49 protein-coding genes, 1 tRNA gene and 1 pseudogene (1 of these 51 running past the window's edge) are annotated in these 57,671 nt (G+C 62.7%); 24 read left to right on the top strand and 27 right to left on the bottom strand.

Translation table 11 applies throughout. The features are described from left to right. Positions 1–843, top strand: the 3' portion of a protein-coding gene (locus AC3WS4_RS09400; RefSeq protein ID WP_187140277.1) for an NADP-dependent isocitrate dehydrogenase. 372 nt of this gene lie to the left of the window's left edge; only the last 843 of its 1,215 coding nucleotides appear in the window; the start codon falls outside the window, past its left edge; the stop codon is at positions 841–843. A gap of 64 nt (positions 844–907) precedes the next feature. Beyond that, positions 908–2,698, top strand: coding sequence for a cation:proton antiporter domain-containing protein (locus AC3WS4_RS09395; protein ID WP_187140276.1), 1,791 nt, complete (start codon positions 908–910; stop codon positions 2,696–2,698). A 6-nt stretch (positions 2,699–2,704) separates the two neighbouring features. Here the strand turns inward: AC3WS4_RS09395 and AC3WS4_RS09390 are convergent, their stop codons facing one another. Continuing rightward, positions 2,705–5,584, bottom strand: a complete 2,880-nt coding sequence (locus tag AC3WS4_RS09390; protein ID WP_492742751.1) for a M16 family metallopeptidase — start codon at positions 5,582–5,584, stop codon at positions 2,705–2,707. 135 nt (positions 5,585–5,719) lie between these two features. Here AC3WS4_RS09390 and AC3WS4_RS09385 point away from each other — a divergent pair, with 135 nt between their 5' ends. Further along, complete coding sequence (locus AC3WS4_RS09385) at positions 5,720–6,577, top strand: carbon-nitrogen hydrolase family protein (protein WP_492739141.1); 858 nt, start codon at positions 5,720–5,722, stop codon at positions 6,575–6,577. A 100-nt stretch (positions 6,578–6,677) separates the two neighbouring features. On the opposite strand, the gene AC3WS4_RS09380 is transcribed toward AC3WS4_RS09385, so the two are convergent. Continuing rightward, a complete protein-coding gene (locus AC3WS4_RS09380; protein ID WP_156377663.1) occupies positions 6,678–6,926 on the bottom strand; it encodes a hypothetical protein in 249 nt (82 codons plus the stop codon). A gap of 179 nt (positions 6,927–7,105) precedes the next feature. Then, positions 7,106–7,882, bottom strand: a complete 777-nt coding sequence (locus AC3WS4_RS09375; RefSeq protein ID WP_056346731.1) for an NUDIX hydrolase — start codon at positions 7,880–7,882, stop codon at positions 7,106–7,108. Between the two features lie 115 nt (positions 7,883–7,997). Here AC3WS4_RS09375 and AC3WS4_RS09370 point away from each other — a divergent pair, with 115 nt between their 5' ends. Beyond that, positions 7,998–8,627 (top strand): DUF4126 domain-containing protein, encoded by a 630-nt coding sequence (locus AC3WS4_RS09370; protein WP_492739186.1) that lies wholly within the window; start codon positions 7,998–8,000, stop codon positions 8,625–8,627. Here the strand turns inward: AC3WS4_RS09370 and AC3WS4_RS09365 are convergent, their stop codons facing one another. The 10 genes from AC3WS4_RS09365 to AC3WS4_RS09320 form a co-directional block, all read right to left on the bottom strand. Beyond that, entirely contained in the window at positions 8,628–9,851 is a 1,224-nt protein-coding gene (locus AC3WS4_RS09365; protein WP_492739142.1) for an NAD(P)/FAD-dependent oxidoreductase, read from the bottom strand. It lies immediately after the preceding gene. A 114-nt stretch (positions 9,852–9,965) separates the two neighbouring features. Then, a complete protein-coding gene (locus AC3WS4_RS09360; RefSeq protein ID WP_492739143.1) occupies positions 9,966–11,105 on the bottom strand; it encodes a pyridoxal phosphate-dependent aminotransferase in 1,140 nt (379 codons plus the stop codon). Between the two features lie 204 nt (positions 11,106–11,309). Next, complete coding sequence (locus tag AC3WS4_RS09355; RefSeq protein ID WP_492739144.1) at positions 11,310–12,488, bottom strand: dipeptidase; 1,179 nt, start codon at positions 12,486–12,488, stop codon at positions 11,310–11,312. Continuing rightward, a complete protein-coding gene (locus tag AC3WS4_RS09350) occupies positions 12,485–14,062 on the bottom strand; it encodes a serine hydrolase (protein ID WP_492739145.1) in 1,578 nt (525 codons plus the stop codon). The genes AC3WS4_RS09355 and AC3WS4_RS09350 overlap by 4 nt, the downstream gene beginning before the upstream one ends. Next, entirely contained in the window at positions 14,059–15,198 is a 1,140-nt protein-coding gene (locus AC3WS4_RS09345; protein WP_492739146.1) for a YkvI family membrane protein, read from the bottom strand. Before AC3WS4_RS09345 ends, AC3WS4_RS09350 begins: the two co-directional genes overlap by 4 nt. Then, positions 15,195–16,235, bottom strand: coding sequence for an N-acetyltransferase DgcN family protein (locus tag AC3WS4_RS09340; protein ID WP_492739147.1), 1,041 nt, complete (start codon positions 16,233–16,235; stop codon positions 15,195–15,197). Before AC3WS4_RS09340 ends, AC3WS4_RS09345 begins: the two co-directional genes overlap by 4 nt. A gap of 19 nt (positions 16,236–16,254) precedes the next feature. Then, positions 16,255–18,411: a TonB-dependent receptor gene (locus AC3WS4_RS09335; RefSeq protein WP_492739148.1), complete on the bottom strand. Its 2,157-nt coding sequence runs from the start codon at positions 18,409–18,411 to the stop codon at positions 16,255–16,257. A gap of 34 nt (positions 18,412–18,445) precedes the next feature. Continuing rightward, complete coding sequence (locus AC3WS4_RS09330; RefSeq protein WP_492739149.1) at positions 18,446–19,588, bottom strand: dipeptidase; 1,143 nt, start codon at positions 19,586–19,588, stop codon at positions 18,446–18,448. Positions 19,589–19,674: 86 nt separating this feature from the next. Further along, entirely contained in the window at positions 19,675–20,679 is a 1,005-nt protein-coding gene (locus tag AC3WS4_RS09325; RefSeq protein ID WP_492739150.1) for a dipeptide epimerase, read from the bottom strand. Beyond that, positions 20,679–22,658 (bottom strand): serine hydrolase domain-containing protein, encoded by a 1,980-nt coding sequence (locus tag AC3WS4_RS09320; protein WP_492739151.1) that lies wholly within the window; start codon positions 22,656–22,658, stop codon positions 20,679–20,681. Before AC3WS4_RS09320 ends, AC3WS4_RS09325 begins: the two co-directional genes overlap by 1 nt. 141 nt (positions 22,659–22,799) lie before the next feature. Here AC3WS4_RS09320 and AC3WS4_RS09315 point away from each other — a divergent pair, with 141 nt between their 5' ends. From AC3WS4_RS09315 to AC3WS4_RS09300, 4 genes are all read left to right on the top strand, one after another. Next, a complete protein-coding gene (locus tag AC3WS4_RS09315; protein WP_187140263.1) occupies positions 22,800–23,441 on the top strand; it encodes a helix-turn-helix domain-containing protein in 642 nt (213 codons plus the stop codon). 78 nt (positions 23,442–23,519) lie between these two features. Beyond that, the gene (locus AC3WS4_RS09310; RefSeq protein ID WP_187140262.1) at positions 23,520–24,140 is read left to right on the top strand and encodes a GNAT family N-acetyltransferase; all 621 of its coding nucleotides are present in this window, start codon (positions 23,520–23,522) and stop codon (positions 24,138–24,140) included. Between the two features lie 107 nt (positions 24,141–24,247). Next, positions 24,248–25,012, top strand: coding sequence for a FecR family protein (locus tag AC3WS4_RS09305; RefSeq protein ID WP_492739152.1), 765 nt, complete (start codon positions 24,248–24,250; stop codon positions 25,010–25,012). A 201-nt stretch (positions 25,013–25,213) separates the two neighbouring features. Continuing rightward, positions 25,214–25,289 (top strand) — tRNA-Thr (locus tag AC3WS4_RS09300). Positions 25,290–25,360: 71 nt separating this feature from the next. Here the strand turns inward: AC3WS4_RS09300 and AC3WS4_RS09295 are convergent. The 5 genes from AC3WS4_RS09295 to AC3WS4_RS09275 form a co-directional block, all read right to left on the bottom strand. Further along, entirely contained in the window at positions 25,361–26,659 is a 1,299-nt protein-coding gene (locus AC3WS4_RS09295; RefSeq protein WP_492739153.1) for an McrC family protein, read from the bottom strand. Further along, entirely contained in the window at positions 26,656–29,763 is a 3,108-nt protein-coding gene (locus AC3WS4_RS09290; RefSeq protein ID WP_492739154.1) for a DUF8426 domain-containing protein, read from the bottom strand. Before AC3WS4_RS09290 ends, AC3WS4_RS09295 begins: the two co-directional genes overlap by 4 nt. After that, entirely contained in the window at positions 29,763–30,164 is a 402-nt protein-coding gene (locus AC3WS4_RS09285; RefSeq protein ID WP_492739155.1) for a DUF4268 domain-containing protein, read from the bottom strand. Before AC3WS4_RS09285 ends, AC3WS4_RS09290 begins: the two co-directional genes overlap by 1 nt. A gap of 72 nt (positions 30,165–30,236) precedes the next feature. After that, positions 30,237–30,506, bottom strand: coding sequence for a DUF4258 domain-containing protein (locus AC3WS4_RS09280; RefSeq protein ID WP_492739156.1), 270 nt, complete (start codon positions 30,504–30,506; stop codon positions 30,237–30,239). Between the two features lie 95 nt (positions 30,507–30,601). Further along, positions 30,602–31,555 carry a helix-turn-helix transcriptional regulator gene (locus AC3WS4_RS09275; RefSeq protein WP_492739157.1) on the bottom strand — a complete coding sequence of 318 codons (954 nt, stop codon included), beginning with the start codon at positions 31,553–31,555 and terminating at the stop codon, positions 30,602–30,604. 107 nt (positions 31,556–31,662) lie between these two features. Here AC3WS4_RS09275 and AC3WS4_RS09270 point away from each other — a divergent pair, with 107 nt between their 5' ends. From AC3WS4_RS09270 to AC3WS4_RS09230, 9 genes are all read left to right on the top strand, one after another. Continuing rightward, entirely contained in the window at positions 31,663–34,992 is a 3,330-nt protein-coding gene (locus AC3WS4_RS09270) for a TM0106 family RecB-like putative nuclease (protein ID WP_492742749.1), read from the top strand. A gap of 48 nt (positions 34,993–35,040) precedes the next feature. Then, the gene (locus tag AC3WS4_RS09265) at positions 35,041–35,301 is read left to right on the top strand and encodes a hypothetical protein (protein ID WP_054725023.1); all 261 of its coding nucleotides are present in this window, start codon (positions 35,041–35,043) and stop codon (positions 35,299–35,301) included. Between the two features lie 40 nt (positions 35,302–35,341). Beyond that, positions 35,342–35,614 (top strand): DUF3892 domain-containing protein, encoded by a 273-nt coding sequence (locus tag AC3WS4_RS09260; protein WP_444559946.1) that lies wholly within the window; start codon positions 35,342–35,344, stop codon positions 35,612–35,614. An 18-nt stretch (positions 35,615–35,632) separates the two neighbouring features. Then, the gene (locus tag AC3WS4_RS09255; RefSeq protein WP_492739159.1) at positions 35,633–35,938 is read left to right on the top strand and encodes a hypothetical protein; all 306 of its coding nucleotides are present in this window, start codon (positions 35,633–35,635) and stop codon (positions 35,936–35,938) included. A gap of 124 nt (positions 35,939–36,062) precedes the next feature. Further along, positions 36,063–37,502, top strand: coding sequence for a hypothetical protein (locus AC3WS4_RS09250; RefSeq protein WP_492739160.1), 1,440 nt, complete (start codon positions 36,063–36,065; stop codon positions 37,500–37,502). Then, the gene (locus AC3WS4_RS09245; RefSeq protein ID WP_492739161.1) at positions 37,495–38,328 is read left to right on the top strand and encodes a hypothetical protein; all 834 of its coding nucleotides are present in this window, start codon (positions 37,495–37,497) and stop codon (positions 38,326–38,328) included. The genes AC3WS4_RS09250 and AC3WS4_RS09245 overlap by 8 nt, the downstream gene beginning before the upstream one ends. Before the next feature lies 1 nt (position 38,329). Beyond that, positions 38,330–39,556 carry a hypothetical protein gene (locus AC3WS4_RS09240; protein WP_492739162.1) on the top strand — a complete coding sequence of 409 codons (1,227 nt, stop codon included), beginning with the start codon at positions 38,330–38,332 and terminating at the stop codon, positions 39,554–39,556. Beyond that, a complete protein-coding gene (locus AC3WS4_RS09235; protein ID WP_492739163.1) occupies positions 39,553–40,473 on the top strand; it encodes a hypothetical protein in 921 nt (306 codons plus the stop codon). The genes AC3WS4_RS09240 and AC3WS4_RS09235 overlap by 4 nt, the downstream gene beginning before the upstream one ends. Positions 40,474–40,693: 220 nt before the next feature. Then, positions 40,694–41,296, top strand: coding sequence for a thermonuclease family protein (locus tag AC3WS4_RS09230; RefSeq protein ID WP_492742747.1), 603 nt, complete (start codon positions 40,694–40,696; stop codon positions 41,294–41,296). A gap of 51 nt (positions 41,297–41,347) precedes the next feature. On the opposite strand, the gene AC3WS4_RS09225 is transcribed toward AC3WS4_RS09230, so the two are convergent. The 5 genes from AC3WS4_RS09225 to AC3WS4_RS09205 form a co-directional block, all read right to left on the bottom strand. Further along, complete coding sequence (locus AC3WS4_RS09225) at positions 41,348–41,512, bottom strand: hypothetical protein (protein WP_492739165.1); 165 nt, start codon at positions 41,510–41,512, stop codon at positions 41,348–41,350. A gap of 43 nt (positions 41,513–41,555) precedes the next feature. Further along, positions 41,556–42,785, bottom strand: a complete 1,230-nt coding sequence (locus AC3WS4_RS09220) for an NYN domain-containing protein (protein ID WP_492742745.1) — start codon at positions 42,783–42,785, stop codon at positions 41,556–41,558. 356 nt (positions 42,786–43,141) lie between these two features. Beyond that, positions 43,142–43,882 carry an RES family NAD+ phosphorylase gene (locus tag AC3WS4_RS09215; protein ID WP_492739167.1) on the bottom strand — a complete coding sequence of 247 codons (741 nt, stop codon included), beginning with the start codon at positions 43,880–43,882 and terminating at the stop codon, positions 43,142–43,144. Continuing rightward, positions 43,854–44,228 (bottom strand): antitoxin Xre/MbcA/ParS toxin-binding domain-containing protein, encoded by a 375-nt coding sequence (locus AC3WS4_RS09210; protein ID WP_492739168.1) that lies wholly within the window; start codon positions 44,226–44,228, stop codon positions 43,854–43,856. Before AC3WS4_RS09210 ends, AC3WS4_RS09215 begins: the two co-directional genes overlap by 29 nt. Before the next feature lie 72 nt (positions 44,229–44,300). Next, positions 44,301–45,518, bottom strand: a complete 1,218-nt coding sequence (locus AC3WS4_RS09205; RefSeq protein ID WP_444559951.1) for a tyrosine-type recombinase/integrase — start codon at positions 45,516–45,518, stop codon at positions 44,301–44,303. Between the two features lie 216 nt (positions 45,519–45,734). On the opposite strand from AC3WS4_RS09205, the gene AC3WS4_RS09200 reads away from it, so the two are divergent. Together AC3WS4_RS09200 and AC3WS4_RS09195 are read left to right on the top strand one after the other, a co-directional pair. Further along, entirely contained in the window at positions 45,735–45,905 is a 171-nt protein-coding gene (locus AC3WS4_RS09200) for a hypothetical protein (RefSeq protein WP_156343998.1), read from the top strand. 111 nt (positions 45,906–46,016) lie between these two features. Beyond that, positions 46,017–47,083: pseudogene (locus AC3WS4_RS09195) on the top strand (ISAs1 family transposase). Positions 47,084–47,405: 322 nt separating this feature from the next. On the opposite strand, the gene AC3WS4_RS09190 reads toward AC3WS4_RS09195, so the two are convergent. Further along, the gene (locus AC3WS4_RS09190) at positions 47,406–48,455 is read right to left on the bottom strand and encodes an MlaA family lipoprotein (protein ID WP_081997337.1); all 1,050 of its coding nucleotides are present in this window, start codon (positions 48,453–48,455) and stop codon (positions 47,406–47,408) included. A gap of 78 nt (positions 48,456–48,533) precedes the next feature. Then, the gene (locus tag AC3WS4_RS09185) at positions 48,534–49,382 is read right to left on the bottom strand and encodes a universal stress protein (protein ID WP_081997338.1); all 849 of its coding nucleotides are present in this window, start codon (positions 49,380–49,382) and stop codon (positions 48,534–48,536) included. Positions 49,383–50,181: 799 nt separating this feature from the next. Between AC3WS4_RS09185 and AC3WS4_RS09180 the strand changes: the two genes are divergently transcribed. From AC3WS4_RS09180 to AC3WS4_RS09160, 5 genes are read left to right on the top strand one after another with little or no spacing between them, the layout of a single operon-like run. Continuing rightward, positions 50,182–50,664, top strand: coding sequence for a MarR family winged helix-turn-helix transcriptional regulator (locus AC3WS4_RS09180; RefSeq protein ID WP_052208254.1), 483 nt, complete (start codon positions 50,182–50,184; stop codon positions 50,662–50,664). Beyond that, positions 50,661–52,646, top strand: a complete 1,986-nt coding sequence (locus tag AC3WS4_RS09175; RefSeq protein ID WP_039575335.1) for an FUSC family protein — start codon at positions 50,661–50,663, stop codon at positions 52,644–52,646. The genes AC3WS4_RS09180 and AC3WS4_RS09175 overlap by 4 nt, the downstream gene beginning before the upstream one ends. Beyond that, positions 52,628–52,855, top strand: coding sequence for a DUF1656 domain-containing protein (locus AC3WS4_RS09170; protein ID WP_492742743.1), 228 nt, complete (start codon positions 52,628–52,630; stop codon positions 52,853–52,855). Before AC3WS4_RS09175 ends, AC3WS4_RS09170 begins: the two co-directional genes overlap by 19 nt. A 6-nt stretch (positions 52,856–52,861) precedes the next feature. Beyond that, positions 52,862–53,779 (top strand): efflux RND transporter periplasmic adaptor subunit, encoded by a 918-nt coding sequence (locus AC3WS4_RS09165; protein ID WP_052208256.1) that lies wholly within the window; start codon positions 52,862–52,864, stop codon positions 53,777–53,779. Continuing rightward, positions 53,776–55,224, top strand: coding sequence for an efflux transporter outer membrane subunit (locus AC3WS4_RS09160; RefSeq protein ID WP_039575339.1), 1,449 nt, complete (start codon positions 53,776–53,778; stop codon positions 55,222–55,224). The genes AC3WS4_RS09165 and AC3WS4_RS09160 overlap by 4 nt, the downstream gene beginning before the upstream one ends. Before the next feature lie 406 nt (positions 55,225–55,630). Here AC3WS4_RS09160 and AC3WS4_RS09155 read toward each other — a convergent pair whose 3' ends face one another. Next, complete coding sequence (locus AC3WS4_RS09155) at positions 55,631–56,005, bottom strand: hypothetical protein (protein ID WP_052208258.1); 375 nt, start codon at positions 56,003–56,005, stop codon at positions 55,631–55,633. Positions 56,006–56,789: 784 nt separating this feature from the next. Beyond that, on the bottom strand, positions 56,790–57,467 hold the full coding sequence (locus AC3WS4_RS09150) for a TetR/AcrR family transcriptional regulator (RefSeq protein ID WP_294048008.1): 678 nt from the start codon (positions 57,465–57,467) through the stop codon (positions 56,790–56,792). Between the last annotated feature and the right edge of the window lie 204 nt (positions 57,468–57,671).

Raw genomic sequence — 57,671 nt, 5'->3', positions numbered from 1 at the left:
ACCGACCCGATCGTCGTCGGCCGCCATGCGTTTGGCGACCAGTATAAGGCAACCGACTTCCGCGTCCCCGGCCCCGGCAAGCTGCGCCTGGTGTTCGAAGGCGAGGATGGCACGCTGATCGACGAGGAAGTGTTCCAGTTCCCGTCGGCGGGCGTCGCGATGGGAATGTACAACCTCGACGATTCGATCCGCGACTTTGCACGCGCCAGCCTCAACTATGGCCTCGCGCGCGGCTGGCCGGTGTACCTCTCGACCAAGAACACGATCCTCAAAGCCTATGACGGCCGTTTCAAGGACCTGTTCGAAGAGGTGTTCAACGCCGAGTTCAAGACCCAGTTCGACGCCGCCGGCATCGTCTACGAACATCGCTTGATCGACGACATGGTCGCCTCGGCACTCAAATGGTCGGGCAAGTTCGTGTGGGCGTGCAAGAATTACGACGGCGACGTCCAGTCGGACACCGTCGCGCAAGGCTTTGGCTCGCTAGGGCTGATGACCAGCGTGCTGATGACCCCCGACGGCCAGACCGTCGAATCCGAAGCGGCGCACGGCACCGTCACCCGCCATTACCGCATGCACCAGCAGGGCAAGGCGACCTCGACCAACCCGATCGCGTCGATCTTCGCCTGGACCGGCGGGCTCAAGCATCGCGGCAAGCTCGACAACACCCCCGAAGTGGTCCAGTTCGCCGAGACGCTGGAACGCGTCTGCGTCGACACGGTCGAGAGCGGCAAGATGACCAAGGATCTGGCGCTGCTGATCGGTCCCGACCAGAACTGGCTGACCACCGAAGGCTTCTTCGAAGCCGTCGTCGAGAATCTCGAAAAGAAGATGAGCGCCTAAACAAGCGAATTACTTGAGATAGACGTCTAGCCAATCGGGGCCGGCCTGCATAAGGTCGGCCCTTATGGTATCGGAAACAGAAACCTCCGCCATCGGCAATGCGCTGGTGGTCCTCGGTGCCGCGGGCATCGTCATCCCCGCGTTCGCGCGCTTTCGCCTACCCCCGGTGATCGGTTTCATCCTCGTCGGCCTGCTCGTCGGGCCGTCGGGGCTGGGGGCGCTGGCCGGCGACTATCCGTGGCTGAAACACATCACGATCGGATCGACCGAGGACATTGCGCTCTTCGCCGAGTTCGGCATCATCCTGCTGCTGTTCTCGATCGGGCTCGAGCTGTCGTTCCGCCGTTTATGGCAACTCCGCAAGCTGGTGTTCGGGATCGGCGCCGCCGAACTACTGCTCGGCGGAGTGATCCTCGGCGGCGCGCTGTGGCTGATCGGCGGCTATTCGACCCCCGCCGCCTTCGGGCTCGGCATCGCGCTCGCGCTCTCGTCGACCGCGCTCGTGCTGCCGATCGCGGGTACCAAGTCGGCGGTCGGGCGCGCGTCCTTCTCGATGCTGTTGTTCGAGGATCTGGCGATCGTCCCGATCATCTTCATCCTCGGCGCGCTGGCGCCCAATGCCGCCGCCGACAACACCGAAGTGCTGCTGACCACCCTGTGGCAAGGCGCGGTGGTCGTCGCGGCGCTGGCGATCGGCGGCTGGTTCCTGTTGCCGCGCATCTTCGCGCAGGCGGCGCGCGCCAAGGACCCCGAACTCTTCCTCGCCGCCAGCCTGCTGGTCGTCATCGTCGCCGCGCTCGCGACCGCGACGGTCGGGCTGTCGCCGATCGTCGGCGCGCTGCTCGCCGGCCTGATGATCGCCGAGACCGAATATCATGGCGAGGTCGAGGCGATCACCGCGCCGTTCAAGGGCCTCGCGCTCGGGGTCTTCCTGATCAGCGTCGGCATGGGGCTCAACCTGATGACGATCGCCGACCAATGGCCGGCGCTGATCGCCGCGGTCGTTGGCGTCGTCGCGATCAAGGCGACCGTCACCGCCGCGCTGCTCCGCTTTTCGGGCGTCGCGCGGCGCGGCACCGCGACCGAGGTCGGCCTGCTGATGGCCAGCCCGTCCGAAACGACGCTGATCGTGCTCGCCACCGCGCTGCAGGCGCAGATCATCAGCCGCGACACCGCCGAATTCTGGCAGCTCGTCACCGCGATCGGCCTGACGATCACCCCCCTACTCGCCCGCGTCGGCCACGATATTTCGCGGCGGATCGAGATGCGAACCGGCGATGCCCAGACCGACGACACGCCGACGGGACGCACCGTCGTCGTCGGCTTCGGCCGCGTCGGGCGTACCGTCGCCGAACTGCTGCGCGAACATCAGCGCCCCTATATCGCGGTCGATGCCGATATCGACACCGTCGCGGCGGCGCGGCGCGACGGCTTCCTGGTCCGCTTCGCCGACGTCGCGCGTCCGGGCAGCCTCGACAAGCTGGGGATCGAAAGCGCCGACGCGGTCGTGCTGACGATGGACGATCCCGTCCAGCAGCTGCGCATGACGAAGCAGATGCGCCAGAAATATCCCAGGCTGCCGATCATATCGCGCGCCCGCGACGCCGATCATGCCGCCGCGCTCTATCGCGCTGGCGCGACCGATGCGGTCCCCGAAACGCTCGAAAGCTCGCTGCAACTCGCCGAAGCGGTGCTGATCGACCTCGGCGTCGCGATGGGGCCGGTGATCGCCTCGATCCACGACGTGCGCGCCAAGATGCGGCGCGACATCATGACCAAGGGCGACCTCGACCAGGAACCGCGAATCCGCAAGCTGCGCCCGCGCCCCGCCGCCCGCGCCGACGACACCGCCTAGGCCGGTTTAGCGCCCGCCCGCGGCCGCGGCAGCCGGGGCATCGAGCGCCGACGCCTCGGCCAGCGTCATGCCCGTTGGCAGGATCGCCAGCGACCATTGCTTGTCGGGTGCCAGATAGAGCCGTGCGAGCCGCTGGACGTCGGCGGCGGTGACCGCGCCGATATCCTGTTCCATCGACAGCGCCGCCGCGGCGACGCGCGGGTCGGTTGTCGCGCCCTCCAGCAGGTACATCCAGAAGACGTTGCCGGTCGACGCACGTGCCACCTGCTCGCGGATCGGGCCGGCGTTGCGCGCCAGTTCGTCGGCGGTCACCGGATTGGCGGCGAGGTCCGCGGCGATATCCCCGGCGATCGTATAGAAACGGTCGATATCCTTGGGCGCCAGCAGACTGCCGACGAGCAGATAACCGCCGCTGTCGAAACCGGTCGGCCAGTGGCTGTCGACGACGGGACCATAGCTTGCCCCCTGTTCGGCGCGCAGCCGGTCGAACAGCCGGTCGTTGAAGATCGCCGCGAGCACCTCGAGCGTGCGCGTATCGCGCGGCGCGGCCAAGCCGCCGCTTGTCGGCCAGGCGGTCATCGCCGCCGCCTGCCCCTTGTCGCCGCGATGATAGGCGAGCGCGGGCGCCGCAAGATGCTTGGCAAAGGCGACCTGCTGGCCGCCGGCGGGCAGGATCGGCGGGCGCGGTGCGAGCGCGCCGAGCGTTTCGGACAGGATCTTGCGATAGTCGATCGCCGACAGGTCGCCGAAAATCTGGACCTCGACCGGCCCGCTCGCGAGCCGCGGCTCCCAGAAGGCGCGGAAAGCGGCGGGCGTCAGCGCCTCGATTGCCGCCTTGTCGGGCGGCGACCAGCGCTTGTCGTCGGCGGCGAGCCAGCCACGCAGATTGCGGTCGAGCACCGCGTTGGGCGTCGCGTCGTTGAGGTCGTATCCGGTCAGGAAACCGATGCGCAGCCGTTCGACCGGCGCGGCGTCCCAGCGCGGAGTCGCGAGCTTACCGGCGATCAGCCGCAGCTGGTCGTCGAGGTCGTCGGGCTTGGTTTCCGCCGACAGTTCGAACGCATCGTCGTCGATCGCGAAATTGAGCTGGATCTGGCGGCCGTTGGTCAGCGCGTCGATCTCATTCTGCCCCCATGGGCCGATACCGCTGGCGATCAGCGCATAGTCGCCGGTCCACAGCAGGTTCGGCTCGTTCGCCGCGACGCTGCGGTTGCCGGTGCCGAACCGGACGTTGACGCGCACCTTGCCGGGTTCGACCTTGTTGTCCGAGATCAGCGCCGTGACCCCATTGCCGAGTTCGATCCGTTCGGCGCGCAGCCCGAGCAGCCGCTCGGTCTTGACGATCGGAGTCGGCGTACCGAGCGGAGGCAATTGCTTGAAATTGACGTCGGCGGCGGTCAGCCGGTCGTCGCGGATCGCCGCGGGCGCCTTCAATGCGGCGAGCAGCGCGGGCTGGCCGCCGGGGGTGGCGGTCGGGGTGGTCAGGACGACACGCGTCGCGGGACCCGAGAAGATCGCCTTGCTGATGTCGAGCATCACCTTCGGAGTTGCCGAGGCGCGGATCGCGGCGAACATGTCGACCTGTCCCTGCGGGCTGGTCACCGTCTCGCCGATGTCGACGGCACGCACCATGTCGTCGGCGAGCCGAGCGCCGGGTTCGTTGCGCGCGTTCTGCAATTCCTTGACGAGGAACGCCTGAATCTCGTTCGCTTCGCGGTCGATGTCGGCCTGCGACGGCGGGTTCTGGGTCGCATCGGCGATGACGCCGCGGACATCGGCGAGCGCCGCCTTCCAGTCGCCGAGCGGCACGATCTGCGCCAGCGTCACATCGGCGCTGCGGCTGACATATTGTTGTTCGGCGGTCGCGACCAGGTAGCTGCCGCCCGCGCGCGCTCGGTTTTCGAGCCGCCGGTTGACCAGCGCGATGGCGAGGAACTCGAGGTAGAGCCGCCGGGTGTTCTCGACCGTGTCGATCCGCTTGATCCATGGCCGGACCATCGCGAGGGTCAGCGCCGGGGGCTGGTTCACCTCGACGATCTGCAGCGCCGCGGGCGCTTTGGGGTCGGGTTTGCCGAAATCGGGCTGTTTCGGCATCGGCCCGCCGACTTTCCAGTCGCCATAATATTTGGCGATCAGCCGCGCGAATTCGGCGGGGTCCCCGTCACCGACCATCACCACCACCGCGCGGTCGGGGCGGTACCAGCGATCGTGGAAGGCCTTGACGGTGCTCGCGCGTGCCGCAGCAAGCGATTCATAGGTGCCGATCGGCGAGCGGTCGCCTAGCAGCTGGCCGGCGAACAGATGCGCGTTGGTCGCATCGGCGATCCGCTTTTGCGGCCCGTCCGATTCGCGCAGTTCGGACTGCACGACACCGCGCTCGGCAGCGACCGCAGTGTCGGAAATCAGCGGTTCGCGGACCATGCCGGCGAGCAGTTTCATGCTTTCGTCGAGCGTCGCCGGAGTCGCGCTGGGCAGGTCGAGTTGATAGGCGGTCTGCGTCGGCGTCGTCTGGGCATTGGAATCGCTGCCGAAGCTCACCCCGAACCGCTGCCAGATGCGCTTGGCCTCGCCGTCGGGAATATGTTCGGAACCGCGGAAGGTCAGATGTTCGAGAAGATGCGCAAAGCCGCGCTCCTGCTCGGTTTCGAACATCGAGCCGACGTCCATGCGGACGCGGATCGACACCTGCCCCGGGGGCACACCATTGTTGCGCACCGCATAGCGCACGCCGTTGGGCAATGTGCCGAACTGCCAGGCGGTGTCGCGCGGGATGTCGCTGCCTTCGTACAGCCAGCTGTCGGGCTGAACCTGCGCGGTCGGCGCGCTGCCTTGGGCCAAAGCGACGGGCGGCGCGCCAAGCAATGCCAGCGCGGCGCAGGCGGACATCAGGGAACGGGCGAAGCGGGCGGGGGCCGGCGCTGAAAGATCGGACATTGCCCCACCTTATCGCGTCCGAACCTTGCTCGCCACTGAACTGTCGCGATGCTTGCCCTCTTCGTCGCATCGGCTTAGCCCATAGCGATGACCATGGAGGCCGCCTCGCCGCTGATCGCGCTCGTCGAAATGACGAGCAGCATCGATCCCGACGCCAATCTGGGGACGATGGACCGCGCGCTGGCGGCCGCCGCCACGGCGGGCGCGGTCATGGCCTTTTTCCCCGAAATGTCGGTGCTGCTCGACCGCGACCGCGCCCGGTCGGCGGGACATGTGGCGCGCGAGGCCGACAGTCCCTGGCTGCCCGCGCTTCAGGCGATGGCGCGCCGCCACGGGCTGTGGGTTCATACCGGATCGATGCCGTTCCTGAGCGACGACGGCGGTCGCCGCGTCAATCGCAGCCATGTCATCGCCGCCGACGGCACGATCGCCGCCGCCTATGACAAGATCCACATGTTCGACGTCGCGCTGCCCTCGGGCGAAAGCTGGAGCGAATCGTCGAGCTATGCCGGCGGCGAGTCGGTGGTCGTCGCCGAGACTCCGGTGGGCATGCTGGGCCTGAGCATCTGCTACGACCTGCGCTTCCCCGAACTGTATCGCGCGCTGGTCGAGCGCGGCGCGAGCCTGATCGCGATCCCCGCCGCCTTTACCGTCTCGACCGGCGCGGCACATTGGCACGTCCTGCTCCGCGCGCGCGCGATCGAGACCGGGTGCCATGTCGTCGCGGCGGCGCAGGCCGGCACGCATGCGGACGGGCGATCGACCTATGGCCATAGCCTGGCGGTCGGGCCGTGGGGCGAATTGCTCGGCGAAAGCGTGGCGACCGGGCGGCCCGCCGCAGACTTCCAGATCGTCGTGGTGCCGATCGATCCCGCGACGACTGACAGCGCCCGCCAGTCGATCCCGCTCGCGCGTTCGCGTGCCAATCGCCGCCCCGCGCTCTAACCCCACCCAATCCGGCGCGTTTCGCTTGCCGGTTCTTCAGACGCACAAAAGGCCCCGAGTGAAACTCGGAGCCCCTTGAAGCTTAGACGACTAGGCCGAATTACGGGCTGGTCGGGGTATCGCTGTTGTTGCCGGCTGCAATCACAACGCCGCCGATGATGGCGAGCAGTGCGAGGAGGGCGATGATCCAGCTGCTGCCTTCAAGTTCGCTCTGGCCGTCGACGGCCGAAACGGCGCTGACGTCGTCAAACGACACCGACGAAATGGCGGGTGCAGCCGAAGCCGCCACCGGTGCTGCAATCATCGAAGTCGCGGCGAGGGAGATCGCTGCTTTCTTGAGGAAGTTCATCGTTTTCTCCATCCACTGGAATTTTGATCTTCTCGAATCGAGCCTGAGAATCACATCCCGAACTCGTTTCCGCCCCGCCCTTCTATGCATCGCTGCCAGATATTGCAAGGCGTTTTGCCGTACTGCAGCATTTCTTATGAATCTGCTAAATAGAGAAAAAGTTGTCCAAAAGGCCTGGCCTACCCCCGGCGCACCCGTTCGAAGGGTTCGCTGGTCACGGGATAGCCCAGATGTCCGGGGATGCAGAGGTGCGACTCCCCTTCGCGTTCCTCGATCCATGGCGTCACCAATTCGACCGGATGTGCGGCAGCATGAGCCGAAAATGCGGCGAAATCATCGGCCTGCGCCAGCTTTTCGAGATTGCGGCGAGTCGGGAAGATGATCGACACCTCACCGCGATCGGCCATCGCCAGCGTTTCGCGCGCGCCGGCCCAGAAAATATGGCTGTGTTCGGCCTCCTCGACGGTCAGTTCATGACCGTGCGCGGGCGCCTCGACCGCAAAGAAGCGGGTGTCGAAGGTGCGCGCTTCCTTGAAATTGGGGCACCAGCGCGCGAAGGGCACCAGCGCATCGAGCGCGAGTCGGTCGCCGCGTTCGTCGAGGATTTCGGAAAGCAGCCGTTCGGCGAGCAGCGCCTGCCGTACCGCGGGAACATCCGCGTCGGCCAGCGCGGGCCAGCCCACCGCGAGTCCCGTTTCCTCGAGCGTTTCGCGCAAGGCCGCAACGCGACCGGCACCATCGGCGTCGCTGTCGCCATAGCCGTGACGGCTGGCGACGAGATAGTCGTCGGGGTCGATCCGGCCGCCGGGAAACACCACCGCACCCGCCGCGAAGGCCATATTTGCGGCACGCTTGACCATCAATATCTCGTCGGGGCCACCGTCATCGGACGGCCGCATGATGACGAGGGTGGCCGCGGGAATCGCGCCGTCGGGCAGTTTGTTTGCATCGCTCATTATCACCGGCGATAATCCTCTCGATCCTTGTTGTCATCCGGCATTGCCCACGCCGGGGGCTGCGTGCAAGATGGCAATCGCCCGGCGCCTTGCGTCGGCGGCGGGAGAAGGGCCGATGGGCATCGTCGAGATACTGGGCGTCGCAGGCAGCCTCAGCCTGCTCGCGGGCTGGCGGCTCTACCTCACCATCCTTGCCACCGGCGTGGCGATGCATTTCGGCTGGCTGCCCCTGCCCGACCATCTGCAATCCTTGCAGATCTTGGCCAATCCGTGGGTCCTCGGAGTCGCGTTGGTGGGCACCATCGCCGAATTCCTCGCCGACAAGATCGCATGGGTCGATTCGATCTGGGACGGCGTCCACAGCTTCATCCGTCCGCTCGGCGGGGCGCTGCTCGCGCTGGCGCTCGTCGACAGTTCGGATCCGGCATGGCAGGTTGTCGCCTTCCTGCTCGGCGGCGGCGGCGCGCTGCTCAGTCACGGCGCCAAGGCGACGACGCGCGCGGTGGTCAACGTCAGCCCCGAACCGTTCAGCAATGTTGCGGTGTCGACCGGGGAGGATGTCGCAACCGGCGGACTGCTTGCGCTCGCCATCGCCTATCCGCCGATCGCGATCGTCATCGCGGTGCTGATGTTCATCGCGGCGGTGATCGTGATCATCGCGCTGCGCCGCCTGCTCCGCAACATCAAGGCGACGCTGAAGCGAACGCTGGGCGATGAACCGACGGGAGAATTACCGCCCGCCTGATCAGGCGGGCAGCAGCGCCTTCAGCGGTGTCTCGACATCGGCAAGCTGCTCAGCCGTCGCCTGCAGGCCTGCGGTGACCAGCATCCGACCCTGGACATAATCCTTGGTCGCGTTGACGCAGTCGAGCGCGATCACCCTGCCCTGACGCAGATAGACGACCGAGAAGCTGCGGCTGGTGATATCGCCGCGCAGCACCGTCTGGTCGTGGCCCGTCGACAGGCCCGCGGTCTGGAGCTTCAGATCATATTGGTTCGACCAGAACCAGGGGATCGCGTGATAGCGCGCCTCGTCGCCGCAGATGCCCTTGGCGACGACATTGGCCTGATCGTTGGCATTTTGCACCGATTCCAGCCGGATGACCGCACCCTCGGCAAAGTCGTTCTCGTGCGCGGCGCAGTCGCCGATCGCATAAATGTCAGCTAGGCTGGTCTTGCAATGATGGTCGACCAGCACGCCGTTGCCGCCATGCGCGCCCGCCGCGATCAGCGGCGCGACTGCGGGAACGATGCCGATGCCGACGATGACGAGGTCGGCAAGAATGACCTCGCCGGTGCCGAGCCGAACGCCGGTCGCATGGCTGTCGCCCTCGATCGCCGCGACCTGCACGCCGAGGCGGAGGTCGACGCCATGGTCGCGATGTTCCTTTTCATAGAAGCGCGACAGATCCTCGCCCGCGACGCGCGCGAGCACGCGATCGAGCGCTTCCAGAAGCACGACGGGCTTGCCCGCCTTGCGCAGCACCGCCGCGGCTTCAAGCCCGATGTAGCCGCCGCCGATGACGACGATCTGCTTCGCGGTTTCGGACGCCGCCTTCATCGCGTCGGCGTCGGCGCGGGTGCGTACCCCCTGCACGCCCGGCAGGTCGCCGCCGGGGATCGGCAGCATCCGGGGACTGCCGCCGGTCGCCCAGACGAGCTTGCCATAGCCGATCGTCTCGCCGCCGTCGGTGGTGACGCTGTGCGCCACCGGATCGACCGACACGACGCGCTTGTTCAGCAGCATCGTGACCTCGCGTTCGTCCCAATATTTGGCGGGACGGATCTGGATGCGTTCGAATTCCTTTTCGCCCGCGAAATATTCCTTCGACAGCGGCGGGCGTTCATAGGGGAGTTCGGGTTCGTCGCCGATGATCGCGATGCTGCCTTCGAACTTCTGCGTGCGCAGCGCCACCGCAACCTGCGCGCCGCCATGCCCCGCCCCCACGATCACCACGTCGAACCGCATCGCCAAATCTCTCCCGCATAGGTTTATGCGAGGATATCCCTTGCACGCAGGGCAAGACGAGGCAAGCGGCGGCGGGGCCGGTGCGGAATAGAAATTCTTGGGGTGGCGATGCCGCTAGGGCAAGCGGGCATAATTCTCGAACCAGGGCGCCATACGGCGGCACGCCTCCTCGATCTCGGCGGTCGACACCGCGAAGCTCAATCGCATGAAGCGCGATCCGTCGACCGGATCGAAATCGACACCCGGCGCCGTCGCGACGGCGGTATCGACCAGCAATTGCCGGCAGAAAGCAATGCTGTCGTCGGTCAGATGCCCGATGTCGGCATAGATATAAAAGGCGCCGTCGGGCGGCGCGATCCGCCGCAGCCCCATCGCGGGCAGCCGACCCAGCAGCAGTTCGCGGTTACGCTTATAGGTGGCGAGATGCCCTTCCAGTTCGTCGCTTTCATCGAAGGCGACCAGCCCTGCATGCTGGGCGAGGCTGGGCGGCGTCAGGAACAGATTGCCCATCCGCGCGCGCGCCGCGTCGATCTGGTCGGGGGGCACCACCAGCCAGCCGAGCCGCCAGCCGGCCATGCTGTAATATTTGGAGAAGCTGTTGACGATGAAGGCGTCGAGCGCCTCCTGCAGCATCGACGGCACCGGCCCGACATAGGACAGGCCGTGATAGATTTCGTCGGAGATGATGCGGATATTACGCCGCCGGCAGACCTCGGCGATCGCCGCCAGTTCCGCTGCCTCGATCACCGTCCCGGTCGGGTTGGCGGGACTGGCGACGATCAACCCGTCGGGCGCCGGGTCGAGCGCCTCGATCGCGGCAGCGGTCAGTTGGAAGCGTTCGGCTTCGCCGCACCCGATCTCGACCGGCACCATGTGCAGCGCGCGCAGCGTGTTGCGATAGGCGACATAGCCCGGCCGCGCGACCGCCACGCGCGCGCCGGGCGCGAAGGCGCAGGTCAGCGCGAGGACGAAGGCCGGCGAGGCGCCGCAGGTCAGGATCACCTGCTCCGCATCGACCGCGACGCCATGCGTCTCCTGATAATAGCGCGCGATACGTGTCTTGAGCGCCGGGCTTTCCCAATAGCCCATGCCGTCCTGCGCCAGCACCTCCTGCGCGCGCGCCACCGCGGCGACGGGGGCGCCGGTCGAGGGCTGGCCGAACTCCATATGGATCACCGGATCGCCCGCCGCCGCCATCTGGTGCGCGAGGCGGCTGATCGAGATGGCGTAGAAGGGATCGACGGTAGCGGTCATGTTGGGCCTGCTATGCGGTTCGGTCGCCGGTTGCTAGCCCCTTGGGACCGTGAACCGGCGGCCTTTGGTGGGCGAGCTTTTCCTCAATATAGCCCGTGCCCCGGCGAAGGCCTGGGTTCAGGGCGGCCGGAAGCCGCCGTCACGCTATCACGCTCTGGGGCCCGGCCTTCGCCGGGGATCAGGCTGGATGTTTCCGGCCTCTCCTCATTTCCCCTGCGCCGCCACCACGCGCAGGATATTGCCGCCCCACATTTTTTCGAGGTCGGCGTCCGAATAGCCTGCGGCCTTCAGGCGCTCGGTGACCTTGGGCAGCGCCGAGATATCCTCGATCCCCGGCAAGCCGCCGCCGCCGTCCCAGTCGGCACCGAAGCAGATATGATCGACCCCGCCGACTTCGATCGAGCGCAGGACCATCTTCACATAGGCCTCGAAGTCGGCGGCCCACATCTGTTCGCTCTTGTCGAGTTCACGCCAGCGCCGCGTCAGCTCGGCCTGCTCGGCGGGAGTCATTTCGCCGATATGCTCATATCGTCCGAACAGCTCGGCGCGCGCGGGCGTCATGTTCATCTCCGACATGAAGATCGTCGAGATGCACATCGCCCCGCCCTTCGCGGCAAGCGCCTTCAGCCGCCCCTCGTCGAGGTTGCGCGGATGGTCGTGCGCCGAGCGCAGGCTCGAATGCGACAGCAGGATCGGATATTTCGACAGCGCCAATATCTGGTCGAAGGTGGCGTCCGACGAATGGCTGGCGTCGATGACGATGCCGAGGCGGTTCATCTCCGCGACCCATTTTTTGCCGAGCGGGCTGAGGCCGTTCCAGCGCGGCTTGTCGGTCGCGCTGTCGGCGAACTGGTTATTCTTCGAATGCACCGGCCCCGCGAGCCGCACGCCCCTTTTGTAGAATTCGTCGAGCAATGTCAGGTCTTCGCCGAGCGGATAGCTGTTCTCCATCGACTTGAAGGCGATCAGCTTGCCCGCCTTGTCGAGCCGGCGCGCATCGTCGGCGGTCAGCGCGGGGCTGATCGCGTCCGCGTGTTTGGCGATCGTGGCGTCGATCAGGTCCGATCGCTTGCGCGCAAAGGCCAGCGCATCGGCGTAGCCCTTGGCATCGAGCGCCCCCTGTTCGGTGTAGATCGCGAAAAAGCCGCCATCGAGATTGCCGTCCTTCATGCGCGGGATGTCGAGTTGCGACAGGTCGGTCGCAAGGCTGTGGCGGTCGGCGAAGCTCCAGCCCGCGCGGTCGAAATGGAGCGGGGTGTCGAGATGGGTGTCGAGAACCAGCATCCGGCTGTGCAGCGGACGCTCATCGGTCGCGCCCTTTTCCTTGGCCGCCGTGCAACCCGCCAGCGCCGTCGCGGCCAACAATATGGCGAACCGCTTCACTTCTTTTCCTCCACCGGTTTCAGGTCGAGGTCGTGATAATCCCAGCTGAAATCGGCGATCTTGCTCACTGCCTTCATCGTCACGCCGCTGACTTTGCCGTCGGCGTCGAGTGCGAAGGTCACATAAGCGGGCTCGATCGCGGGATCGTCAAAGTCGGTGACGAAGCTGTCATATTGCCAATGCTTGAGCCGCCCAACCATGCGCGGCGTCGAGGTGAAATCGATCGTCAGCCCCTTGTCGCTATTGGCGACGACGATGTCGCCATACCAGGGGTCGCGGTAGCGCCCGGCGTAGCGCGCAGGATCGAGCGACGGCCCGACCTTGGCGGGCGCGGCCTGCGTCTGCTTCAGATATTCGACGCCGCCCGCGAGCCGCTGCTTGTACCAATCCTGCCACTTTGTCGTCCAGCCATAGTCGGGCTGGTCGAGATAGTGATCGATCAGCTTGAAGGTCAGCCCGAGCAGCATCCCGCTTTCCTCGCTGTTCATCATGATCGCGAAGCCGACATTCTTGTCGGGGATCATCACGACGCGGGTGATCGAGCCGAAGACGCCGCCGCTATGCTGGACGATGCGGTGGCCGCGATAATCCTGCACCTGCCAGCCGAGCGCATAAGCCTGCTGCATCGGCTGCGCGGGTTTGAGCGCGGCGGGCAATTCGGTGATCGGCATCGGGGTCACCGGCTTCCACATTTCGGCGGCTTGGGCTTCGCTGAACAGATGCTGGCCGTTCGGCAGCGCACCGTGCGCGAGCTGGATCTTGAGCCAGGCCGCCATATCGTCGGCGCTGAGCGCCAGCCCGCCCGCCGGCGCGCCATTGCGGCCGAGTTCGTCGCGTTCGTCGAGCGCCTGCTGGTCGCCCAACCCGCGCAGCGCCCCGTTCAGCCGCGCGTGCGGCCACGACCGGTTCGCGATGCGGAAGCGATCCTCGCTGTCGCTGGTCGCATTCTTCATGCCGCCGGGACGCAGCACGCGGTCGCGCATGAAGGCTTCCCAGGTCTGGCCGCTGACCTCCTCGATCAGCTGGCCGGCGACGGCATAGAGGATATTGTCATAAGCGTAGGACGAGCGGAAACTCGTCTGGGGTTTGAGGTAGGCGACGCGCTCGACGGTCTGCTTGCGCGTCAGATGCGTGCGCGGGACGAACATCAAATCGCCCTGCCCCAGCCCCAGCCCGCTGCGGTGGACGAGCAGGTCGCGGATCGTGATCTCGCGCGTGACCCAGGCGTCGTACATGCGGAACCACGGCATATGCTTGATGACCGGGTCGTCCCAAGCGATCTTGCCTTCGTCGACGAGGATCGCGAGCGCGGCGGCGGTCATCGCCTTGCCGGTCGAGCCGGTCTGGAAGATCGTCTGGCCATCGACCGCCCCGCGCTCACCGATTTTGCGCTCGCCCCAGCCGCGCGACAGCGTCGTCTTGCCATCCTCGACGATCGCAATCGACACGCCGGTAGCGCCGATCTCCTTGCGTAGCGCCTCGACCTCGGTCGCGAGGTTCTGCGGCGGTTCGGCCCAGGCGGGCACCGCAGCGGTGGCGAGCAGCGACAAAGCAATGATGCGGGCGTGTTTCATGACACGGTCTCCATGGGGGCAACAGGGGAAGGACGCAGCAGGCGCCAGACGCCGATGGTCAGCAACGGCGCGACAAAGACGGCAAGGAACAGCCAGGCGAGGAAACGGTAGCCGCTCGCGATCAGGTCGACGAGACCGATGCGCCCCGCGACGAAGATGCAGCCCGCGAGGATCACCGCACCGATCGCCGCGCGCGCGCCAGTGGTCAGCGGCGCACGCCCACGGCTCTCGACCGCGCCCGAGATACGCTCGTTGATCGCATGCACCGCGCCCGCGCCGCTTTCGAGCAGCGCGGCGAAGATCATCACCTGGAAAATCACATGGAACCCCGGCACCGTCATCTGCCGCAGCAGGAAATCCGACGGCAAGGTCTCGGCGCCGATCGCGGGATAAAAGGCCATCATCGCGACGAAGAAGAGGATCGCGGGCAGCATCGACAGCGGCCCCGCGATCAGCCCCGCGACCACCGCGTCGCGCTGGCTGGTCAAATGGCGCAGCACCGGCAGGATCACCACCGCGCCGACGATATTGTAACTCGCGTAAGTGAGCCCGCCCGCCATCCAGTTTCCCGACGGCGGCGGCGCGTTGGCAAACCCCTGCCCGATCAGCCCGCCGAAACTGGCGAGCGCGATGACGAGGAACAGGCCGTAGACGGTGTAGAGCAGGATCGAGACATATTTGAACATCTGCTCGACGACACCCGTGCCCCATGCGACCACCGCGGTGATCGACACGCCGAGCAGCAGCGACCCCAGCCATTCGGGCCAACCAAAGGTCGCGGCGCCGATCGCCCCCGCCGCCGCGCCGAACACCGCGAGAATCAGGATGACGAAGATCAGATAGGCAATCTCGAACGCGATCCAGCCGGGACCGAGAAGCCCCTGGAAGAAGGCGCGATAGTCATAGGCACCGAGCTTGCGCGCGAGCGCGAAGGTCACCGCCGCGACGACGCTCCAGACGCATGTCGCGAGCAGCATCGCCGCCAGCCCGCCCCACGGCCCGGCCGGCACGAAATATTCGGCGAGCTCGCGCCCGGTGGCATAACCGCCGCCGATGATCACAGCCTTCAACGCAAAACCCGGGAGCAGGAAGCGCTGGAACCAGCTCGACGTCCCGGCTGGTTCGGCGGCGCTCATGCGAGGCAGCTGTCCACGAGCGCGGCGAAGGCCGCGCCGCCGCGGATCGGGTCGGCGACCGGCAGCCCGAGCCGCCGGCTTTCGGCCGCCATCAAGGCTTCGGCCGCATCGGTCCCCAGGCTCGAGGTATTGAGGCTGATCCCGCCGCAGCGGATCGCCGGGTTGGTCCGGCTGCCGAGGCGGATCGTCAGGTCGATGACCTCCTCGACCGTCGGCAGCGCAAAGCTTTCCATGCCGAGGATCACCGTGCGCGACGGATCGTGGCAGACGACGAACACATCAGGCTGGCTGCCATGGAGCAGGCCGAGCGACACCGCGGCATAGGCGGGGTTGAAGATCGACCCCTGTCCCTCGATCAGGTCCCAATGGTCGGCGGGCGCGTCAGGGCTGAGGATTTCGGCGGCGCCTGCTTCGAAGTCCGACACCACCGCATCCATCGGAATGCCGCCGCCGGCGATCATGATGCCGGTCTGGCCGGTCGCCCGGAAATCGGCGTCGAGCCCGCGCTCGACAAAGACGCGGTGCAGCGCGAGCGCAGTGTATTTCTTACCGAGCGCGCAGTCGGTGCCGACGGTGAGCAGCCTTTTGCCTGTCCGCTTGCGCCCGGTGCCGATCGGGATGTCCGACGGCGGGGTGCGCACGTCGATCAGCCGTTGCCCGGTGCGCCGCGCCGCCTCGGCCAGCGCGGGCACGTTCGCCAGCCGGACGTGCAGCCCGCTGATGATGTCGAGCCCCGCCTCCATCGCGTCGATCAGGATCGCGACCCAGCTTTCGCCGATCACCCCGCCTTGGTTGGCGACCCCGATCACCAGCGACCGCGCGCCCGCCGCCCTGGCCGCTGCGGGGTCGAGCCGCGGCAGGCCGGTGGTGACGGTGCAACCGGCGGCCGAAAATTCTCCGACGCAGCGGTCCGCCGCCCAGTCGGCGAGCCCGAAGGCGGTCTTCGCAAAGCTCGCCTCCCTGGTGTCGCCGAGGAACAGCAGATAGGGCTGCGGCAGGGTCAATCGGTCGGACAGGCGTCCGGTGGGGGCGTTCATCTGGTTCACTCCGGTCGCGTCAGAAAGACAGGTCGAGCGCGACGCCGATCGTCCGCGGCTGCAGCGGCGAAATGGCGAGGAAGCTGGGCCGGTTGAGTCCGTCGGCCATCGTCGATCGCGCCATCTCCCCCTTGTTGTCGAGCAGGTTACGCGCATAGGCGCGCAGCGTCCAATGGTCGCTGAAGGTCAGCGACGCATTGAGATCGACCGACGTATAGGGTTTGGCGAGCGCGGTCAGCGGATCGCTCTCCACCAGCGAAAAGCGGTTTCCGGCATGGCGGACGCCGGCACCGAAGCTGCCCTTGGTGCCGCCGCCGAGCTCGAATTCATAATCGGCGCGCAGCGCACCGCTGAACTTCGGCACCGCCGGCAGGCGGTCGCCGTCGACGCCGCTGATTTCGGGAACATCCTCGCTGAGCGTTGCGTCGGTATAGCTGCCCGTCGCGGTGATCGTCAGGCCCGGGGCGGGGCGCAGCAACATCGAACCTTCGATGCCCTTGCTCGTCGCCTTGCCGCCATTCGCGCCGCCCGACACGCCGCCAAAGGCGCGCACGACCTGAATGTCGGTCCAGTCCATCCAGAAGAGCGCGACATCGACCGACACCAGGCGGTCGGCGAAATCGGCCTTCAACCCGAGCTCGTAATTCTTCATCCGGTCGGCATCGACCGTCGGCGGCACATTGGGCACGATGACGTTCGGGCCGCCCGGGCGATAGCCGGTGGCGACGCGGGCATAGAGCATCGCATCGTCGTTGATGTGGAATTGCGGGCTGATCGAGTAAGTGAAGACATTCTCCGCCGATTCACCCGGATCGTTCGCCTGTGGCACGATCGCGCCCGAGCTGATCTGGCGGAAGGTCTGTTCGTTGCGTGCCCAGCGCAGGCCACCGGTAATTTCGAACTGGTCGGAGAAGCGGAAGGTCGCGTTGGCAAAGGCGGCATATTCCTTGTACGTCGCGGGCAGGCCGACGATGGCGAGCGGATCGAGCGGCGCGATCGGGTTGCCAGCCATGTCGAACGACCGGACGAGCTGGGAATTGCTGGTCGTTTCATCGGTGAAGAAGCCGCCGATCAGCCATTCGAAGCGCCCGCCACCCGGCGAGGCGAGACGCAGTTCCTGCGTCCATTTTTCCAGCCCGAGATCGAGGTAGAAGGGCGTGATGCCGGGCGCGATCGCGCCACCGGTGAGCAGCGGGAACAGCACGCCAAAGGCATAGCTCGCATCCTGGACCTGTCGGCTCTGCGTCTTGCTATAGGTCGTCGCCGAGGTCAGCGACGCGGCGCCGAAATCATAGTCGAGCGTCGCCGAATAATAGTCGAGGTCGATGTCGTAGGATTCGGGGACATAATTGTTGAACGAACGCCCGTCGCCGAGCCGGTTGCCGGCGAGGTCGGCAGCGTAAAGGCCATTGCCGTCCGAATCGAGCGACTGCCAGATGCCCGCGAGCTTGACGCTGAATTCGGGAGTCGGTTGCCACAATAGCGCGACGCGGCCGCCGCGCTGTTCATAGTCATTCTGGTCCTTGAGCGCGGCATTGTTGACGCTGTCGACCCAGCCCGGCGTCTTGCGCCAGGCGAAGCTCGCCGACATCGCGAGCCGGTCAGTGACGATCGGGACATTGACCATCGCCTGCGCGCCCCAGCCGAGTCCGTCGCCGCCCTTGATCGCGAAACCCTCGACCCCGGCGCGCACCTTGAACGCGCTGGTGTCGGGCTGGACGGTGACATATTTGACCAGCCCGCCGATCGAGCTGGCGCCATAGAGCGTACCCTGCGGCCCCTTGAGCACTTCGATACGCTGGAGGTCATAGGGCATGAGGTCGATGGTGAACGCCCCCGCGCGGTTGTAGATCGCGCTCGATCCGACCGGCGCCTCGTCGAGATAGATGCCGACCGTCTGCGCCGAGTTGAGCGGTGCGACCCCGCGCAGCGTGATCGTGGTCTGGCCCGGCGTGCCGCTGTTCGACACCTGCATGCCGGGGACGAAGCCCGCATAATCGACGAGCGACGCCGCGCCCTGTTCCTGCAGCGCCTCGCCATCGACGACGCTGATCGAGATCGGCACGTCCTGGACATTCTGGACGCGCTTCTGCGCGGTGACGACGATTTCGCCCTCGACGGCAACCGCTCCGGCTTCCTGCGCCGCTGCCGGCATCGCGGCCATCAGTGCGGCCATGCTTCCTGCTATAAAGAGACCCTGTTTCATCGTCTTACCCCCAGACTTGCGCGAGCAGGCGGCGGAAATTGCCCCCGAGCACCGCGGTGATGTTTTCGTTGGAATAGCCCCGGCGGATCAGTTCCTCGGTCAGGTCGAAGACCTTGAGCGGATGGTCGAAGCCGTCGATGTCGATCTTGTCGCGAAAGCCGTAGCTCGCCTTGTAGCCCTGCTTGAGCAGCGCATATTCGTCCGGCGCCATATCGTCATAGCCGTTGAGATCGGCGTCCGAGCCGATGCCGACATGCTCGATGCCGGTCAGCTTCGCGACATGGTCGATATGGTCGGCCATATGCCCGACGTTGGTCGGGTCGGTCAGCCGCACGAACATCCGCACCCCGGTGATGCCCATCACCCCGCCCTTCGCGGCGAGCGCCTTGATCGCGGCATCGGTCTTGACGCGCGGATGGTCGACCAGCGCGCGGGCGTTGCTGTGGGTGATCGCGATCGGCCCCTTGGCGATGTCGACCGCGTCGAGCGTCGTCTTGTCGCCGCAATGCGAGACATCGATCAGCATCTTCGTCTTTTCCATCTCGGCGATGATCGCGGCACCATAGTCGCTGACCCCGCCATCGACGCGCTCGGTGCTGCCCGACCCGATCATGTTCTGGCTGTTATAGGTAAGCTGCGCGCAGCGCAGACCGAGGCGGCGAAAGGTCGCGACGTCCTCGATCTTTTCGAACTGCTCGGCGTTCTGGATGCCCATGATGACGGCGCATTTCCGGTCGACCTTAGCACGGTCGAGGTCGTCCACGGTGTCGACGAGGGTGAAGACATGGCTGTTGCGCCCGGCAAAGCCCTGCCAGCCGGCGAGGAACTCGAGTCCCTGCGCGCGGGCGTCGGGGCCGCCGAGGCCATAGGCGTTGTGGAAACCAGTGATGCCGCTCGCCCGGAACTCCGCTGCCTCCGCATCGGTCAGCCGATGCGCGACATAGTCGGGCGACATGGTGATCTTGAGCGGGGCAAGCATGTCGATGACGAGCGACGACGCGACCAGGTCGACGGCGCGGCGCGAATAGCTGCGCCCCGGCGCGGCGGCAAAGGCGAAGGCGCTCCGGCCGATCATCGGCGCGGACAAAGCGGTGCCCACCGCGCCGGCGACGAGTGCGCGGCGCGTCAGCGGGAATGACGTCTTCATTCCACCCTCCAACTCACGAAATTTACAATTTCAAGACTATTGTCCTAATCAGAGAATTGTCAACCCAAATAGGACGTCTTCACCGTCTAACCCCAAATTTCTTCCGGACAATGGATCCGCCCGCCCGCGTAACGCACCCCCGGATCGCGATCGGTCGCGAGGAAGGTCGGGCCGTCGAGATCGACGATGTCGCACAGCTGGCCAAGGACGAACGACGGCGCCATCGACAGGCTGCTGCCCATCATATTGCCGACCATCACGTCGAGACCGAGCAGCTTTGCCTGCCGCGCGATCGCCAGCCCCTCGGTCAGCCCGCCGCATTTATCGAGCTTGATGTTCACCACATCGAAGCGGCCGACGAGCGAGGCGGTATCGGCGAGCGTCACCGCGCTCTCGTCGGCGACGAAAGGCAGCGGCCGCTTCAATCCGTCGAGATCGGCTTCACGCCCGCGCGCAAGCGGCTGTTCAAGCTGCGCGACGCCATTCGCAACCAGAACCGGCAGCAACTCGCGCAGCGGCGCGATGCTATAGCCCTGGTTGGCGTCGACCCCGATCCAGGCGTCGGGCCGCGCGGCGCGGATCGCTTCAACGCGCGCGATGTCCTCGCCGAGATCGCCGGTCAGCTTGACCTTGACCGGCGCATCCGGATCGAGCGCCAGCGCGGCGCGCGCCATCGTCCCCGGCGCGTCGGCACCGAGCGTCAGCGTCGAAAGCAGCGGCTGCGGCGCCGCCAGCCCGGCGAGGTCCCACACCGGTCTGCCCGCCTGTTTCGCCTCGAGCTCCCAGAAGGCGCAGTCGATCGCGTTGCGCGCGCCGCCTGCGGGGAGCAGCTCCTGCAATTGCTCACGGGTTACCCCGGCCTCGATCGCCCCGCGGACGCGCTGCGCCTCGCCCAGCATATGGTCGATGTCGTCGGCGAGATAATAGACCCCCGCCCCCTCGCCGCGCCCGCTGTGTGTGCCATCCGAAATTTCGGCGACAAGCAGCGCGGTCTCGGTGAAGACATGCCCCGAAATGCGGAACGGCTGGTGATAGGGAAAGCGCTCGACCCGAAGGTCGAGCGCCAGTTTCTGCTTGCCCATCGTCGCCATCAATACACCATGTTGAAGCCATAGAGGTGGAAGGCGAGCGTGACCCACACCAGTGGAAGCGCCGCCAGCACGAGCAGCACCGCGCCGAGCTTCATCGTCCAGCGACGCTTGCCTTTGATGCTCTGTCCCAGATGCCACACCGCGGTGACCAGCAGCCCGAAGGTCGCGAGCGGCGTCAGGATACGCAGCAGGTGGATCAGCCAGTCGAGCGGTCCGCCGATGCTGCCGATATCAGCCGAGAAGGCCATGATCAGCCCAATCCAGCCCGCGAGCGCCGCGAGCACCAGCCAGGCGAAGAGCCGCGACAGGCGGTAGGCGCGGCGCGCCTTCCCCTCGAGCGCGAAGTCGGCCTTGAAGCTGCGCCGGACCAGCGCGCGCACCGGCCAGGCCAGTGCGGCGAGCAGGACGATGCCCAGCGCGAAGATCAGCGCCGGGTTGAGCCAGGCGGCGTTGGTACCGGCAGGCGCGGGTTCGAACACCATGAACGGCGAGCCGGCATCGACGCTCCACCGCGTGACGCGGCCGTCCTTGACCTCGGCGGCGAGCCGTTCACCGGTGCCGGTGTCGCGCCACACGAACGGCTCGACCTCGACCCAGTCGCGCGCACCGGCGCCAAGGCCGTCGAGCGCCGGCAGGGCGATCTTGCCATCCTCGGTCAGCCCGATCGTCGCCTGTCCGAGCAGCCCGAACAGGCTCATGAAATTGGTGAAGCTGCCGCGGCTGCTTTCGTAATTTCCGACCATCATCTGCGCGTGCGCGGCGGCGGTCTTTGCGTCGACCGTTCCCGGCTTTTCGGTGCCGGGCAGGTAGCGGTCGGCGAATTTGTGGAACAAAGCGCTGCGCACCGCACCCGCGTCGCCCGCCTTACCGGGGCTGTTCATCGAGATATAGACGCCGATGTCGGCATCGGGGAAAAGCCACAGATAGGAGTGGAACCAGACGGTGTCGCCGCCATGCGCGATCGCGCGGTGGCCGTTGACCCATTGTTCGTAGAAACCGAGCGCCATGCTGTTGAGCGGGCCGACGCCGGGCGCCTTATAATCGTGCATCATCTTCGCGGTTTCGGGCTTGAGCAGCCCGGCGCCGTCGTTGAGGTGCGCGATCATGAACTTCCCCATGTCGGCGCCTGACGCCGACAAGCTGCCGGCCGGCGCGGGGATCACCATTTCGAACGGCTGCGCCTTGCCGGTCACGTCGGGATAGCCCTTCGACATATGCGCCTCGAGCGCCTTGGGAAGCGGCTGGCGGAACGACGCGTGCGTCATGCCGAGCGGCGCGAAGATATGCTTTTCGACATAGGAGTCGAAATCCTCGCCGCTCGCCCGCTCGACGATATAGCCCGCGAGCGCGGTCGCGTAATTGGAGTAAGCCGGCGTCGTGCCCGGCGCAAAGACGCGGTCGGGCAGCGCCAGCGGCATCTGCTTCTTCAGCGTCATGACCGCCTTGGGATCGCTGCTGATCAGGTAACGCACCGATTCCTGAAAACCCGCAGTGTGCGTCATGATGTTGCGCAGCGTGATCGGCTTGCCCTGATAAGGCGGAATCTTGAAATCGAGATAGGCGTTGACGTCCTTGTCGAGATCGACCTTGCCCGCCTCGACCTGCTGCATCACCGCGGTCCAGGTGAACAGCTTCGACACCGAACCGGGACGGAACAAGGTGGTTTCGGGCAGCACCGGCGCGCGCTTGGCGACGTCGGCGAAGCCATAACCCTTTTCCAGCACGACCTGGCCGTCCTTGACCACGACGACGACCGCTCCGGGAATGCGCGCGCGTTCGATCGCATAGGGGAGATAGCCGTCGAGCCAGGCCTCAAGGTCGGCGCGGTCGAGCGTCACCGGCGCGGCGGCGGTTTTGGCGGCAGATGTCGCGGGCACCGCGACCTTCTTGGCGGGCGGCGCGACCGCCGGCCCCTGCGCCATCAACGGCACCGCCGCGAGCGCGGCCAGTCCGATCATCAGCTTGCGAACAAAACGCATCGCGACCTCCCTTTTGCTGGCGCCCTCACTTAACCTTGCAGCGAGCCGCGCGACCCCTTACCAAGGGACCAACAACTGTTAGCCCAATAGGGACATAATGATCCTGATTAGAAAATTGTCAAACGGCTTGTGGCAGCGCTGATGGCGAACCGGACAAAGCCCCCCACGCTGGGCGAGGTGATGCGCGGCATAAGGTCGCGAAATCGCTGGACGCTCAAGGAGATGAGCGCCCAGTCGGGCATCCCCGTATCGACGCTGTCGAAGGTCGAGCACGACCGGCTGACGCTCAGCTATGACAAGCTCCAGCAGCTCAGCCAGCGGCTGAACATGCGGATGTCCGACCTGTTCGCCGAGGATTCGGAGGACGCGTCGCCGCGCCCGACCGGCCGCCGCAGCGTCGGCACGATCGACAATGCGGTGCGCGTCACCACCGACAATTACGACTATCACTACCTTTGCACCGACCTGCGCCAGAAACGCATGATCCCGATCCTGACGCGTATCCGCGCGCACAGCGCGACCGAATTCGGCGAACTGGTCCACCATCAGGGCGAGGAATTCATCTATGTCCTCGAGGGCCGGATGGCGGTGCACACCGAATATTACGACCCGGTGGTGCTCGAAGTCGGCCAGGGCATCTATCTCGATTCGTCGATGGGCCACGCCTATGTCGTCGCCGAGGGATGCGAGGAGGCACTCGTCCTCGGCGTCTGCTCGAGCGCTGACGACGGGCTCATGGATTCGCTGATGAGCCTGCACGGCGAAGGCGAAGGCGGCCTTTGAACGCCCTGGACGTCTCACGTCCATAGGCGCGGCACGCGGCCGCCGCGTACGCAAAGCGAAGGGAAGAGCGACAAACCGATGAGTGCGCCCCCCAAAACGAAGCTCGCGGTCGCGGCGGAGGAGGAGATGGCAATCCGCGCCGCGGTTCGCGCCGCCGACCTTTCCCTGCTCGGCGCCAGATATCATCTGGCGGACGCGCGCCATATCGAGGGCCTGATCGCGCTGCTGTCCGATCCCGCCGTCTCCGATCCGATCTACGACCTGCCAAGACCATTCACCCACGATGTCCTATCGGCGTGGATCTCCGATGCGCGCGACAGGCAGGCGCGCGGCGAAGCGATATTGGCGGTCTCGGTGGACGAGGATGGGGACGTCGCCGGATATTCCTATTTCACCGTCTGGCCCGAGCGCTCGGCAGCCGAACTCGCCGGGGCGCAGCGCGCCGATGGACAAGGCCAGGGCCGCGGAAAAACAGGCGCAGCGCGCAGTTTCGGCTGGATGTTCGACCATCTTGGCGTGCGGTTGATCGGCCTCACCGCGGCCATGGACAATCTGCGGTCGGCACGCGTCATCGAGGCCGCAGGATTCCTGTCGCAGGGCGAAAGACGGAGCGTCCGACCCGACGGATCGATACGCGTGTCACGCTATTGGGAACTCGCGCGCGAACAATGGCGAAGCCGCGGGCAAACCGGCGCTTGACCCGGCGCGGCTGACGGCTTCGAGGAGGTCGGCGGCTCGGTTATCACACGACAACGGGATTCGGGGGATCGGCATTGACGGGACGGGACACGCGGACGCGAGGCGGTTTGCCGGCCTCCAGCCGCACACGGCCGGCGATCGCGGCGACGATCGCGGTCGGCGGCTTGCTCGCCATGGGGTGGTATATCGTCAGCGACCGGCAGGAGCCGCAGGCCGCAGCACCGCTCACGATCGATACCGTCGTCACGGCGCCTGCGGTCCTCACCGGCGGCACGTTCAAGCTTCCCGACGGCAGCGGCGTCACGCTGACCGACGGCGCAATTCTGGAAAACAAGTTCGACGACCAGCAACGCCGCGTTATTCTCTTCGGCGGTCATGCCCGCTTCGACGTCGCGCACGACGCCACACGCCCCTTCATCGTCCTTGGTGCCGGTTCGAGAACCACCGCGCTCGGCACGATCTTCGAGGTCGACCTTCGCCGCAGCCGCCCGCGCGTGTCGCTGATCGAAGGGGTGATCGAGGTCGCCTCGCGCAATTCCGACCGAAGCGTCCGTCTGCGGCCGGGTGAAACCGCCGAGGTCGTCACCTCCGACGTCCGGATCCTGCCTTCGATGCGGTCCGCGGCCGGCCCGGTCGCGATCGACGCCGACAGGATGCCGCTCGGCGACATCGTCGCCCGCGCCAATACCGTGAACGCCGTGAAAATCCGCCTCACCGAACCCGCGATCGAAACGATCGAGGTCAGTGGCCGTTTCGATCTTGCCGACCCCGCCGCGCTGGCGCGTGAACTCGCCGCGAAACTCGATCTCGGGGTCGAGATACGCGCCGACGCGATCATCATCGGACCCGCACCCAAAAAACCGGGGAGATAAACCGCCCCCGCCACTTTCCGCGCCACCTGTCGAGCCGCCCTTTCGTCAATCGATCGCTCGGGTTACAGCTGTAGTCGGCGGCCACGACCGCTCGAGTATTGCCGGTCATGCAAGGCCGGCAAAGTGCCGATGCGGTACAATCAGATTCTGCGCCACGACGCTTGTCTTCGCCCCGGCACGCTGATAGAGGCGCCCATCGTTGCCGCTTTAGCTCAGTTGGTAGAGCACATCATTCGTAATGATGGGGTCACAGGTTCGAGTCCTGTAAGCGGCACCATCGACCCCATAATTCAATCACTTAGCTGGATGCAATCGCGTCGAGTGCTGCCGGCACGCACCCAACTTTTCTCAGGCGAACTCTGGTGAAACTTCGGCGCACAGGCCGAGCAGCTGTTGAACAAGGGATGGACCGGAGAGATCGACCGTCGCCGTTACGAGCTCGTGATCGCAGCCAGCAATGTTGTATCGCCCCGTCTCGCCGTGCGAGTTCAACCCCGCGTGATGCGGGTAGAGGAGCATGACCCGAGGGCAGCCGTACAGCCGGGAATAGGCCATCATCTGGTAAACGTCGGCCTGTCCCACACCTTGCTTGGGGTCTTCGATCCGGTCCGAAATGCGCTTCCACTTCGTGTCGATGACCATGACCGGCTCGGAGGCTCGATAAACGACGATGTCGGGTCGAACCTGAAAGCGGCGTGATCCCGCTTGATCGACAAGGCAATAATGCCGTCGGTCCTGCGCACGCACCGATAGGCCTGTCCCCTTCAAAGCCTTTTCGAGCATTCGCGCGACGTAAATCTCGAAAAGATCGTTCATCGGGAAGAGAAGGGAGAATCCCGGAGCGCGACCATGGGACGTCGTCTGGTAATCGCCTTGCAACAGCAGTCGCGCAAGGTCGCGCAACCCCCGCCACCTGTGATTGGTTCGATCGAGCGTGATGGCGTCCCAACGAAGCGCTCCGATCGGCACCAGCGAGATGTCGGAATAGATCAAGTCGAGTTCTCGAAGACGCCGCTGATTCTCGGGTGCTCGCGATACTTGTGCAAGGCGCCCTATTGCCGCTTTGAAGACCTGATTAAGCGGGATGTCGGGCGTCAATTCCTCGAACCGGCATGCCATCTTCTGGGGTGAGAAGGCGAGCGTCGTAAACTGACGCTGCACATCAAGACGACCTCGAAGCACGGCGAGATCATCCTCTTGCCCCACATAGCGGCGCGGCATGCCTTCCCGGAGAGCATCATTGAGGCGACGGCAAAACAGCCCGATCAGAACTTCGAGAATCGTGTGCTTTTGCGATCCTAGCTGAACAGCCTCGCCCACCGATAGATCGAGTTCATATGCCGCCGCGAGCATATGAATCAGGCGTTCTCTGATATTGGTTCGGCCGGCTTCGTCCTCCGCGGTTCCGAGCCCCTCGATCTTCGGCAGGATTTCGACAGAACATCCCTGGGCGGCAATCACTCCGACCACCTGCTGCGCGCGAAGCCGACGGTGATGATCGGTAAAAATTCGTCCGCCATCTGTGCCGCCTACATCGGTCGCTCCCGCAACCGCAATCAATCGGTCGGCAAGGTCGCGCGTGAAGGCGCCGTCACCCGGCGGGTCGATCGTCAGGTAGTTCCACTCGCTGACCGTTCGGTGGATCATTGCAGCCCAGCGTAGGCGTCAGCCTCAAATCTTTCTCGGACGCGCCAGCGATGTCGTTCGCCACCATATTCTGCTTCGATGCCCGGCGGCGCCGTCAATAGTTCGCGAACCAGGAAGCGCTCGCCGGCCGGATCACCTAGAACCGCAGCTATCTTGGCCCAGTCTTCATGGAAATATTCGGCGAGGAGCGGGATGATACGGAAACGGAAAACATCGTCCACCTCCGAGCGCGTCCGGCACCCGATCAGGAAGGCGTGCCCGATCTGGTGCTCGCGATCGAACAGATACTCAATCCGATCATTCAGCCGCCGCAACAGAAGTGCCAGATCGAGGCCTTCGACATCGCTTAGAATTTCCGGCTCCGGCATGATTTCGCGGAATATGAAGCGCCGACGAAGCGCGGTATCGAGAAGCGCAATTGACCGGTCGGCGGTGTTCATCGTCCCGACTATGTGGAGGTTCGATGGCACGCCGAAGCTATGCTTGGAATAAGGGAGCGTGACCCGCAATTCATAGGGCGCGCCAAGACGCTTGTCGGGTTCGATCAGCGTGATGAGCTCGCCGAAGACCTTGGAGATATTGGCGCGGTTGATCTCGTCGCAGATCAGCACAAACTGCGCTGGCTCAAGCGCACTGCGGCCGCTGCCCGGAAGAAACAGAGCCAGCGCCTCCTTGTTGAGATGCTCCTCATTCAGAAGGTAGCAGGACCATTGCATGAAGGGCCGGCTATAAAAGCTGATCGGCAACGGTTCGTCCGCGACGAACAGCCAGCGGACAGCACGGCGGTGGTTATAATCCTGCTCTCCTGTGGGATTATATTCGTAAGGCCCCATGACCTCGGCGATAGCGCGGAACCGGTTGTTCCCGTAGGAAACCACCACAAGATCGCCCTCGCGCATATCAGCGCGGAAGCGCGTGGTTTGGACGATATTAGCGTCATTCCCGTTGGTCCCAGGGTGCAACTCATTCCATTTCGCGTGGATCGCTTCGTAGCCCGCATAAGGGGACCAATCGATGTCGCCTCCCCATCCGAGGACGATGTAGTTGCCTTCGATGGCGGCATCGAAAATATAGTCCTCGCTACCAGCCCGTCCGAGCGACATCTTGAAGACGCGGCGCCCCGACATGTCGAAGGGGTCGCTGCCCTCGGAACTGCGCATTGCCTGCTCCGCGACAGTTGCTATTTCGCGAAAGATGCCCGGGGTCGGCTCCAGACTGAAACCACCGGTCGCAGTCTCCTGCCCGTCGCCTCCTGTCGTAGGCCGCAGGCCCTCGACAAAATCTTCGTAGGAATAGGATTGGTGGAAGGTGACGAAACGGATTTGCCCCGCGCCTGCCAGTTCGGCGTAACGAGCGCGGACGTCGATCTCGGACTCTGGCGCCTCGCCATCGCAAAGCCGAACGGCCTCGCGAGCGGTCGCGAACGTCTTGCCAGTCCCCGGCGGGCCATAAAGGATGAGGTTGGTCGGCATGGCATTGTCCTCGTGAGAGGCGGACGCACCGCCCTCTTCGTGTGAAAGTGTCGGCTGATCGGCGCGATTGACGGCCCAGATGAATCCTTGGACATCCCAGAGATCCCGGGGCTTCCAGTTCCACTCGTCGCGCATGATGTCTTCGATCAAACGGGCCATCGAGAGGGCCTCGCCATATTCGTCGGCCGTGATCGCATTCCACCCGAACAATTTGTGGCCGACTAACGCCTTCGCGCTGTTCTGAAGCGGTTCGGTATTAATTCCATAAGCTTCCGTCGGCCGAAGCAGCGCCGCGACCATCGTCGGAATATTCCGGCTTTCGCTATAGGGTTTGCTCGTCTGCCCCTCGGAAAGAATGGGCCAGATCTGTTCTACGCAGTCCGAGATCGCCGCCGAAATGTCCTCCGCGCGTGCGAGTTGCCCGATCGCGAACTCCAGCTTGTCCGGGTACGCCGAACGGATTTCTGCGATGCGAATATTCGTCCGGTAGCCAAGGAGATTGCTCGCCGCTCCGCCGCGACCCACTAGAATATCGAGCAGCCGCCCACCCAACTTCTCGACCGATTCCGCCTCGACAGTTGCCGCGCGGGCAAGGCTGATCAGCTGATCTTTATAGTGGCGCTCTTCTTCCGCATATCCGCCTCCGCTCTGCTCAAAGTCGACAAAATCGGAGTAGCGCGCCTCGAAGAGGCGCCTGTAACGGGCCAGCGCGGCGCGGTCGACGCCGCGGACCGATTGAGCCTCATACCAGTCGAGCACATCCCCCAGGATTTTCAAATCGGGCGTTTGAACAAGCGATACCCGGCGGGGCGATTGGCCGCCGCGAGCCGCGTGCGACAGACGGGCCGGAAGGTTCGAGTGCCGCGGCTGCTCCGCCAGATAGTGCCGCACTTGCGCCGCGGGGACGGGCGATGGCGAGCCACCATCCTCCACCCAGATTTGAACGGTCTTGGTGTCGCGCTGCAGGGCGATTTGCCGGCCATCTAAGAGATCGAACCCCGCCATCTTTTCGGTATCGAGCGTTGGGTCGCCGAAGCGACGTTGGAGTTCGGCTTCAGCCCAGCTCCGCGCTGACGAAGAGTTGAGCGCAAATCGGAAACGCACGGTTGAGCTATTTGCCGGCCCCTGCCGATCGATGAGTCTCACGTCTGCGAAATCGTTGAACTTGGAGCTGCCGATTGCCGAGCACACGGCCGGCATGGCGTTTTGCAAGCCCATCGCCTTATGAATGTCACCGGAAACAATTTCGACCTCGGCTTCACCCGCGTCTCTCGCCGGTTTGATCATCGTATCGAAAGCAAAGCGCCTGATCCGGTCGGCCTGTGTGGAATCGCCTAAGGCGTCGCCATCGCAGAACTTCAGATAGGCCGTGACGGCCGCTCGGTATGAAGCCAGACTGTTGTAGACGTTTCCGTCGATTTCGATCCTGCTTGAATTAGGGCGACCATTCGCTTCGTCCGCCTTCGAATAGGCAAGGTCAGCGAGGATCGCTTCGAACCTATCGTCGTCAAAGGCTTGGTCGAGGTCACCGTAAAGCGATTCGACGCGGCGTGCGTCGGATAGGCGTGTCGAGATGCTGGCCGAAGCCTGCCCCTGAGCTACCAACCACGCCTTGAAATCGTCGCTCCGCATCAGGCTAGGCGGCGCCCAAAGATGCGATGAAATCTGCTCACCATATCGAGAGCCCACGCATGTTGGCCCGCCCAATCACCATCTTCATATCCGCTCTCGAACGTGACCCGGATCGCCGTCTTCTTGCGCCCGTCTTTCTTCTCCCAAATCAAGCCCTCGCCTGCTTCGGCCTCAATCTCATGTCGAGAGGCGTAGAGCTTGTCGAACTGCTTCCGATCGAAGTCATTCTCATTGTTGAGATTGACCTGGATTTGATGGCGAGCGACGCTGAGGCTTACGTGCGACCCCCGGATGATCGGCGTGAAAGAAACCCAATTGGCTCCAGGTGCCTTGGCGGGCAGCCCACTTGCCTCGGCCGCTCTTGCGAAATCAGCCAGATAATCCTGCAATTCCCCGCTCACGAACATGCCTCCCCCAGCAATCTCCGAATCCCAGCTAAGCTGGCGTGCGTCAAGCCGATCAAACATCGAGCGTCAGAACTTCAGGCGGTGCAGTCGGTGTGCCGCCGTAACAATCGCCCCATCATCACTGACGACGACATAGCTGTCGAGCGAGCGCTCAAGCTTCGAGTAGCGTTCGCGCCCGAACGCGCCAGCCAGCCGCCGCCGCGATTTCTTGTCGAGATAATAAATGTCCGCGCCGCGATGCCGCCGACGCGTGCCATAAGCGAGGATCGCATCCACCGCTTCGGTCGAAATTCCACGCTGCTGGATGCGCTGCCTCGCATGCTTTGTCAGTCCCATGTCGTCCTCCCAATGGTTGCCGAGCATCCAAAATAGGAGATTGGGACGACAAAAACTGTCACCCGCTGAGGCTGAGTTTAAATTGGCCCTAGCCCTTAGGGCAGGGCTTCAAACTCGCGCTGGTGTCCATGCACCATCTCGCGAAGCCGAGCGGGCTGCAGGACCTCGACCGACTTCCCCCATGAATAGAGATGCCAGCACATTTCGAGATGGCCCGAGGCCTTAAAGCGCACAAGCAAGGAGCCATCGGGCTCTTCCTCGATACTCTGCGAAGGGTGGAACACGAACCGCCGGGCATGGGGTGCCGCGTCTGGCGAGAAGCGCCAAATGACGTCGCCATGTTCGGCAGCATTCTCGAACGAGCCAAAGCCCTTTTCGGCATGTTCGCGGATATTGAAGCCCGGATCGATCTCGAAGCTCGAGTCGAGCACCTCGGCCGAGTATATCTCTTCAACCCGGTAATGGCGCAGCGGTGCCGTTGCCGGCTTGGCCGTGTCGCGAGCCACAAGATAGCGGCGCACACCCAGCAAGAGGCCGTGCGGCGCTACCACACGCTCGGTCGGCTTGTCCTGCGTCCGGCGCCGATATGAGATGCGGAGCAGAAAAGGCCCCTTCAGGCTCTCCGATATCGCGCTGTCGACCTCGCTTGTTCCGGCCGGTCGCGGCCCCGGCCGCGCGGCATGCCCCAGTGCTTCGAGCAGGGCTTCCTCATCGACAGCCAATCGTGTGCCCGCATGAGCGGGAATCAGCGCCCTCACCTTCCGTTCCATCTGGCGGACCGTTGCAGCCTCAGCGGCCATGCCGGCCGCGTCGAGCTGGCGAATCGCCGTCGTCATCGCGGCGAGTTCCTCGGCCGACGGCAACAACAAGGGTGCGATCGCGCGCGCGGGGATGCGCCATCGCCGTTTGCGATCATCGCCATCTTCGGGCTCGGCCTGAGGAAAAGCCGCCTCAAGCGCCACCGTCATGCGCTGGGCCGATCGGTGGACACAGCCGAACTCCTCGACAATCTCTTCGAGTGACACCCCGCTACGGCGCGTCGCCATCATCGCCAGCTTGAGAAGGTCCTGGGCCTTTGCAAACGACATCCGATTCTCCATGACAGCTTTTGTCGTCCCGATCTGCCATAGCGGAATAAAGGGGATTTTGTATGCGGATGATCGACGACGCCCTGAGGCTTTCCGCCTCGGACCTCATGCGCTTCAAGGGGTGCAGGCACGCAACGACGCTCGATCTGCGGCTGATCGAGGCCCGCGACATCGCGCCGTGCGAGGATGGCGAAGAAGCCGAACTTCTTCAGAAGCAGGGCGACGCCCACGAACTCGCCTTCCTCGACGACCTCAAGGCGCAAGGCAAAAAGATCGTCGAAATTCCCAAAGACGGGATCACGCTGGAAGAGTCGGTCCGGCTCACCCGCGAAGCGATGGCGGCCGGCCCGGACATCATCTTTCAGGGCGCGCTGCTCGGCGGCGCATGGGGCGGCTATTCCGACTTTCTCGAACGGGTGGAACGCCCCTCCGATCTTGGTAGCTGGTCCTATGAGGTTGTCGATACCAAGCTGAAACGTAAACCCGACCCCAAACATATTCTCCAGCTCTCGCTCTATTCCGACCTGATCGCCGACCTTCAGGGCGTCCGGCCCGAATCCGCGCATCTCCAACTCGGCGACGGTTCGCGTTTCACCGTGCGGCTGGCCGATGTGGCATCCTACGCACGCCATGCACGAGCGGTGTTCGAAACCTTCCTGACCGATCGGCCGGAAACGCGGGCCGAGCCTGTTTCAAGCTGCGGCCTCTGTCGCTGGAAGGAACATTGCCGCGACGAATGGGACAGGGCCGACAGCCTTGCCCTAGTCGCCGGCATGACAAGATCGCAGCGTTGGAAAGTCGAGGCCGCAGGCATCGAAACGCTCGGCGGCCTCGCAGTCCATGACCAGCGCATTCCGAAGCTCGCTCCCGAGACCCAGCGGCGGCTTCAGACGCAGGCCCAGCTCCAGGCCGCGCGCCGCGCCGGCGGTCCGCCGGGATTTGCGCTTCGCGACTATGAGTCCGGCAAGGGTTTCGGGCTGCTGCCCGAAGCCGACGATGGCGACCTCTTCTACGATATCGAGGGCGATCCCTATTATGAGGGCGGCCTCGAATATCTCCACGGCATCTGGTTTCGCGATGCGGGCGAATGGAGCTTCCGTGCCTTCTGGGCGCATGACCGTGCCGCCGAGGGCGAAGCGGTTGCTGAGCTGCTGCAATTCTTCACGGCGCATCTACAGCGCCACCCGAAGGCGCACATCTATCACTATGCAAATTATGAGATTGCGGCGCTTCGCCGCCTGACCGCGGAGCATCGTGTCGGCGAGGCCGCCATGGACCAGCTCCAGCGTGAACGGCGGTTCGTCGACCTGTTCCGCGTCGTGTCGGGATCGCTGATCGCTTCCGAGAATGGCTATTCGATCAAGGATCTCGAAGCCTTTTATATGGCGAAGCGCGAGGCCGATGTCGCAACCGCGGGCGCGAGTGTCGTCTTCTACGAGCGCTGGCGGGAAACGCAGGACGGCGATCTGCTCGACAAGATCTACGACTATAACCGCACCGACTGCATCTCGACGCAGCTGCTTCGCGACTGGCTGATCCGCGACGTTCGCCCGGCAGGCCTTCCTTGGCCGAAACTCGGCGAGGTGCCCGACGCGGGTCCGCTCGCGAATGTCGAGGCAGAGGATGAAGAGATGGCGGCGCTGCGCGAGCGGCTCCTTCCGGTTCGTGACCGGCTCGGCGAGGACATCGCCGATCTGCTGCTCGACCTCAACTTCTTCCACAAGCGCGAAGACAAGCCCGCATGGTGGGCGATCTTCGACCGGCTCGCGCAGGAGAGCGAGGAACTCGTCGATGATCTTGAATGCGTCCAGGGCCTCGAGGCGGTCGGCGATCCCGTCAAAGTAACGGCAAGGTCGTTCGAGCGAACCTATCGCTTCCCGCCGCAGGAGACCAAATTGAGGGCGGGCCGCAAGCCTTGCGTCAAACCCGCCGCGATGCCCGAGGATGTCGATCTGCGCGAGATCGACCACGAGAATAATCTGCTCGTGCTGCGCCGCTCGACGACTAAAGGCAAGCTGCCCGAGCGGCTCGATCTCATTCCGGCAAAGCCGATCGGCAACGCAACGCTTCGCGCTGCGGTTGCAGCAGTGACCGACGCCATCATCGACAATCCCGGCGCAGCCAAGGCGATAGAACAATTGCTCATGCGTGCGGCGCCGACGTTCCGCGACGGCGCGCGGCCGGAGGGCATCATCGACGCCGAAGGCGATCTGCCGACGCAGACCAGCGCCGCAATTGCCGACATGGATCAAACGACTCTAGCGATCCAGGGACCACCCGGCACCGGCAAAACCTATGTCAGCGCGCTATCGATCATCGACCTCGTCCGTGCGAGCAAGCGCGTTGCTGTTTCGTCGAACAGCCACAAGGCGATCACCAATCTCCTTGAAGCGGTCGCGGACCGGAGCGCGACTGAAGGGGTCCGATGCAGTGTGGTTCAGAAGGCTGCCGACGATGACGATGAGAATGCCCATCCAGGCATCGTCCTTGTGAGCGAGAATGACGCGCCTGAAATCGGGGCCGCCGATGTCGTCGGCGCTACGGCATGGCATTTCGCCAGATATGACGCACCGGCCTATGACTATCTCTTCGTCGACGAAGCGGGACAGGTCTCGCTTGCCAACATCATCGCCATGTCGCGCGCGGCCCGCAATCTCGTCCTCGTCGGCGATCCGATGCAGCTGCCGCAGCCGCTTCAAGGTACGCACCCCGGACGGAGCGGCGATTCCTGCCTCGAATATCTGATCGACGGACACCGGGTCGTCCCCGCCGAGCGCGGCATCTTCATGCCGGTAAGCCGCCGAATGCATCCCGCGGTCTGCGACTATATCTCGGTCGCCGTCTATGAAGGCAAGCTGCACTCGGACGATGCCGCCAGCAGTCAATCACTGCTCGCTACCGACGGGCGATCGCTCGTCGGCGCGGGCGTCCGCGCGATCGAGCATTTCGGGCGCTCGCAGGTCAGCCACGAAGAGATCGACGCTATCAACGCGCAGATCGAGGCTGTGACCGGCGCAACCTATCGCGCGCGCGATGGCAGCGAGCGCCTCATCGGTCATACCGATATTCTGGTCGTCGCGCCCTATAATGCCCAAGTGAACGCGCTGCGGGCCTCGCTGCCTGCGGCTGTCCGTGTCGGCACGGTCGACCGCTTCCAGGGGCAGGAAGCACCCGTGTGCCTCGTCTCCATGACGACATCGAGCGGCGAAGAACTGCCGCGCGACATCGACTTCCTCTTCTCGCTGAACAGGATCAATGTCGCCGTATCTCGCGCGCAGACGTCGGCGGTCGTGTTCGCAAGTCCCCTCCTCTTCGAAACACCCTGCCGAACCGTCGAAGAAATGATGCTCGTAAATGCACTTTGTTTGCTTCGCGAGCATGGGGGTGACAGCTTCTGACATGCTGAGATGCGAATCTGCTTTCATCGAACGAAAGGAGATTCGCTCATGGCCTACTGGGATATCGGACTTCGCCACATCGTCGACGTCGACGGGCAGTTGCTGGCAATCGACGCCGAGGTGATCGACACGGCTTCGCTTCTCGCGAAGGCCAATCTTCCGACCGACCGCCAGCTCTGGCTGGTCCGGGCCGGCGAATATTTCGCGCTAGGTGCGAAGCAGCTTCTCCGCCTCTCGCAGGACGAAGTGCTCTTCTTCGAGACCGCCGAGCGCGTGCAGGCGCCGATATTTCACAAGCGGGCCGCCTGAGGCCCAACGCCACCTAAGCAGATTTGGAAAGGAAAAGCTCATGGCAGACGTGCAAGTGACGTGCATCAACAAGCAGCCGCGCAACGATCCTTATGAAGGGATCACCCATCTCGGCGGAGCGACCTGGCACTGGACGCGCCAACAGGTCATCGATTCGATCGAGGCGAAGACCAACACCTTCTACACGCTTGTCGGAAACAACCGCGGCGATATCGGCGTCGTGAATGGAGCGAACGGCAAATATCTTCGTACCTATGCGGACGGGAAGTGGAACGACAATCTCCTCGCCCTTCCTGAGTGCCCCCGCAGCTAGATCAGGGAGCATAGACGAATGGACTGGCTTTGGACTTGGGGCGGTACGAGCTTCGGCTACCGGGATGGCGACGATCTCTGGACGTTCGACGGTCATCATGTCGCACGTTTCGACGGCGATGAAATTTACGGTCCGGACGGTCGCTATCTCGGCGAACTGATGAACGGTGACAGGCTCATAACGCATCGGAGCAAGCGCAGTTGGCGCGGGGCACGGTTCAGGCCCTACGGTCGGCGCATCGGCTATGTCCGCTATGTGAACTACGTCGGCTACGTGATGTACGCGGGCTTTGAGGATTTCCCGCCCCCCGAAGCGCTGCACTGAGCCGATCGTTGTTCGAACGTGCCTATCGACCGGCAAGAAGCGCTGGAAAGGCGTGCACTTGGATCGAGCACATGAGCCTCCGCACAGGATTTGTTCCCAATCTGGATATTTAGGAGGCACAATCATGCTTGCGCCCGATGTGCCTAGTCGGCATTTCATCTCAATGGGGGCCTTAACATCACTAAAACAGTTCTTCTCGCGATCTGCTCCGTTGACGATGCAGATTTCTAACCCCTTTCTGCACCTAGATGCCTCTTCGGCAGCCCGCGAAATGCGGCTTGCGGCAAGAGCCGAAGAGCAAGGGAAACGCGAACTTCCTGCATCAGACGCCCACATGCTTGATGGGGTAGAACGTGAAATTCTGGATCGCGTGTCCGCCGTGGCTCGCCAGGCCGACCAAGAGTCCGCAGTTCAATTCGAAGCCTATGACTCGCGCATCGCCGGTTTTGGTCTGCTCACCCAGATTCCGGCTATCTCGCTTGCATCGACGCAGGCCGTCAACGAAATGCAGGCTGCAGTCGTACAGGCCAATCTGCGCCTCACAACCGCGCGCGATAACGTCAGTCAAAGTTATGCCCAGCTGCGCGCTTTTCAGTCCGAGCACGGGCTGCGCCGTCCCGCGCAACTCAGCAAACCATTTATGGCGACGACGGGCGCGATAATCCTGACATGGGTCGGCGAAACCGTCGCCAACGCCTTCTTGCTCGGCCAGAATGACGACCTCGGCCTTGTGGGCGGCACCGTGGCGGCCGCGACCGTCGGCGGACTGAATATCGGTGTTGCGGCATTTGTAGGCCGAAAGATATGGCCGCTAATTAGCCTGAAAGCATCCGGCTCGCGCACGCTAGGCATTGCCCTGACAGCGCTATGGGGCCTCTTTGTGCTGGTCTGGAATTTGCTGGCGGCTCATTACCGCGACGCCAAAGTCGCCGGTGTCGCCAAGCCGGAAGTCGCCGCGCTGGATTTGTTCGGGACCGCGCCGGACAGCCTCTATTCCTGGGGTCTTCTGATCGCGGGCGTGCTTTTTTCAATCATTGCCGCTCACTCAGCCTTCCGGATGGACGATCCTTATCCCGGATATGGAGAAGTCACCCGCGAGCATCAAAGCCGCTGCGCGGATTATTCCGGCGAGGTAGAGGATGTGACAGCGGACCTCACCGAGATTTGGAAAGACGCGATCGAAACGGCCTCGGAAGCTCGATCAGAACTTGCTGGTCAGCTTGAGAATCGTGATCGCGCCATTGCGGGACGGAGCAATTTCGCCCGACGATATTCTCAGTTTTCGCGTGAACTGGAGAGTGCGGCGAACCAGTTGCTGACCGTATATCGCGAGGCAAATCGCGCCGCTCGATCGTCACCCGCACCATCACATTTTGACGAACCCTACAGCCTGCCGGAGCCACCGATCCCGCCCGCCCCAAAGTTGCAGGTCAAAGAGGCGGACATTGAAGCTGCCGATGCGTCATTGGCTGCAGCCAGCGAAAAGCTGTCGGCAGCGTATCAGGAAGGGGTGAATGGCTTCGAGACGCTGGAAGCATTGAAGGCGAGATTGCTGAATGGCTAGGCCTGCGAAGAAGAGCCGTCGTTCGCGCGAAGATGCCCGAATCGCGCGGCAAAGGATGCAAGGCTACGTAAAGCTGGCCATAGCACTTCTGGTGGTGGCAGGGTTCGGCATTACCTACGCTGTCGTGTCTCGCAGCAATCGGCATCTCGATGAAACTACGCTGTGCCCCGAGAAGCCATCGAGCATCACCGTGCTTTTGGTCGACGTTACCGACCCGATGAATCTTGCGCAGCGACAAGATTTTCAGAACCAACTCGTCCGACTGCGAAATTCCATTCCGAGATATGGTCAGCTTTCTGTTGTGCGCGTCGACGCCACCGGATCAAACCTTCTCAAGCCGGTCATCTTGCGCTGCAACCCAGGCACCTCAGCCGACACCGATCAGTTTCGCGGCAATCCTGCGAAGCTTCAGCGACAGTGGACCGAGGGCTTCGAGCGGCCGCTCGACGAAGCATTCCGCTCCGTCGACTCAGCGAGCGGGGCCGATCAGTCGCCCATTATGGAATCGATGCAATCGGTCGCCCTTACCGAACTTCAAAAGCCGGGACAGGAAGAACTACCCAAGCGCCTCATTGTCGCGTCTGATCTGCTTCAGAATACTTCCGCGATCAGCTTCTACGGCAGCCTTCCGGACGGTGACAAACTCGTCCGTTCCGACGCTTTCCGGCGCGTAAGGACCGACTTGAGAGGGGTTACAATCGAACTTTGGCAGTTGGAGCGCGCTGACGCTGGGACAACCCAGCCGCGCGCCCTCTCCGAGCTTTGGGAGCGGGCGATCCAAGACCAAGGCGGTCTCATATCCCGCATTTATAACGTGAGTGGCTGACATGGAGAATATGAAGCTTTTCTTCGACAAGCTGTCGGAACGCGATGTCATCGACAGATGGGCATTTCTTGTTTTCGCCACCGTCGGCTCGGCAGCCATTTGGGCGCTAAAGTATGTATCCGTCGACACCATTATCGTGGCCACCGGGGCCGCTCTTGTGATGATTGGCTATGCAGCCATCGCAGGGACCGGAGCGACAAAACTCCGTGCCGATCAAGCCGGCGACAACTGCTACTATCTCGGCCTCATTTTCACGCTTGCCAGTCTTGCCTTCGCGATCTTCACCTTCGATCCAGCGAACACCGCGACGACGATCGTGCAAGGCTTTGGTGTCGCGCTCGCCACAACGGTTCTGGGACTCGTCCTCCGTGTCTTTTTCAGCCAGTCTCGTGTTGACTTGGTTGACGCTGAAGAAACAGCCCGCGTTGCGTTAACCGACGCAGCCAATCAAGTTCGCGCGCAAATGACGGGTGTGGTTCAGGCATTTTCCAATTTTACCCATCATACGCAGCAGCATTTGCAAGAACTCCGCGACCAGGTGGTGACTGACCTTGAAGCGGCCGGACAGGCATCACGAATTGCCATCAAAGGGGCTGCAGACGAAGCCATCGAAGCGGTGCAGAGCCAAGCGAATGAGAGCGCTGCCGCCACCAAGAAGGTTACGACCGGGGTGGGACGGCTGGTTTCGACTCTTGAGAGCCACGCGGACGCATTAAGCGAGATTGAGGCAAAGTCTCGAGCACAACTCACCCACCTCGAAGCATTCGAAAAGGCGATGGCAAGCACGCAAACCCTGTTGTCTCAAATTGGGGACACTGCGAGCAGCCTGAAGGCGGATCAGTCGGAACTGATCAGCAACAGCGAGCGCTTCGCTTCCTCGGCCGGAGCAATCGAGGCGGCTGCTCGGCAATTTGAGGAGGTCGTTTCGCGTAGGGTTGAAGAACTGAGAGAGGTGCCGGTTCAGAACGCGGAAACTGCCGAAGCGTCGATGCGAGAGATCACCAAACGCTGGACCGAAGTCGTGGACCTGATTGCCGACAAGCATCGCGACTTGTTGCAGGGTCTGGAAGAGTCGCATTCAAAGCAGGTCTCAGCCGTTAGCCGTCACAATGACGACCTCGAAATCGAACTCGCCCGCTCGCGGGACTATGTAAGCAAACTGAACGGAACCTTGGTCGATGTCGCGAAGGACATCACGCGGCAGCTTCAGGATACACCGGCGACATGAGCGAGATTGCTGACGTTCGTCAGGAGAAGATCTATCGCCGCGGTTTGATCCTCGGCCTGACGATCGCCGAGGTAATGATCCTGCTGATTTTCGTGTTGCTGATGGCGCTTGCGGCATCACTGCAGAAGCGGGATCAGAAAATTGCGGCGTTGGACAACGGAGGCGCATCTCGGCTCGTCGAGGCCATTCAGCAGGCCTATCCGGACGCTAAAAATCAGGATGAATATTTCAAGGAACTCGTTCGCGCGATCGAGGTCCGCAAGACGGTTGAGCAGGCCGGACCGGAAGCCGCGCGGTCATCGCTATTGGCAGATGCGGCCGTCGGCCGAGAAATTCGCCGCGCCGCCGAACGGGAGGGCGTGAACGATCCCGCAGCATATGCGAAGAACCTGGCTGCCGATGCCAATCGATCGAAGAAGGGGGAATGGCCGCCTTTTGTCAGCCTTAGCGAGGCCAAAGGCTATTTCTTCGACAGCGGCAAAGCGACCTTGAGGCCAGAGTTTGAGCAGAACCTAAAGAACGAAGTCATTCCGATGCTAGCCCGCAATCTTGTAGATTACGACGTAAACGTGATCGAGGTAATCGGCCACACCGATGAAGTTCCCATGGTCGGATCGAGCAATCTCGACGCAAAACTGGTCAGCGCTTCAACCAATCGATTTCCCATTCGGGGCCTTCAATCGACCGACAACGCCGGTCTGGCGATGGCCCGGGCCGTTGCTGTCGTCGGAATATTGAGAGCGGATCCTCGCCTGAAAGGCGCGGCCATTCTTCCACTGTCCGGCGCCCAGATGATCGTCCCGGTCGATCGCATGGCGGACGGAACGGCGACAGCCAGTGACCAACGTCGGCGTCGAATTGATATCCGGCTACGTCGGACGACAAGCGAGGCGTTACCCATGGCGCGCGCAAAATAATGGACCCGCTAGATCAGGCACTGGCGCAATTGCGGCTGGCAGCAAAGCAAGCTGTCGACAGGAAGTTGCGCAAGAACACGGTCGAGGCCCCCGCCGTGTCCGAACCACCCAGCGTGCAAAGATGGTGGTCGTTGTTCAGCTTTCGTCCCTCGTGAGCGTAGCATGAGACTGCCCTTCCGCGAGGTTGACCAACCGTCCATAGGTACCGCGAGAGCTTGCGATGCGCCGCAATCGTTATAGCCGGGTGCGCCGGCAAGCATCCACATATACGAAGCGACCGCGACCTGTTCGGCGCGCTGGAGCCCTTTTGTTTCTGGCGACATTTGTCCTGACGGTCGGCATCGCACAGGCCTATTTTTCCGGCTGGTTCGCCCGGGAACCGGAGCAACCCCTGCCTCTTGCGAATTCGGCAGCCGTGCAAATCCATCGGGCAAACGATCCTGCGCCTGAGCCAGCTGCAATTGAGACAAGCGGAGAACGCGTAGCGTTCTCATTCTGTCACACTGGCGGCGGCGAGAACTGCATCGTCGACGGGGACACGATCTGGCTGCATGGCACCAAGATTCGGATCGCCGACATCGATACCCCTGAAACCCATAACTTCAACTGCCCGGCCGAGAAGGAGTTGGGCGATCGCGCCACCAAGCGACTTCACCAACTCCTTGAGAGCGGCGCTATCGAGCTCCGTCCAATTGACAGAGACGAGGATCGCTACGGACGAAAACTTCGCATCATTTATGTCAACGGACGATCGGTCGGCAATACGCTCGTCGAAGAAGGGCTGGCGCGTCAATATGACGGTAGGCGTCGCCCATGGTGCTAAACTTCAGGGGAAACCCGGCTCTCGCGCCGACCATCATCAGGCGAGCATGATTTAGCGTCGTCGTTTGCCCTTGATCCATTCGTCGTGCGGGATCCAGTCGCCGCGCAATTTCTTGCTCGCCTTCCATACATTGATTTTGTCGATCTTCGATGCGCGTCGGTGCACGACCACTGTTCCGCGAACAAGGGATCGAAAAATTGATGAGATCAAACCCACGTCGCCTCTCCTTCCAAATCTGAGAATCTTTTCGTCGTGTCGTTCACTCAATGCCCAACCATTGACCTACAAGGACTTCGGCGTCCTGTTCCAACGCTATGCCGAGTGAGGAAGCGCGATCCAGCACTGCACTGAGGAAGGCGCGGCCGATTTCGTTGGGTTCGGGAGCGACCTCGTCGTCGAGCCGTGCACCGCCAAACTGCGCTCCCCTCATAATATATCCGATCGAACTCCGCCCGATCTGAACGCCTTCTTCGGCAAGCGTATCGCGGCACCAGCGGGTTGCCTCTGTCAAATTGAACTCGTGGGTCTTTGCATATCGAGACAGAATGGCGAAGACGGCCGGCCAATCGGACTTCTCGATGCGTGGCAGATCAAGTTCGCGCGATAGCATGACGACAGGAGGAGGGACGTCCGCGCCATGGTCTGACCCCTCTGCTTCGGGCGGCTGATGTCTTTCGCTATCCCAAATATGATGTTGCGAGAAACGCATGTTCGGCAACTCCAATGCCGAAACCGCAGCGGAGAAGCTTCCAGCACCAAACCAATTGGACTGTTTGGCATCCGGCCATTTCCGAGCTGCTTCAAACGCCAGCGCGGCCAAATTTAAAGGCGCTGTCGCTTCGTCATATCGCTCACGGATCAAGCTTCCGAAAATCAGGCGGCTGTCTTGCAAATCGTCGATGCTATCGACCGCGCGCGGCTCGCTCGCATTTGAAACTGCGTTCGCATCTGCACTGACCAACTCCGTAATCGCATCGAAATCAATCACACGATCGGCAATCGAGGTATATGCCGATGACAAATAGCCCGGTGAGATGATCGCAATCCGCCTATCCTCTGCTCGCAAGCGTTGGAGCAACGGAGTGAAGTCGGAATCGCCCGAAGCCAAAACGAATTCGTCAAAACGCGTTCGATGATCGAGAAGGTCCAGGGCGTCGACGACCATCCGGATGTCTGCAGCATTCTTCCCACCGCGGGACACCGCCGGGCAATCCACCACCTCAAAACCCGCTCGCACGAGACTCGGTCTAAACCGAGAAAAATAGAGGCGATCGCTATTCTCTCCAGGCGAGGGGACGTAGCCGGCCGGATTGAGATAGCAGCGGGCAACGAGCCATCTGCGGGATTCGCTAGTGAGGTGCGTATTGGCTAGGATTTGAAGCCAATCGGCTGGTTGCGACGCAAATCGCAGGGCCGCGCCGCGATCCAGTCCCCAAAGTGTCGAAAATACATTGTCAAAATCTACAAAAATAGCGGATTTCGCCACCATCATTTGCTCCAACTTCTAAAAGGTATCGCGCGACCAGTTCGCGAGATTGCCTGCTTCGGGGGGCCAATGAAGTCATAGAAAATAGCTACAAATTCGGGGCCGACTCGATGCATAGCCAATCTAATACGCTGCCATGTTCGGCTCAAGCCCAAGGCTCGAGGCGGGCGCAGATGGCGCGGCCATAGAGGAGGCAACTGACGTTATGGGAAGACCACCGAAGTGCGATCTCTCTTCGTGGGCCATCACAAGCGACTGGACAGATCCCGTTCCAGTGTCCGTCGCTGAGGTTAGGGTCTTTGAAAGCTGGTTTGGCGACCTCTTCGATGAGTTCTTCGAGCCGGTCCTCGTCTCCTCCCTCAGAGCCCAAAGTCCGAAGGACGAAACCTAAACCGCTCTTCCGAGGGAAAAGCGCGAAGAGCGATCAACTCGCCTTGCTCATAGCGAATGTGCCAAGTTTGGGCATTGCGGGGCGCTGGGTCATGAAAGACCGATGGGTCAAGCAGGGCCATGTTCGCGCGATGCTGAGGGTCTCGAACGGACGCATAGCGAATAGCCTGCGCGTCAATCTCTCGCGCTTCGGTCGCAAATTGCTGGCAAGCGGAATAGTCGTCCCGCGCCATCCACAGCGACGCGCCCGCAACAAATGGTCCGGCGCAAAGGTCGAGCAAACGATCCATCGAAACCGAGACACTGATTGCCGAATGCTCCACGGTCGTGCTCGGCGGCTGGAATCCAGGCGACCGGGAGTAGAAGCGCAGCCGCCAATAGGCTGTCTCGGCGATCGCAACGCCAATTACCTCTGCGGCATAGAAAATGCCGGGCTTCTCACCGGCGCGGCGAAATCTCGAGCTACTCTTGTGACCGTAGCGAAACGGCGTCGCGAGCAGATAGTGAAGATGTCTCGCCGTCACCGGCAAGGTCGGTTTCACTTCTTCGACGAGTTGTTCGAGCAACGCTTGGTCGTCGGCGCCAGCAGCCAGACGGTTGGTGGAAATCCGATGTTGCGCCTCGACAATCCGCCAAAGCTTTCCGCTGTAGGAGCGAAAATGCTCCGGCTTCGGCGTTCGCTCAAACGCGGGCGCGGTAATCATCGACATAGTCGGCCACATCGTTCAGACCGCGGATCGTGCGGATCAGATCGATCGGTCTGCCACCAAGATCTACGTTTTCTGACTTCAACCAGGACGTCGACGCCGCATCGTCGCTTCCCATGAGCGCATCGAGGCTGCGAAAAAGGCGCACGAGGTACTGCCCCAGTTCGAATGCCTTCTCGGCTCGCTGAAGTTGATAACTGCCGGAACGAAGCCGCGAGGCCGTTGCTGCGGAAATACCGACCACCGAGCCCAACTGCTCGTTCGTCAGTTTCCAGCACGTAGCCACACGCGCGACCGCTTCTGAGAGAACTCGTCCCTGATCCGCCTGCGAGGCCAGCCGCGTCGCCATGACATTCTCCAGAATGAAAATCTACATTCCCATTCATAAGAACAAGCATCTGATATTGCAAGTGGAGGCACTTCATTTTGCGGTTAGGGCCGAGATCTGGGCTTCGTCAGATGCGCGTAAAGCGTCCAGATAATCGCTCCACCATTGATGCATCGCTACCCGTTCATCCCAATAGCGCCCTCGATTGTAAGTCCCGCGAACGGCGTTGGCGTCCGCATGCGCCAGTGAGCGCTCGATCGCATCGGGATGCCATTTGCCACTTTCATTCAGGAGCGAGGAGGCGGTGGTTCGCAGGCCGTGAGCCGTAACCTCCCCGGTGGAGTATCCCATGCGGCGAAACGCCTGATTGAGCGTGTTCTCGCTCATTGGCCGGCGAAACGTGTGAAAGGCAGGAAAGACAAACCCTTCGGGTCCGGTAAGCGCGTGAAGCTCCCTCAAATAGCTCACGACCTGACGCGACAACGGTACGGCATGAGGCCGACGCATCTTCATGCGCTCCGCAGGGATATTCCATACCGCATTGTCGAGATCGATCTCCGACCACAGGGCTTTACGCAGTTCTCCGGGCCGGGCCATCACATGAGGCGCGATTTGACACCCGAGCCGCGTAATCGCGTTTCCGGTATATGCATCGATAGACCGCAGCAACGCCCCGACCGCCTCCGGCTCCAGGAGCGCGGCGTGGTGCGTCACACGCGGAGCGATCAGCGCTCCCCGCAACACAGCAGTAGGGTCGCTCTCTCCTCTTCCGGTTGCTACCGCATAGCGGAAGACCCTGCTGGCGAAGGAGCGGGCGCGACGCGCCGTTTCATATTTGCCGCGCGCCTCGATCCTCTTGAGCACAGCCAGAACCTCAACAGGCTTGAGATCGGCGACAGGCATATTCGCGATGGGCTTGAGCTGGTCGAGGAGCCAGTTCGCCTTCACCGTCGTCGCATCGGCCCTCCCCTCAGCGACCGACTTGTCGATATACTCCTTGGCGATGTCACCGAACGTGTTTCCGGCATTGAACTGCGCGATCAGCTTCTGACGCTTGCGCTCGGCAAGAGGGTCCACGCCCTCGCGCAGCTTACGCCGAGCATCGTCGCGCAATTGCCTCGCCTCGGCCAAGCGCACTTCCGGATAGGCCCCGAGCGCGATGCGGTTATCTTTTCCGAGATGCCGATACTTGAAACGCCAGAGCTTTGCGCCAGTCGGGCGCACTTCCAGATAGAGACCTCCAGCGTCCGCGCGCTTGTAAGGTCGGCCCTCCGGCTTCAACGAACGGATCATAACATCGGTAAGGGACATCGACTCAACTCCTGCAAGAAGGTCTCAGCCGGTGCGACATCTCAAGCGAGCGATGGGGCCACCAGAAAATGGCCGTGGGGCCATCGCCTATTCCGGTGGCCCCATTTCGAGTGAGATCGAGTGAAATATCCTCGGACACCAAAAGACAAGACCAAGGAGAAAATGGCAGATTTCTGCCGTTTTGTCGATGGTTCTGGGGCGTCATGAGAGGGGAAAATGGTGCCCAGAAGAGGAACTGAACTGGGCATCAAAGCGGCGGAAATCCGATGCAATCAACAACGAGATACCGCTGAAACCATCATAGAAACCATCACACAATTTGGCAAGGGCTGGACGACAGGGCAATCGCTTCAGATGAACGGACTGGTGTTGATTGAAGTGTTATGATTCAGACGATGCTCCATATCCTGGGAGCCATTGATGTCTGGATTGCCATCGTCGCGTTCGATACTCGATCATTTTTCTGCGCTTCGTGATCACCGGGAGCAGTGGCGGGTTCTGTATCCGCTTCGCGAGGTCTTGCTTTTAGTGCTTTGCGCGACGCTTTCGGGGATGGAAGATTTTGTCGAGATCAGGCTGTGGGGACAGCACCGGCTCGATTTTCTGACCGTTTTCTGCCGTTTGCGCACGGGATACCAGCCCATGACACCCTTAATGATGTCATTAACGGGCTTGATCCCGAGCTGTTCAAAACCTGCTTTGCGACCTGGGTCGAGGCGCTGCGCGACGAGGCACCCGATATCATCGCGATTGACGGCAAGACGTCGCGGCGTAGTCACGCGAGGAGCAAAGGCCGCGCGCCGCTGCACATGGTTTCAGCCTGGGCGTCGCGCCAGCGGCTGGTGCTGGGTCAGGAAGCGGTAGACGCAAAATCCAACGAGATCACCGCGATCCCGTTGCTGCTCGAACGGCTGGAACTGACCGGTGCGCTCGTCACCATCGATGCGATCGGAACACAGGCCGCGATTGCCGAGACCATCGTGGCGCGCGGCGGAGATTATTTGCTCGCGCTGAAGGGCAACCGTCCGGCGCTGTTTGCCGATGTCGTGGCGTTCTTTGCCGATCCGCCCACCGATATGACCCTGTCGGCGCACACGACAACCGACGCCGATCATGGCCGCATCGAAGAACGCCGCCACAGCGTCTGTCACAACACTCAATGGCTGTTTTCCGATCGTCGCTATCCTGATGAACCCCATTTTCCCCATCTCGCGATGATCGCCATGGTCGAAAACCACGTCGAACGGGAGGGCCGCAAAAGCTCGGAACGGCGCTATTACCTCTCTTCTGTCAAACTCGATGCCCAAGCCTTCGCCGCCGCAGTCCGCGCCCATTGGGGCATCGAAAACCGGCTCCACTGGGTGCTCGACGTCGTCTTCCACGACGACCTCACAAGACTGCGAACCGGATCAGGACCCCAGAATATGGCTGTCGTCAAACACATCGCCATGAACCTGGTGCGAAATCCAAACGACAAACACAGCCTCAAAGTCCGCAGAAAACGTGCCAATCTCGACCCGGATTACCTCGAAACACTCGTCACTCAACGACAACCGTTAATCTGAAGCGATTCCCCTGGGCTGGACGATATCGGAAGCCGATCTTTGGTTGCCAATTCGCTCGCGATCGCAGTCGCAGCTTTTCAAGTGTGGATCAGTGTTGGAGCGCGCCCCTCCTCTTTCACGATCTATCATTTTGAATTATCGTAAAAAGGTGGTTTTGACCGGGGTCCCGATAGGCGCCGCCCGGGACCCCGACACGCGCCAGTATAGGCATAACAATCAACGCCTATGCTTTCGTGAAGCGTGGCATCACTCTGACGCTGATCGACAATTCTCCGTCTCGAAGACCGCAGCATCCGAGCATTGTCGCTGGCCGCGAATTTGCTCAGTCTTCGATCGGAAGGGTCGTGCCTCTGCTCAAGGTTTTTGCACAATCTGACGCTGTGTCGGCTGATGGATCGGAAGCCTGAGGTGCGACAAGCGTGTCGGGAATGACGATTTCGGGCTGGCCTGCCCGATCGCGACCCTTGCCGCGCAACACGTCAATTTCCCGCTGCCGCATCTCAAGATACAAGCTGCGCGTCTCCACATAGGGATCAGCGCTTTCCTCTTGCAAACGCTCGATTTCCGCGTCCCGCGCGACACGATCGTTCAGCCTGTTGATGACGGTCGTCGGGACAGCATAGGCGGTCTGGTTGAAAGGCTTGCCAACGGAAACGGGCAAGACGAGCAGGTCGATGCCATCGCCGACCATATCGCGCAATGTCGTGGGCCCCACCAGCGGAAGGAAGAAATAGGGCCCGGGCTCCACCCCATAGAAGCCAAGCGTGTTTGCGAAGCCGTTGGATCGATAGGGCAGATTGATGGGCGCCTTTTTGGCGACGTCGAAAACACCCGCGGCGCCGATCGTCGAGTTGATCGCGAAGCGGCCGACCGTTTCCAAAGCCTTTCCTATCTTGAACTGGAGCAGGAAGTTCACAAAATTTATCGGCTCACTGAGATTGCGCAAGGCGTTGCCAAGACCATCACGGATCGGCTTCGGAACGCCCCCCTCATATCCCTTGGCGATCGGCCCAACGAGCGCCTTGTCGACCGACTGAGCCACCTGGAAGGCCTCAATATTCACATTCTGGAGTGGGTCGCCCGGCGGCGCTTCGCCCCGCGCGATTACGATAATCTCGTCCGGCGATGCTTCAGAGGTATTTCCAGGCTCCGCCGGCACATCGATCGATTGTCCCGCTTCCACCGGCCTTTCGCCGATCATGATAGGGGGCTGCACTTCGCCCTGTGAATCCACAATCATCGGACATGGTTCGGCAGAAGCTGCCTGAGCTTGAGCTGTCCGGACCAATGGCTCATTCTGGTGAACAACGCCTATTTCTTCGGGCTGCGTTCCGATCAGAAGGAAAGCGGCAGCACTGGTTACGACGCTCATTTTGCGGTTATCTCCGATATATCGAACATCTTTGGCGTCCAATCTTCTGCCAACGTCTTTAGGCTGGATACGCCCTGGTCAGCGGGAAATCAGTAGCGGAACCCGCGCGCTCGACAGCAGCGATCGAGTGACACCGCCGAAGAGTATCTCGGTGGTGCGCGGGTGGCTGTAAGCCCCGATCACGAGCAGGTTTGCGTCGCGTTCCGCCGCCTGGTCGAGGATCACATCCGCCACCGGTGCGCCCTCGGACGTGATGTTGGCGATCTCGACACGTGCGCCGTGTCTGGACAAATGTTCAAGGAGATTGGCACCAGGCTCTGTTCCAAAACGTTCGGGGTTCCGGCCGCTGTCGATGGTGAGTATCGTCACGTTGGACGCGGAATTGATGAACGGAATTGCGTCGTTCACCGCCCGCCGCGCTTCTCGGCTGCGATTCCATGCGATCAGCACATTTTCGCCGATCGTCTCACCGCCCCATCCCGCAGGGATCATCAGCACGGGAATTCCGGTGGCCAGCAACAGTCGCTCGGCCGACCAGCCTGACGGGAGGTCTGCCGGTTTGGGATGCGCCGCGACGATGAGATCGCAGTGCAGCGCCCGCAACATGCTTTCGTCGCGCAGGTCATCGCGCCACACGATCCGGAATTCGGAGCCGATGCCATATTCGCGGGCCAGCTCTCCAAAATGGCGGGCGGCGGCAATAATTTTCTGTTCGTCGGCAAGCCGTTGCCGCGTCAGCACGTCTCGAATCGCCGCAGTGCCCCTTGCATAGGTTTCGGTGGGATGCGCGTTTTCGTGGGACACGCCATAGACGCCCACCAGATGCGCATTATGACGTTGCGCGATCGCAGCCGCACGGCGACCTATGTGCTCGCCCTCAGGCGTGGCGTCGAGGAAAACGGCGATATCTCTCCAGATAGGCAACAAGGGTTACGATCCTCCAGTTTACGGTTGTCCTCTATCAGATCAGCGGCGTCCTGGCCGAACTGCAGACCAAGACACCGAAAGGCTTCAAGACGGGGATTTGAGAGAGGTTGAAGGTTTGCTTGCGCGGTCCATCGGCAAAAACGCCGATAAGTCGCCTGATCCAGGTTGATCCAGAGGGCAGAGGTCCATAACCGGCAGCCGCATCATGCATGCCGATCCAAATCGCGCGACGCTCCAACAGGGAGAGTGAAATCCCGCGGTCGGCTAGCCCGCCTGCGGGGCCATCGACTGACGGGCTAGCAGACAGGAGGTAGGCCTCACAGGAACCTTCGCCTGCCAAGGACAATGGCTGCAAGAACAATCGGCGAGCAGATTCATCCTGAGCACGCGACGCATTCGGAAGCTGGCCGAAGGCTCCTTCCACTTCACACCCTCCCTCATTTCTCGTTGGAATGAGCCCTCACTCCAACATCGAACGAGTAAACCTGCCAGGAAAGGCAGTCAAGACAGCCCATCGCCCCATCTCTCATTTCAGTCAGCCGTCGGCACGCAATACTCGACGATGTGAAGTGATATGCAGCCGTTCCTGGTACCCTCCTTCTGAAGCGGTGCGTGCAGCATCCGGCTACCATTGCGTGAAGCGGAGGTTGTGTTGGCGCAGGGCGCCATGACCGCGGAGGCGCGTCGGCGGATCGCGACGGTCGTACCCGGCGGCCTGAGTTAATGGGCAGGCCAAATGCGTTTGCTAAAGCAACTATTGCTGATTGAATAAATCGCCGAGAGTGCTAATGCTCGCGCCATGTCAGTAACCTCTGGTAGCCCCGCTGCGACCGCGCTGTTCGCACTCACCGACACTCTGCAGCCGATCAGGCGCTCCTGGGTGCAGGCGGTCATGACGGTCCTTGCGGAGTTCGGCCTGCCCAGTTCGCTTACCGCCGCCGTCATCCTGGCTTCGCGCAGCGGCGACGCGGGAATCAGGCAAAATGTCCTCGCCGAGGAAGTGGGCGTTAATCCCGGCGCAATGGTGCGGATTCTCGACCAGGCGGAAGCGGCAGGCCTGCTTGAGCGACGTGCGTCGGCCGAGGATCGGCGCGTTAATACCGTTCACATTCTTCCCAAGGGGCAGTGTCTTGCTGAAAAGATGGAAGCGGCTGTCGCAGATCTGCGCGAGGCGCTTCTCGGCGATCTGCCGGTCGAGGACATAGAGACCGCGACGCGCGTCCTGCGACTGTTCGAGGGACGGATCGGCGCGTTCCTGCAGGCGGAGCGCGTCAACCGGTGAAAGTCACGTCCGATCAGATACTGTTCTCGGTCAAGCTGTTCATCGCGGCGATGCTGGCCTTCGCGGTAGCGGTCCGGATCGGGCTCCCGCAGCCCTATTGGGCGCTTGTCACCTGCTGCGTGCTGATGAACCCGGCCACAGGCGCGATCCGCTCCAAGGCGGTCTATCGCGTCGCCGGCACCCTGGGCGCCGGCATCGTGACACTCGGCATGGTGGCCATTTTCGCCAGCGTCCCGCTCCTACTGATCATCTCGTCGGGTATCGTTGCGACGATCGCCTTTGGCGTATCATTCCTCGATCGGACCCCGCGGGCTTATGGGTTCCAGCTCTTCGCGGTGACACTGATGCTGGTCGCCGTTGCCGGCGTGGACCATCCCGAGACGATGTTCGACACCGTTGTCGCACGCGTTACCGAGATCAGTCTCGGCGTGCTCGCGACCACATTTGTCGACAGCGTCATTGCTCCTCGATCACTTGGCGGCTTGATGCGCTCAAACCTGCGCCGCTGGCTGCCCGACATGGAACGCTGGGCGAATGATGTACTAGATGGCCGCGAAACGGGTGCACAGGAAGAACATGACCGTTTGAAGATTCTTTCGGACGTCACCGCCCTGTCGCAGATGGTGGCCTGGTTGCGCTACGATCCGACCGTCGACCGCGGCGAACTGCGCCACGTCCTCGCCATTCAACAGCGTTTGCTGAGCATGGTGCCGCTCCTTTCCGCGATCGCCGCTCGCATAGCGGGACTGACTCAGGCGGACCGCGCCGCGCTTGCACCATATCTTGCCGAGGCGCGCGATACTTTCCGAACCGGAGCAATGCCTTCCGCGCGCCCGGCCGATGACGTGCGCAGCCTTCCGCTCGAGGTCGGACGTGAACGACCCTGGCAGCAGCTGGTCCATGATGACCTCGCCGACATGCTCATGGATCTCTTAACGCTCTGGAGCGAGATCTGCCGAATCGACAGGGCGCTTGAGGGCAGGGCCGTGCTCGATCGGGAGCTTGCGGGCCAGGTTCGGCGGACGGCAGCATTCCCCCTGGCGTCCGATGTCGATCATGCAGCGCGCTCAGCCGCCGGCATTTTCGTAGCCTATATTCTGCTCTGCGGCCTGTGGCTGGCCACCGGATGGCACCAGGGGCCTAATGCGGTGCTGATGGGAACCGTCGCGGTGGCCTTCTTCGGAGGGGGCGATGAACCGGGCAAGGCCATAGCCGCGTTCGGCCGCTTTGCGGTCCTTTCACTCTTCCTTGCCGCCATTCTCGCCTATGGACTGCTTCCCCTGGCCAACGATTTTCCGACATTCCTGATCGTCATGGGCCTGTTCATGCTTCCGATCGGCATGTGGGCGGCGGCAAACCCAATGGGCGTTCTCGTCCTTGCCTTCGGACTCAGCAACATCAACCTGCAAGGTCACTATATGCCGTACGATTTTGCCTTCTTCCTTGAGGTCGGTTTCGCAAGCCTGATCGGCATGTATGTCGCCTTCCTGGGCGCGAGCCTGTTCCGCCAATGGGGCGTCTCGCATCAGGTCCATCGTTTCCTGTGCCGGGAAGCACTGGAGATTGCCCGACTCAGCCATTCGGCAACCCGGCGCGCGCGCGACCTTTATATCCAGCGGGCTCTCGATCGCATTGCCGGGATGACCATGCGGCTTGCCGCAAGCGGCCAGGTGGAACGCAGCGCTGCCTTGCTCGCGCGCTTGCGCGTCGGCGTTAATATTGCCGACCTGCGGATCATCGGGACCATGCTTGATCCCGCGGCGCGGGATGCAACCGTGCGGGTGCTCGAGCAGTTTCGCAGGGAGTTCGATGCAGCGCAGCCATCACCCCGACTGCTTGCCCTGGTCGACGAGGCGCTCAACCAGCTGTGGCCCAGGCGAGACAGCCAGAAAAGCAGTCCGGTGACCCGGGCGATCCGTTCGCTTGCCGGGCTGCGCATTGCGCTGTTCGAGCGCGCACCGGCATGGATCCCCGCGTCGTGATCGGCGAGATCAACCTCGCCGGCGTGTTCTTCTCGCCGTTGCTGTTCTGCATGGCCGTCGCTTTCGTGCTCCGGATCCTGCTGTCTCGCCTCCTTGAGACCGTCGGTTTCTATCGGGCCATATGGCAGCGTCCGCTCTTCGATACCGCCCTCTTCCTCATCCTCACCGGCGCGGCCTTCCTCGCGCTGCGTGGGCTCACCCATAGTTGAAAATCGATGATAGCATTAAACCGCGCCACGCTACTCCGCCTTCTCAAGCCGGTACTGACCATCCTCGCCGCCGCCCTTGCCGCGCTCGTGCTCTGGCATCTCTACACCTACTATACCTATGCGCCGCAGACCCGGGACGGAAAGATACGCGCCGACGTAGTGCCGCTGGCGGCCGATGTGTCCGGCCGGGTTGAGGAGGTGCATGTCAGGGACAATCAGGTGGTCCGCAAAGGCGAGTTGCTCTTCACCATCGATCGTGTGCGTCTTCGCAATGCCCTGGCCCAGGCGGAGGCGGCCGTCGCGGTGACGCGTGCGACGCTCGATGCGGCCGAGCGGGAGAACAGACGCTATCGGCAGCTCGGGGATATCGTGTCAGGCCAGCAGCGCGACGAACGACGTTCGCAGGCCGAAGAAGCGCGCGCGCGTTATACGCAGGCGCTCGCCGACCGCGACCTCGCGCGTATCAATCTTGAACGATCTGCCGTCTGCGCGCCCGTCAACGGTATCGTCACCAATTTCTCGCTGCGCCCTGGCGCTTATGCAACCGCCGGCCAGCCGGTGATGGCGCTGGTCGACTCCGACAGCTATTATGTCGCGGGCTATTTCGAGGAGACCAAGCTCTCCCACATCCATCCGGGCGCACCTGTCACGATTCGCGTGATGGGCGAGGACCAGCCCCTCTCGGGGCATGTCGAGGGCCGCTCCGCCGGTATCGACGACCGCGAGCGGACCACCGCTGCGGGGAGCCTTCTCGCCAATGTCAACCCCACCTTCAGTTGGGTCCGCCTCGCCCAGCGTGTCCCCGTTCGCATTGCGATCGACAAGGTTCCGACAGGGATCGATCTTATCGCCGGGCGCACGGTCACCGTGACGGTCGAGGGCGCGGAGGATGCCCTGTCGATCGGAGGGGGCAGCCGGTCGTGAGAGCGATCCGGTTTCACGCGCTGACCGTGCTTGTATCGGCCAGCCTCGTTGCCGGCTGTACAGCGGTCGGACCCGAATACAGAGCGCCCGCCCTTCCCGCTCATGTCGGAGAGACACCCACCGGCCTCAAGGAAGGGCGCTCCCCAGCCTATTCGCCCGCCCCCCTGCCGGCGCACTGGTGGCAACTCTATGCCGATCCGCAGCTTGATGAGCTGGTCGAGGAGGCGCTCAAGGTCAATACCGATCTTCGGGTCGCCGCCGCCAACCTTGAGCGGATGCGCGCCGTGGTGAACGAGGCGCGGGCGCGAGCGGGTGTGGAGACCTCGCTGGACGGGGGTGCTTCGGTAGGCGAAACCTCCAATCTCGGCATTGGCTCACCGGCCGGCATGCATGCCACGCTCGATGCCGGAATCGGCATCTCTTACGAGCTCAACGTAGTCGGCCGCATCAGGCGGACCATCGAGGCCGCCCAGGCTGACGCCGACGCACAGTCGGCGGCTTATGATCTGGCGCGGATCACCGTGGCCGCAAATGTCGTCGGCGCATACAGCGATGCGTGTGCTGCCGGCGCGCGGATTGCGGTCGCGACCCGCTCGGTCGATCTTCAACGACAGAGCCTGGCGCTTACCGAGCGCGGGATGCGTGCAGGCCTCTACACACCGCTCGACGCAACCCGGTCCCGGGCCCTCCTTGCACAACTGGAAGCCGCCGTGCCCCCGCTTGAAAGCAGCCGTAAGGCTGCTCTTTACAGCCTCGCCGTCCTGCTCGGCCGGGCGCCTGGAGATTATCCGGCACAGCTCGATGAATGCGCTGTCATCCCTGCAGTCCGGCAATCGCTGCCCATCGGCGACGGCGCCGCCCTCATCCGTCGCAGGCCCGATATCCGCGAAGCGGAACGCGCACTCGCCGCTGCAACCGCCCGGGTCGGGATCGCAACCGCCGACCTCTATCCCAGCGTCAGCCTTGGAGGCTCGCTTGGCACGACGTCGCGAAGCGTTGAAGGGCTCGTCGACAGCTCTGCATTCCGGTTCAGTGTCGGTCCGTTGATCTCCTGGAGCTTTCCCAATCGCAACGTCGCGCGCGCGCGCATAGCACAATCGGATGCGACAGCGCGGGCCGCGCTCGCGCGCTTCGACGGCAGCGTGCTGTCAGCGCTCCGCGAAGCAGAGACCGCGCTTGGCACTTATGCCCGCGATCTTGAAGAGAATGCGAAGCTTAAGGTCGGGCTGGATGAAAGCCGCAAGGCTGCGGCTCTTCAGTCACGGATGACGCGGGGTGGGTTGACGTCCAGTCTTGAACTGCTGGATGCCGAGCGAAGCCTTGCCAGTGCCGAAGCCGCTCTGGCCGTCTCCAATGCCACGATCGCCGCAGACCGTGTCCGCCTTTTTCTCGCTCTTGGCGGTGGATGGGAAACGCCTTCCGCCGGGCCAGACGGGGGAAGCTGATAGAATGGGACAGGCCCTATGATATCCATATCAGCATGGTTTGGTCTGCCTTGGAAAAACTGGTCCAATTCTAGAGAGAGCCGATTGTGGCGAAAGAATTGGAGAAAGTTATGGGACGTCAACGTTTTACGCCGAAACAGATCATCTCGAAGCTGCGTGAGGCGGATGTGCTTGTGGGGCGAGGGTCGACCGCGGTCGAGGCTTGCCGTCAGATCGGTCTATCGACCACCAGCACCCGAAACGATCAAAATGCCAGCCTGGCCGCTCGGCTCCGCTGCGCTCCGCCTCCCGCCAAGGCTGGCATCGGAGGCGATCTCCAACTAACTATGCAACCGGACCAGTCATCGCGGGCAGTCCATAGGCACGACTGTCGTCTCTCCCGCGCATCCTCTACATGCGCGTCTGGTCATTTGCACTGTCTGATTTTCTTTCCAGGCCCGGTCAGGGTGATCCCGCTTGCGTCTACTGTCATGGTCACTCCGCCGCCTTGGAACGGTCCGCCTGTTTCAGTCGCCTTGAGTTGGGCAAGATTGCCATCTGTTCGGAGCGTGGCCGTTAGACCGTCATTCAGGAAATCCACCGAGACTATGCCGTTGTCCTGGCAGCGATAGGTCATACTTTTCTCGATTGCCGGTGGCAGCTTTGCGGGAGCGATCGGTTTCGCGACGTTGGTTGTGTTGCTCGCGCTTGTCGTGCCGCTATCGCAGGCTGACAGGAGAACGGTAGACGCGAGCGCCATTCCGCCGAGCATCCACACGATTGAAGACGATAGGTTGCCCATGTGCTTCCTTTTATTCTTCCGAACATACAATTCGGTTGCGGTTGTTTGATCTGCTTTTTTTCAGGCGTAGCCGAGGGGGGCCCGCGCTTATGCTCTCCGAGGTCCGCTCGTTTTCCCCGTTCGGCTCGTCCTGCCAGCCCCGGAGACGAAGGATGGGTCGCCGACCGCCACTCGTTGGTGTTTCCAAGGTCATCATACCAGCCTTTCGCGGCGCTCGCCTCGACGGACGATGCTTTCATTGGTCCTGCCAGCCGGCGCGACGCGACCCGAAGGGCTTCGACCAGTGGACAATGGTAGCCGGTTCAGGGAATACCGGCTGGCAGGTGGCGGGACCCGGCGCCTAGGTTAGGGAGAAATAGCGCAAACGGTCCCGTCAAACCGAACGGGAAAAACAATGCCGCGGAGAACGCCACGATCGCGAGCGACCGCGCCGACTTCAACAGGGGAAATGAATGCGCTAGTTCCCATTATCTCTCCGGAGCACATTATGGAATGAGCGCTCATTCCAATTTTCAATAGGCAACCCCGTTTCTCTGGTCAAGCAGTAAATTCAATTCTGGTCAGCGTCTGTGCCTGCGATCATACGCCTCGCGCTTCCGGTCTTTAAAGGGCAGATCCCAGCGGACACAGCTCAATCACCCGATGATAGCCGCTGCTCAGCTGAATCCAGCGGCATCATCGCTTATACTCGCCGCAAGTCAGGGCTGCGGTCTAAAAGCTTTACCGTCACCGATGTCACGATGGGTCCTCCCCCGCTTACGGCCTTGCGCGCATTTCGGAGTCGTCACGGCTGGGCTTGCACGCGACCGCTTTCCAGTCCCGCTAGACCGAGCGCGCGCATCATCAGGCAAGCAGTGCTGTGGCTTGTCGCCTCGGCATCGACGGGTGGCGACATCGCCGTGCGATGGCCGAGGCCGATGAAGCAGGCCATCATGACATCTCCATAGGAGTCGAGCTCGGCCGCGGGCACATCGGGCCGCGCAAGCGCAGCGAGGCGGCGTATGCCATCGCGGTAAAAGGCGGTCTGCGTCTCGAACCGCTCCGCGACTGTCGGATTTCGGCAAGCCTCTGCCAAAATCTCATAGAACAGGCTGCTATCCTCATTGTGCAACGAACTGGCAGCGATTGCCTTGATCGCCTCGAACATCGCAAGCTCGCGCCGTTCCACAGCGTCGAAAATCGAGTGCATCTCGGCTAGGCGAACGCGCACATTTTCTTCTACTATTGCGAGGATGACGTCGTCCTTGTCGGTAAAGAGTCGATATATCTGGCCGACGCTGACCGATGCTTCTTCCGCCAATTCCGCCGTTGTCGTCGCATAAAAGCCCTTCGAACCGAACAATCTGCGAGCAGCATCGACTATTCTCTCGCGCGGCGACTCTCCCTCGACATAATTTCTTGAAGAACGTTTCATTCGAACCTTTCCCTGCGTCCTCTGTTTGACGATCTTTGGACGCGACACATGCCGGTCCGCTCCATCCGGGTCTATCCCGCAGGCTTACATTTCATATGGATGAGGGGGAAGCACTAACAGCTTGCTGAAATGGGCTTCATCGCGCGGTCGACAGGATTCCGTTCCCGTCATTGGACTAGCACTACTTTGGCAGAAGTTTGATTTTGGGGATTCCCATTTTGGTTGATGGGTGATTCATAGGGAGCCGACGTT

It is taken from the genome of Sphingopyxis sp. EU05-FHT14B03 (assembly GCF_058790875.1).
Note: the sequence above shows the minus strand (reverse complement) of the source record. Positions and strands in the feature narration are given on the sequence as shown.

Coding starts and splice junctions, on each gene's coding strand:
- AC3WS4_RS09395 (WP_187140276.1), top strand. CDS start 908: ATGGTATCGGAAACAGAAACCTCCGCCATCGGCAATGCGCTGGTGGTC.
- AC3WS4_RS09390 (WP_492742751.1), bottom strand. CDS start 5,584: ATGTCCGCCTGCGCCGCGCTGGCATTGCTTGGCGCGCCGCCCGTCGCT.
- AC3WS4_RS09385 (WP_492739141.1), top strand. CDS start 5,720: ATGACCATGGAGGCCGCCTCGCCGCTGATCGCGCTCGTCGAAATGACG.
- AC3WS4_RS09380 (WP_156377663.1), bottom strand. CDS start 6,926: ATGAACTTCCTCAAGAAAGCAGCGATCTCCCTCGCCGCGACTTCGATG.
- AC3WS4_RS09375 (WP_056346731.1), bottom strand. CDS start 7,882: ATGAGCGATGCAAACAAACTGCCCGACGGCGCGATTCCCGCGGCCACC.
- AC3WS4_RS09370 (WP_492739186.1), top strand. CDS start 7,998: ATGGGCATCGTCGAGATACTGGGCGTCGCAGGCAGCCTCAGCCTGCTC.
- AC3WS4_RS09365 (WP_492739142.1), bottom strand. CDS start 9,851: ATGCGGTTCGACGTGGTGATCGTGGGGGCGGGGCATGGCGGCGCGCAG.
- AC3WS4_RS09360 (WP_492739143.1), bottom strand. CDS start 11,105: ATGACCGCTACCGTCGATCCCTTCTACGCCATCTCGATCAGCCGCCTC.
- AC3WS4_RS09350 (WP_492739145.1), bottom strand. CDS start 14,062: ATGAAACACGCCCGCATCATTGCTTTGTCGCTGCTCGCCACCGCTGCG.
- AC3WS4_RS09345 (WP_492739146.1), bottom strand. CDS start 15,198: ATGAGCGCCGCCGAACCAGCCGGGACGTCGAGCTGGTTCCAGCGCTTC.
- AC3WS4_RS09340 (WP_492739147.1), bottom strand. CDS start 16,235: ATGAACGCCCCCACCGGACGCCTGTCCGACCGATTGACCCTGCCGCAG.
- AC3WS4_RS09335 (WP_492739148.1), bottom strand. CDS start 18,411: ATGGCCGCACTGATGGCCGCGATGCCGGCAGCGGCGCAGGAAGCCGGA.
- AC3WS4_RS09330 (WP_492739149.1), bottom strand. CDS start 19,588: ATGAAGACGTCATTCCCGCTGACGCGCCGCGCACTCGTCGCCGGCGCG.
- AC3WS4_RS09325 (WP_492739150.1), bottom strand. CDS start 20,679: ATGGCGACGATGGGCAAGCAGAAACTGGCGCTCGACCTTCGGGTCGAG.
- AC3WS4_RS09320 (WP_492739151.1), bottom strand. CDS start 22,658: ATGCGTTTTGTTCGCAAGCTGATGATCGGACTGGCCGCGCTCGCGGCG.
- AC3WS4_RS09315 (WP_187140263.1), top strand. CDS start 22,800: ATGGCGAACCGGACAAAGCCCCCCACGCTGGGCGAGGTGATGCGCGGC.
- AC3WS4_RS09310 (WP_187140262.1), top strand. CDS start 23,520: ATGAGTGCGCCCCCCAAAACGAAGCTCGCGGTCGCGGCGGAGGAGGAG.
- AC3WS4_RS09295 (WP_492739153.1), bottom strand. CDS start 26,659: ATGATCCACCGAACGGTCAGCGAGTGGAACTACCTGACGATCGACCCG.
- AC3WS4_RS09290 (WP_492739154.1), bottom strand. CDS start 29,763: ATGCGGAGCGACGATTTCAAGGCGTGGTTGGTAGCTCAGGGGCAGGCT.
- AC3WS4_RS09280 (WP_492739156.1), bottom strand. CDS start 30,506: ATGGGACTGACAAAGCATGCGAGGCAGCGCATCCAGCAGCGTGGAATT.
- AC3WS4_RS09275 (WP_492739157.1), bottom strand. CDS start 31,555: ATGATGGCGACGCGCCGTAGCGGGGTGTCACTCGAAGAGATTGTCGAG.
- AC3WS4_RS09270 (WP_492742749.1), top strand. CDS start 31,663: ATGATCGACGACGCCCTGAGGCTTTCCGCCTCGGACCTCATGCGCTTC.
- AC3WS4_RS09265 (WP_054725023.1), top strand. CDS start 35,041: ATGGCCTACTGGGATATCGGACTTCGCCACATCGTCGACGTCGACGGG.
- AC3WS4_RS09260 (WP_444559946.1), top strand. CDS start 35,342: ATGGCAGACGTGCAAGTGACGTGCATCAACAAGCAGCCGCGCAACGAT.
- AC3WS4_RS09255 (WP_492739159.1), top strand. CDS start 35,633: ATGGACTGGCTTTGGACTTGGGGCGGTACGAGCTTCGGCTACCGGGAT.
- AC3WS4_RS09250 (WP_492739160.1), top strand. CDS start 36,063: ATGCTTGCGCCCGATGTGCCTAGTCGGCATTTCATCTCAATGGGGGCC.
- AC3WS4_RS09245 (WP_492739161.1), top strand. CDS start 37,495: ATGGCTAGGCCTGCGAAGAAGAGCCGTCGTTCGCGCGAAGATGCCCGA.
- AC3WS4_RS09240 (WP_492739162.1), top strand. CDS start 38,330: ATGGAGAATATGAAGCTTTTCTTCGACAAGCTGTCGGAACGCGATGTC.
- AC3WS4_RS09235 (WP_492739163.1), top strand. CDS start 39,553: ATGAGCGAGATTGCTGACGTTCGTCAGGAGAAGATCTATCGCCGCGGT.
- AC3WS4_RS09230 (WP_492742747.1), top strand. CDS start 40,694: ATGCGCCGCAATCGTTATAGCCGGGTGCGCCGGCAAGCATCCACATAT.
- AC3WS4_RS09220 (WP_492742745.1), bottom strand. CDS start 42,785: ATGGTGGCGAAATCCGCTATTTTTGTAGATTTTGACAATGTATTTTCG.
- AC3WS4_RS09215 (WP_492739167.1), bottom strand. CDS start 43,882: ATGTCGATGATTACCGCGCCCGCGTTTGAGCGAACGCCGAAGCCGGAG.
- AC3WS4_RS09210 (WP_492739168.1), bottom strand. CDS start 44,228: ATGGCGACGCGGCTGGCCTCGCAGGCGGATCAGGGACGAGTTCTCTCA.
- AC3WS4_RS09205 (WP_444559951.1), bottom strand. CDS start 45,518: ATGTCCCTTACCGATGTTATGATCCGTTCGTTGAAGCCGGAGGGCCGA.
- AC3WS4_RS09200 (WP_156343998.1), top strand. CDS start 45,735: ATGGTGCCCAGAAGAGGAACTGAACTGGGCATCAAAGCGGCGGAAATC.
- AC3WS4_RS09190 (WP_081997337.1), bottom strand. CDS start 48,455: ATGAGCGTCGTAACCAGTGCTGCCGCTTTCCTTCTGATCGGAACGCAG.
- AC3WS4_RS09180 (WP_052208254.1), top strand. CDS start 50,182: ATGTCAGTAACCTCTGGTAGCCCCGCTGCGACCGCGCTGTTCGCACTC.
- AC3WS4_RS09170 (WP_492742743.1), top strand. CDS start 52,628: ATGGATCCCCGCGTCGTGATCGGCGAGATCAACCTCGCCGGCGTGTTC.
- AC3WS4_RS09165 (WP_052208256.1), top strand. CDS start 52,862: ATGATAGCATTAAACCGCGCCACGCTACTCCGCCTTCTCAAGCCGGTA.
- AC3WS4_RS09155 (WP_052208258.1), bottom strand. CDS start 56,005: ATGGGCAACCTATCGTCTTCAATCGTGTGGATGCTCGGCGGAATGGCG.